The 57,671-nt window shown below is 73.2% G+C and carries 51 protein-coding genes (1 of these 51 running past the window's edge); 36 read left to right on the top strand and 15 right to left on the bottom strand.

All coding sequences use genetic code 11. The annotated features are described in order from the left end of the window. Positions 1–1,639 carry the 3' portion of a glycoside hydrolase family 2 protein gene (locus QUG98_RS14915; protein WP_289471306.1) on the top strand. Its footprint begins 1,046 nt before the window's first position, so only the last 1,639 of its 2,685 coding nucleotides appear in the window; the start codon falls outside the window, past its left edge; its stop codon occupies positions 1,637–1,639. 230 nt (positions 1,640–1,869) lie between these two features. Next, a complete protein-coding gene (tatA, locus tag QUG98_RS14910) occupies positions 1,870–2,160 on the top strand; it encodes a twin-arginine translocase TatA/TatE family subunit (protein WP_434533452.1) in 291 nt (96 codons plus the stop codon). A gap of 153 nt (positions 2,161–2,313) precedes the next feature. On the opposite strand, the gene QUG98_RS14905 is transcribed toward tatA, so the two are convergent. Next, positions 2,314–3,612, bottom strand: coding sequence for a heparan-alpha-glucosaminide N-acetyltransferase domain-containing protein (locus QUG98_RS14905; protein WP_289471305.1), 1,299 nt, complete (start codon positions 3,610–3,612; stop codon positions 2,314–2,316). A 126-nt stretch (positions 3,613–3,738) separates the two neighbouring features. Between QUG98_RS14905 and QUG98_RS14900 the strand changes: the two genes are divergently transcribed. The 15 genes from QUG98_RS14900 to QUG98_RS14830 all read left to right on the top strand — a co-directional run bounded on the left by QUG98_RS14900 (position 3,739) and on the right by QUG98_RS14830 (position 20,179). Continuing rightward, positions 3,739–5,133: an MFS transporter gene (locus QUG98_RS14900; RefSeq protein ID WP_289471304.1), complete on the top strand. Its 1,395-nt coding sequence runs from the start codon at positions 3,739–3,741 to the stop codon at positions 5,131–5,133. 88 nt (positions 5,134–5,221) lie between these two features. After that, positions 5,222–7,390: an ATP-dependent Clp protease ATP-binding subunit gene (locus QUG98_RS14895; RefSeq protein WP_289471303.1), complete on the top strand. Its 2,169-nt coding sequence runs from the start codon at positions 5,222–5,224 to the stop codon at positions 7,388–7,390. A gap of 166 nt (positions 7,391–7,556) precedes the next feature. Continuing rightward, positions 7,557–7,679 (top strand): hypothetical protein, encoded by a 123-nt coding sequence (locus tag QUG98_RS14890; protein ID WP_289471302.1) that lies wholly within the window; start codon positions 7,557–7,559, stop codon positions 7,677–7,679. Between the two features lie 22 nt (positions 7,680–7,701). After that, positions 7,702–8,355, top strand: a complete 654-nt coding sequence (locus QUG98_RS14885) for a response regulator transcription factor (protein ID WP_058749949.1) — start codon at positions 7,702–7,704, stop codon at positions 8,353–8,355. Next, a complete protein-coding gene (locus tag QUG98_RS14880) occupies positions 8,352–9,536 on the top strand; it encodes a sensor histidine kinase (RefSeq protein ID WP_289471301.1) in 1,185 nt (394 codons plus the stop codon). Before QUG98_RS14885 ends, QUG98_RS14880 begins: the two co-directional genes overlap by 4 nt. 111 nt (positions 9,537–9,647) lie before the next feature. Then, positions 9,648–10,160 carry a hypothetical protein gene (locus QUG98_RS14875; RefSeq protein ID WP_289471300.1) on the top strand — a complete coding sequence of 171 codons (513 nt, stop codon included), beginning with the start codon at positions 9,648–9,650 and terminating at the stop codon, positions 10,158–10,160. 90 nt (positions 10,161–10,250) lie between these two features. Beyond that, the gene (locus QUG98_RS14870) at positions 10,251–10,757 is read left to right on the top strand and encodes a hypothetical protein (RefSeq protein ID WP_289471299.1); all 507 of its coding nucleotides are present in this window, start codon (positions 10,251–10,253) and stop codon (positions 10,755–10,757) included. Between the two features lie 460 nt (positions 10,758–11,217). Continuing rightward, positions 11,218–12,351 carry a peptidoglycan-binding protein gene (locus QUG98_RS14865; RefSeq protein ID WP_289471298.1) on the top strand — a complete coding sequence of 378 codons (1,134 nt, stop codon included), beginning with the start codon at positions 11,218–11,220 and terminating at the stop codon, positions 12,349–12,351. Further along, positions 12,348–13,118 (top strand): ABC transporter ATP-binding protein, encoded by a 771-nt coding sequence (locus QUG98_RS14860; protein ID WP_289471297.1) that lies wholly within the window; start codon positions 12,348–12,350, stop codon positions 13,116–13,118. The genes QUG98_RS14865 and QUG98_RS14860 overlap by 4 nt, the downstream gene beginning before the upstream one ends. Continuing rightward, positions 13,115–14,302, top strand: coding sequence for an ABC transporter permease (locus QUG98_RS14855; RefSeq protein ID WP_289471296.1), 1,188 nt, complete (start codon positions 13,115–13,117; stop codon positions 14,300–14,302). The genes QUG98_RS14860 and QUG98_RS14855 overlap by 4 nt, the downstream gene beginning before the upstream one ends. Positions 14,303–14,423: 121 nt before the next feature. Continuing rightward, positions 14,424–14,978 (top strand): DUF2231 domain-containing protein, encoded by a 555-nt coding sequence (locus tag QUG98_RS14850; protein ID WP_289471295.1) that lies wholly within the window; start codon positions 14,424–14,426, stop codon positions 14,976–14,978. 110 nt (positions 14,979–15,088) lie between these two features. Next, complete coding sequence (locus QUG98_RS14845) at positions 15,089–15,877, top strand: DeoR/GlpR family DNA-binding transcription regulator (protein ID WP_289471294.1); 789 nt, start codon at positions 15,089–15,091, stop codon at positions 15,875–15,877. Then, entirely contained in the window at positions 15,874–16,875 is a 1,002-nt protein-coding gene (locus tag QUG98_RS14840; RefSeq protein WP_289471293.1) for a 1-phosphofructokinase family hexose kinase, read from the top strand. The genes QUG98_RS14845 and QUG98_RS14840 overlap by 4 nt, the downstream gene beginning before the upstream one ends. A 70-nt stretch (positions 16,876–16,945) precedes the next feature. Then, complete coding sequence (locus tag QUG98_RS14835) at positions 16,946–19,072, top strand: PTS fructose transporter subunit IIABC (protein WP_289471292.1); 2,127 nt, start codon at positions 16,946–16,948, stop codon at positions 19,070–19,072. Between the two features lie 315 nt (positions 19,073–19,387). Next, on the top strand, positions 19,388–20,179 hold the full coding sequence (locus QUG98_RS14830; protein ID WP_289471291.1) for a DedA family protein: 792 nt from the start codon (positions 19,388–19,390) through the stop codon (positions 20,177–20,179). A gap of 4 nt (positions 20,180–20,183) precedes the next feature. On the opposite strand, the gene QUG98_RS14825 is transcribed toward QUG98_RS14830, so the two are convergent. Continuing rightward, on the bottom strand, positions 20,184–20,387 hold the full coding sequence (locus QUG98_RS14825; protein ID WP_289471290.1) for a hypervirulence associated TUDOR domain-containing protein: 204 nt from the start codon (positions 20,385–20,387) through the stop codon (positions 20,184–20,186). Positions 20,388–20,588: 201 nt separating this feature from the next. Between QUG98_RS14825 and QUG98_RS14820 the strand changes: the two genes are divergently transcribed. Both QUG98_RS14820 and QUG98_RS14815 read left to right on the top strand, forming a co-directional pair. Then, entirely contained in the window at positions 20,589–21,641 is a 1,053-nt protein-coding gene (locus QUG98_RS14820; protein WP_289471289.1) for a serine/threonine-protein kinase, read from the top strand. 82 nt (positions 21,642–21,723) lie between these two features. Continuing rightward, on the top strand, positions 21,724–22,347 hold the full coding sequence (locus tag QUG98_RS14815) for a phosphoribosylanthranilate isomerase (protein WP_289471288.1): 624 nt from the start codon (positions 21,724–21,726) through the stop codon (positions 22,345–22,347). Positions 22,348–22,439: 92 nt separating this feature from the next. Here the strand turns inward: QUG98_RS14815 and QUG98_RS14810 are convergent, their stop codons facing one another. From QUG98_RS14810 to QUG98_RS14800, 3 genes are all read right to left on the bottom strand, one after another. Continuing rightward, on the bottom strand, positions 22,440–23,198 hold the full coding sequence (locus QUG98_RS14810) for an HAD-IIB family hydrolase (RefSeq protein ID WP_289471287.1): 759 nt from the start codon (positions 23,196–23,198) through the stop codon (positions 22,440–22,442). Positions 23,199–23,227: 29 nt separating this feature from the next. Beyond that, positions 23,228–23,629: an acyl-CoA thioesterase gene (locus QUG98_RS14805; RefSeq protein WP_289471316.1), complete on the bottom strand. Its 402-nt coding sequence runs from the start codon at positions 23,627–23,629 to the stop codon at positions 23,228–23,230. A 154-nt stretch (positions 23,630–23,783) separates the two neighbouring features. Next, positions 23,784–24,377: a nitroreductase family protein gene (locus QUG98_RS14800; RefSeq protein ID WP_289471286.1), complete on the bottom strand. Its 594-nt coding sequence runs from the start codon at positions 24,375–24,377 to the stop codon at positions 23,784–23,786. 154 nt (positions 24,378–24,531) lie between these two features. On the opposite strand from QUG98_RS14800, the gene QUG98_RS14795 reads away from it, so the two are divergent. Then, positions 24,532–25,455, top strand: coding sequence for an AEC family transporter (locus QUG98_RS14795; protein ID WP_289471285.1), 924 nt, complete (start codon positions 24,532–24,534; stop codon positions 25,453–25,455). Positions 25,456–25,633: 178 nt separating this feature from the next. Here QUG98_RS14795 and QUG98_RS14790 read toward each other — a convergent pair whose 3' ends face one another. From QUG98_RS14790 to QUG98_RS14780, 3 genes are all read right to left on the bottom strand, one after another. Then, entirely contained in the window at positions 25,634–26,470 is an 837-nt protein-coding gene (locus QUG98_RS14790) for an exodeoxyribonuclease III (protein WP_289471284.1), read from the bottom strand. A 255-nt stretch (positions 26,471–26,725) separates the two neighbouring features. Further along, positions 26,726–28,078, bottom strand: a complete 1,353-nt coding sequence (locus QUG98_RS14785; RefSeq protein WP_289471283.1) for a M23 family metallopeptidase — start codon at positions 28,076–28,078, stop codon at positions 26,726–26,728. Positions 28,079–28,229: 151 nt separating this feature from the next. Continuing rightward, a complete protein-coding gene (locus QUG98_RS14780) occupies positions 28,230–29,918 on the bottom strand; it encodes a hypothetical protein (RefSeq protein ID WP_289471282.1) in 1,689 nt (562 codons plus the stop codon). 76 nt (positions 29,919–29,994) lie between these two features. Here QUG98_RS14780 and pyrE point away from each other — a divergent pair, with 76 nt between their 5' ends. Together pyrE and QUG98_RS14770 are read left to right on the top strand one after the other, a co-directional pair. Then, complete coding sequence (gene pyrE, locus QUG98_RS14775; protein WP_058729844.1) at positions 29,995–30,546, top strand: orotate phosphoribosyltransferase; 552 nt, start codon at positions 29,995–29,997, stop codon at positions 30,544–30,546. After that, complete coding sequence (locus QUG98_RS14770; RefSeq protein ID WP_289471281.1) at positions 30,543–32,999, top strand: hypothetical protein; 2,457 nt, start codon at positions 30,543–30,545, stop codon at positions 32,997–32,999. The genes pyrE and QUG98_RS14770 overlap by 4 nt, the downstream gene beginning before the upstream one ends. Positions 33,000–33,020: 21 nt before the next feature. On the opposite strand, the gene QUG98_RS14765 is transcribed toward QUG98_RS14770, so the two are convergent. Then, on the bottom strand, positions 33,021–33,974 hold the full coding sequence (locus QUG98_RS14765) for an aldo/keto reductase (protein ID WP_289471280.1): 954 nt from the start codon (positions 33,972–33,974) through the stop codon (positions 33,021–33,023). A 91-nt stretch (positions 33,975–34,065) separates the two neighbouring features. On the opposite strand from QUG98_RS14765, the gene QUG98_RS14760 reads away from it, so the two are divergent. Together QUG98_RS14760 and QUG98_RS14755 are read left to right on the top strand one after the other, a co-directional pair. Next, a complete protein-coding gene (locus QUG98_RS14760) occupies positions 34,066–34,710 on the top strand; it encodes a HEAT repeat domain-containing protein (RefSeq protein ID WP_289471279.1) in 645 nt (214 codons plus the stop codon). 349 nt (positions 34,711–35,059) lie between these two features. Continuing rightward, positions 35,060–36,349 carry a calcium:cation antiporter family protein gene (locus QUG98_RS14755; RefSeq protein ID WP_289471278.1) on the top strand — a complete coding sequence of 430 codons (1,290 nt, stop codon included), beginning with the start codon at positions 35,060–35,062 and terminating at the stop codon, positions 36,347–36,349. Between the two features lie 548 nt (positions 36,350–36,897). On the opposite strand, the gene QUG98_RS14750 is transcribed toward QUG98_RS14755, so the two are convergent. Further along, positions 36,898–37,587 carry a metal-dependent transcriptional regulator gene (locus QUG98_RS14750; RefSeq protein ID WP_224442372.1) on the bottom strand — a complete coding sequence of 230 codons (690 nt, stop codon included), beginning with the start codon at positions 37,585–37,587 and terminating at the stop codon, positions 36,898–36,900. Here QUG98_RS14750 and QUG98_RS14745 point away from each other — a divergent pair. From QUG98_RS14745 to QUG98_RS14725, 5 genes are all read left to right on the top strand, one after another. Continuing rightward, positions 37,586–38,491 carry a CPBP family intramembrane glutamic endopeptidase gene (locus QUG98_RS14745; RefSeq protein ID WP_289471277.1) on the top strand — a complete coding sequence of 302 codons (906 nt, stop codon included), beginning with the start codon at positions 37,586–37,588 and terminating at the stop codon, positions 38,489–38,491. The genes QUG98_RS14750 and QUG98_RS14745 overlap by 2 nt on opposite strands. Before the next feature lie 296 nt (positions 38,492–38,787). Next, positions 38,788–40,575, top strand: a complete 1,788-nt coding sequence (locus QUG98_RS14740; RefSeq protein ID WP_289471276.1) for a phosphatase PAP2 family protein — start codon at positions 38,788–38,790, stop codon at positions 40,573–40,575. A gap of 199 nt (positions 40,576–40,774) precedes the next feature. Further along, on the top strand, positions 40,775–41,647 hold the full coding sequence (locus QUG98_RS14735) for a L,D-transpeptidase (RefSeq protein WP_289471275.1): 873 nt from the start codon (positions 40,775–40,777) through the stop codon (positions 41,645–41,647). Positions 41,648–41,848: 201 nt separating this feature from the next. Then, on the top strand, positions 41,849–42,745 hold the full coding sequence (locus QUG98_RS14730; protein WP_289471274.1) for a UbiA family prenyltransferase: 897 nt from the start codon (positions 41,849–41,851) through the stop codon (positions 42,743–42,745). Next, positions 42,742–44,229 carry a phytoene desaturase family protein gene (locus QUG98_RS14725; protein ID WP_289471273.1) on the top strand — a complete coding sequence of 496 codons (1,488 nt, stop codon included), beginning with the start codon at positions 42,742–42,744 and terminating at the stop codon, positions 44,227–44,229. The genes QUG98_RS14730 and QUG98_RS14725 overlap by 4 nt, the downstream gene beginning before the upstream one ends. Before the next feature lie 120 nt (positions 44,230–44,349). Here QUG98_RS14725 and QUG98_RS14720 read toward each other — a convergent pair whose 3' ends face one another. Then, positions 44,350–45,147, bottom strand: a complete 798-nt coding sequence (locus QUG98_RS14720; protein ID WP_137766440.1) for an HAD-IIA family hydrolase — start codon at positions 45,145–45,147, stop codon at positions 44,350–44,352. Positions 45,148–45,286: 139 nt separating this feature from the next. Here QUG98_RS14720 and QUG98_RS14715 point away from each other — a divergent pair, with 139 nt between their 5' ends. The 5 genes from QUG98_RS14715 to QUG98_RS14695 all read left to right on the top strand — a co-directional run bounded on the left by QUG98_RS14715 (position 45,287) and on the right by QUG98_RS14695 (position 48,684). Continuing rightward, positions 45,287–46,051 (top strand): TetR/AcrR family transcriptional regulator, encoded by a 765-nt coding sequence (locus QUG98_RS14715; RefSeq protein ID WP_289471272.1) that lies wholly within the window; start codon positions 45,287–45,289, stop codon positions 46,049–46,051. Next, a complete protein-coding gene (locus QUG98_RS14710; RefSeq protein ID WP_289471271.1) occupies positions 46,048–46,914 on the top strand; it encodes a DUF3592 domain-containing protein in 867 nt (288 codons plus the stop codon). The genes QUG98_RS14715 and QUG98_RS14710 overlap by 4 nt, the downstream gene beginning before the upstream one ends. Positions 46,915–46,971: 57 nt before the next feature. Further along, a complete protein-coding gene (locus QUG98_RS14705; RefSeq protein ID WP_289471270.1) occupies positions 46,972–47,283 on the top strand; it encodes a DUF4190 domain-containing protein in 312 nt (103 codons plus the stop codon). Positions 47,284–47,353: 70 nt separating this feature from the next. Continuing rightward, positions 47,354–48,046, top strand: a complete 693-nt coding sequence (locus tag QUG98_RS14700; RefSeq protein WP_289471269.1) for a hypothetical protein — start codon at positions 47,354–47,356, stop codon at positions 48,044–48,046. Further along, entirely contained in the window at positions 48,043–48,684 is a 642-nt protein-coding gene (locus tag QUG98_RS14695; protein ID WP_289471268.1) for a TrmH family RNA methyltransferase, read from the top strand. Before QUG98_RS14700 ends, QUG98_RS14695 begins: the two co-directional genes overlap by 4 nt. 24 nt (positions 48,685–48,708) lie before the next feature. On the opposite strand, the gene QUG98_RS14690 is transcribed toward QUG98_RS14695, so the two are convergent. The 4 genes from QUG98_RS14690 to QUG98_RS14675 all read right to left on the bottom strand — a co-directional run bounded on the left by QUG98_RS14690 (position 48,709) and on the right by QUG98_RS14675 (position 53,446). Beyond that, positions 48,709–49,728 (bottom strand): LacI family DNA-binding transcriptional regulator, encoded by a 1,020-nt coding sequence (locus QUG98_RS14690; RefSeq protein ID WP_289471267.1) that lies wholly within the window; start codon positions 49,726–49,728, stop codon positions 48,709–48,711. A 252-nt stretch (positions 49,729–49,980) separates the two neighbouring features. After that, entirely contained in the window at positions 49,981–52,050 is a 2,070-nt protein-coding gene (locus QUG98_RS14685; protein WP_289471266.1) for a YhgE/Pip domain-containing protein, read from the bottom strand. Continuing rightward, positions 52,047–52,763 (bottom strand): hypothetical protein, encoded by a 717-nt coding sequence (locus QUG98_RS14680; protein WP_289471265.1) that lies wholly within the window; start codon positions 52,761–52,763, stop codon positions 52,047–52,049. The genes QUG98_RS14685 and QUG98_RS14680 overlap by 4 nt, the downstream gene beginning before the upstream one ends. After that, complete coding sequence (locus tag QUG98_RS14675; RefSeq protein WP_289471264.1) at positions 52,760–53,446, bottom strand: TetR/AcrR family transcriptional regulator; 687 nt, start codon at positions 53,444–53,446, stop codon at positions 52,760–52,762. Before QUG98_RS14675 ends, QUG98_RS14680 begins: the two co-directional genes overlap by 4 nt. Before the next feature lie 159 nt (positions 53,447–53,605). On the opposite strand from QUG98_RS14675, the gene QUG98_RS14670 reads away from it, so the two are divergent. Together QUG98_RS14670 and QUG98_RS14665 are read left to right on the top strand one after the other, a co-directional pair. Then, positions 53,606–57,268 carry a S8 family peptidase gene (locus QUG98_RS14670; RefSeq protein ID WP_289471263.1) on the top strand — a complete coding sequence of 1,221 codons (3,663 nt, stop codon included), beginning with the start codon at positions 53,606–53,608 and terminating at the stop codon, positions 57,266–57,268. 143 nt (positions 57,269–57,411) lie between these two features. Further along, positions 57,412–57,582 (top strand): hypothetical protein, encoded by a 171-nt coding sequence (locus QUG98_RS14665; protein WP_153257418.1) that lies wholly within the window; start codon positions 57,412–57,414, stop codon positions 57,580–57,582. Positions 57,583–57,671 lie beyond the last annotated feature (89 nt).

Below are 57,671 nucleotides of genomic sequence, written 5' to 3'. Positions count from 1 at the left end.
CCCGGACGACGTCATCGTGTCCCGTGTGGACCGTGCCCGCATCGAGGACCGGCTGCGCGCCGCTGCCGACCTGCACGTGAACCTCGTGCGCGTCTGGGGCGGCGGCGTGTACGAGTCGCACGACTTCTACGACGTGTGCGACGAACTCGGTCTGCTCGTCTGGCAGGACTTCCCGTTCGCGTGCTCCGCCTACCCCGAGGTCGAGCCGATCCGCAGCGAGGTCATCGCCGAGGCCCGGGACAACGTCGCCCGCCTCGCCGGACACCCGTCGCTCGTCGTGTGGAACGGCAACAACGAGAACATCTGGCTGCACGACGCCGACGGCTGGGCCGAGGAGCTCGGTGACCGCGGCTGGGGCCTCGACTACTACCTCGACCTGCTGCCGACGATCGTCGACGCGGTCGACCCGTCGCGCTTCTACACGGTCGCCTCGCCGTGGTCGGGGTCGGAGAGCCTGCCGGCGAACCACGTCGACCACGAGACGCACCACTCGTGGGACGTCTGGAACCGGCTGTCCGACGACCACTACCGCGACTCCGTGCCGCGGTTCGTCTCCGAGTTCGGGTGGCAGGCCCCGCCTGCCTGGCGCACGCTGCGCGAGGCGGTCGCCGACGAGCCGATGCGCGTCGACTCGCCCGGTGTCGTCCACCACCAGAAGGCCGACGACGGCATGGGGAAGCTCGCGCGCGGCATCGCGCCGCGCTTCGGTGCCGTGGACTCGGAGGACCTCGACCGCTGGCACTGGCTGACGCAGCTGCAGCAGACCCGTGCGATCGCGACCGGCGTCGAGCACTGGCGCACGCACTGGCCGCGGAACACCGGGGTCGTGGTCTGGCAGCTCAACGACCTGTGGCCGGTGTCCTCGTGGTCCGCGATCGACTCCGCGGGTCGGTTGAAGCCGCTCGCGCACGAGCTGCGCCGGTTGTACGACGACGTGCTGCTGACGATCCGTCCGGTCGCCACCCGCGGGTCGGCCGCCGGTCCGGAAGCGGACGAGGACCGGCCGGGAGGCACGGATCACCTCGACCGTCCGGCCCACGACGGCGAGACGGCGGGGTCCTCCGAGCTGGCCGACACGCTCTCGCTCGGCGTCTCGCCGGGCGCCTTCGGTCACGCCCCGATCGAGGTGGCCGTCCGGTCGTCGCGCGCCGGCCTGGACAGCGTCGTGCGGGTGCGCCGCATCGCACTGTCGGGAGCGATCCTCGCCGAGGCCACGCTGCCCGTGCAGCTGGGGCCCTCCGGCGTGGCCGTCGTGGCGCTGCCGGAAGCCGTGGGCGTGGTCGACGACCCGACGAACGAGCTGGTCGTCGCCGACATGGACTGGCGCCGTGCGGTGTGGACGCCGTCGCCCGATCGCGCGATGCGCTGGCAGCCGGCGCGGTACCGGACGTCGGTGACGCCGGCACCCGACGGGGACGGCCACGACCTGGTCGTCGAGGCGGACTCCCTCGTGCGCGACCTGCTGTTCCAGCCGGACCGCCTCGCGCCGACGGGCACCGTGGACCGCGGCTTCATGACCCTGCTGCCCGGCGAGCGGGTGCGGTACCGACTGCGGGGACTCAGCGCGACCGAGGCCGCCCGGATCGACCGCGAGCCGGTGACCTGGAGCCTGGACCGGGTGCTCCGCTCAGACATGTGACATACTGGTTGTGCTGCATGCACAGCGCGGCCGTGCCTTGACCCTCGGTCGGAACGGCGCACCCCCGGAACGCAGCGGCTTCCGGGGGTGCTGCCTGTGCGTCCGGTGTCGGTCCGGCCCCCGGCCTGTGCTTCGTCGTCGGGGCGGGTTACGATTGCGGGACGACGGACTTCCGCCGTGCGGGTCGACGGAGACACGCAACACGGCGACCTGTTCCAGAACAAGGAGACATGATGCTCGGAAACCTCGGTGGCGTCCACCTGCTGATCATCCTCGGGATCATCATCCTGCTGTTCGGTGCGACCAAGCTCCCGGCGCTCGCCAAGGGACTCGGGCAGTCGATCAACATCTTCAAGAAGGAGATGGGCGACGACAAGAAGGCGGCGAAGGACGGCACGGTGCAGGACGCCGCACAGCCCGGGTCGGCCCAGTACACGGCGCCGCAGGGTGACACCGCCGGCCCCGTCGTGAACCCCGGTCCGTCGGTGCAGCCGAACGCGCACACCGACCCCCGGAGCTAGGGCGCTCCAGCTCGCCAGACCTCCCGCACTGCGGGAACACGCCCAGGACACCCAGCCCCGTCCTGTCGGCGGAAGCCCCCGCGACCATCCGGTCGCGGGGGCTTCCCACGTCTCCTGTGCCGGCGTCGGACGTCGGGTCCTGGCGGAGATCGATCAGGTGACGGCCGGTCGAGGGGTGGGGAGGACCTCGGTCGTCCCATCACGGGTCTCGTCCTCGCTGCTGCTGCCGGTGCGGTCGTCCAGGGACCGCGCGCAGCGTCGCGCGAGAGCCTCGAGCGGTCCGCGTCTGCCGGCTCGGTCGAGCAGCGCCGCCGTGACCGCCGCCGCCACGACCAGGACGAGGTACGGGAACCACCCGTCGAGCGCCGGCAGCGGGTCCGGCCGTCCGGCGACCACCCACGCACCGATCGCGAGGACGTGTCCGCAGTACAGCGTCAGGGCGCACCGACCGATCGACGAGAGCGGCCGCAGGCGCAGCGGTGCGACCGCCGTGAGGAGCAGGGCCGCGGCGAGCACGGCGACCGCGACCCCGGTCGCCCCGAGGAGCTCGAAGGTCGACCCACCGTGCGGGGAGACGTCGAGCAGCCGCGCCCAGTCCACTTCGGGGAGCGGCTGCTGCTCGGGGACGACCATCGTCGCGGAGGATCCCGTCGGGATCGTGACGGACCCGGACCCGGACCCGGTGCTCGACCCCGGCGGGTCGGGGATCGGGATCATCGTGCCGACCGGACCGGAGATGCCGAAGGCATGCGCGACGAGCGTGCCGCCGCCGTAGCCCACGACCGCTGCACCGATGCCCGAGCCGAGTGCGCCCCACAGCACCCTCCGGCGCTCGAGGCCGAGCCGTGCCAGGAGCACACCGGCGAGGACGACGCCGAACCACGACACCGCCGGGTAGCCCGAGAACAGCGGGTCCGCGAGTCCGACACCGCTCAGCGCGGCGACCGACTGGCCGACGAGGGCGATCGGGGGGCCGGCGACGAGGGCGAGGACCGCGGCCAGGACCACCCAGCGCAGCCGGAGCCGCAGGAACGGCAGCGCCGCGACGAACAGCACGGCGTAGGTGGGCAGGATGACGAGGATGCCGCCCGGGACCAGGGTCAGGAGCGCCCCCATCGCGAGGAGCAGCGCAGCTCGGGCCAGGACGTGCCGACGGTCGCGGATCCGTCCGCGCTCGCTCGGGCCGGTGGTCGCCAGGACGAGGGACACGCCGGCGCAGAGCGCGAACAGCACGGAGGACCGCCCGTGGACCACCGCGCCCCAGGTCGAGGGGTCGCCGAGGTCGACGGGGTCGTGGAGTGGGGCGAGGTGGGCGGCGAACATCCCCAGCACCGCGAGGCCGCGCGCGGCGTCGAGGCCGTCGAGTCGGGGGCGTCGTGGCGGGCGGTCGCCGGTGCCTGCGGCGGTGACGGTGGTGCTGGCGGACGTGGGCCGCATCGTGACATGTTGCATGTTCCGATCCTGGCGACCCGGTGTTTCGTCGGTGTGTGCGTCTCCTGGTGCGACCGGTGCGGGACGGGCGTCGATCGAGAGCCCTGGCCGTGCGCGGGTCGGCGGTCGAGCGGGCACGATGAGGTCATGGACCCGCACCGCCCGACAGCGCCGCTGCGCGGTGACCGTCGAGTCGTCCTCGTGGTCGCGATCCTGGCGTCCTTCGTCGTCGGGCTCGACTCGAGCGTGGTCACCGTCGCGCTCCCGGCGATCCGGCACGAGCTCGGGGGCGGGCTGGTCGTGCAGCAGTGGGTCGTCGACGCCTACCTCGTGACCCTCGGGTCGCTCATCCTCGTCGCCGGCTCGCTCTCGGACGTGTTCGGGCGGGTGCGGATCGTCACGTGGGGGCTGGTCGTCTTCGGGGTGGCCTCGGTCGCGTGCGCGATCGCACCGTCGGGCGAGGTGCTCGTCGTGGCGCGTGCCGTGCAGGGGATCGGCGGGGCACTCGTCACCCCGAGCTCGCTCGCGCTCATCGTCGCCGCGTACCGCGGGGCGGCCCAGGCGAGGGCGATCGGCACGTGGACGGCCTGGTCGAGTGCCGCGGTCATCGTCGGTCCGGTCGTCGGCGGGCTCGTGGTCGACGGCATCGGCTGGCGGTGGATCTTCGTGCTGACCGCGGTGCCGATCGCGGTCACCATCCCGCTGGTCCTGCGCATCACGGGTGACGTGCCGCCGGCACGGCGACCGCGGATCGACGTCGTCGGCGCGGTCCTGGCGGTCGTCGGTGTGGGCGGCGTGGTGCTCGGGCTCATCGAGCAGGAGCGACTCGGGTGGGACGCCCCCGTGGTCGTCGTCTCGCTCGTCGCCGGAGTGGCCGCGCTCGTGGCGTTCGTGCCGTGGGAACGACGGGTCGCCGGGGTCAGGGGAGCGCCGCTCGTGCCGCTCGAGCTCTTCCGGGCGCGGAACTTCGCGGTCGGGAACCTCGCGACCCTGTCGATCTACGGGGCGCTCGGCATGGTCGGCTTCGTCGTGACGCTCTTCCTGCAGGAGGTCTGGTCGTTCCCCGCCTGGCTCGCCGGTGTCGCGAGCCTGCCCCCGACGATCCTGCTCCTCGCGCTGTCCACCACGGTCGGCGCGCTCGCCGGGCGCCACGGCCCGCGGTGGTTCATGGCCGCGGGCCCCGCGATCGCCGCGCTCGGGGCGCTCGTGATGCTCGGCGTCGGCGACGACCCGGCGGCGTACTGGTGGACGGTGCTGCCCGGGCTGGTGCTCGTCGGTGTGGGGATCGCCACGATGGTGACGCCGCTGACGAGTGCCGTGCTCGGGTCGGTGCCGGAGCGCGAGGCCGGCGTGGGGTCGGCGGTCAACAACGCCGTCGCCCGGGTCGCCGGTCTCGTGGTCGTGGCGCTCGCCGGGGTCGTGCTCGGCGGTGGGGTGAGCGTGCTCGGCTTCCACCGGGCGATGGTCGTGATGGCGTTCCTGCTCGTGGCGGGGGCACTCGTCAGCGCGGTGGGGATCCGGAACAAACCTGCCCGTCCGTAAGTTGAGTCCAGTAGACTCAAGTGCAAGAGCACGAGCCGTACGCGCAGTACGGGACCACACGACCACCGCAACGGAAAGGACGGACCGCATGGCGAACCTCCAGGGCGCCCCCGACTCGCAGGAGCGGCAGAAGACCGCCCTCGAGCAGTACGGCGTCGACCTCACCGCGATCGCCCGGAGCGGCAAGCTCGACCCGGTCATCGGGCGGGACGCCGAGATCCGGCGCGTCTCGCAGGTGCTGACCCGACGCACCAAGAACAACCCGGTGCTCATCGGTGAGCCCGGCGTCGGCAAGACCGCCGTCGTCGAGGGGCTCGCACAGCGCATCGTCGCCGGTGACGTCGCCGACTCGCTCAAGGACAAGCGGCTCGTGTCGCTCGACATCTCCGCCCTCATCGCCGGCGCGAAGTACCGCGGCGAGTTCGAGGAGCGACTCAAGGCCGTCCTCAAGGAGATCAACGACTCCGACGGACAGGTCATCACGTTCATCGACGAGCTGCACACCCTGATGGGCGCCGGCGGCGGCGAGGGCTCGGTGGCGGCGTCGAACATGCTCAAGCCGATGCTGGCGCGCGGCGAGCTCCGGCTCATCGGCGCGACGACGCTCGACGAGTACCGCCAGTACATCGAGAAGGACGCCGCACTCGAACGGCGCTTCCAGCAGGTCTACGTGGGGGAGCCGAGCGTCGAGGACGCCGTGGCGATCCTCCGCGGGCTCAAGGAGCGGTACGAGGCGCACCACAAGGTGACGATCAACGACTCCGCCCTCGTCGCCGCGGCGAGCCTGTCGAACCGGTACATCTCCGGCCGCCAGCTGCCCGACAAGGCGATCGACCTGATCGACGAGGCGGCGTCGCGCCTGCGCATGGAGATCGACTCGTCGCCGGTCGAGATCGACGAGCTCAAGCGCTCCGTCGACCGGCTGCGCGTCGAGGAGTTCGCGCTGAAGCAGGAGAAGGACGACGCCTCGAAGGCCCGGCTCGAGACCCTGCGCGCCGAGCTCGCCGGACGTCAGGAACGACTCGACGAACTCCAGCGACGCTGGCAGGCCGAGCGCGCCACCCTGAACCGCATCGGTGAGCTGAAGCAGCAGCTCGACGACCTGAACATGCGCAGTCAGCGGGCACAGCGCGAGGCCGACTACGAGACCGTCTCGCGGCTCGAGTACGGCGAGAAGCCCCGCATCGAGGCCGAGCTCGCCGCCGCCGAGCAGGCCGAGAGCGCCGAGCGCATGGTGAACGACAGCGTCACCGACGAGGACATCGCCGCGGTGATCGCGCAGTGGACGGGGATCCCGGTGGGTCGCCTGCTCCAGGGCGAGACCGAGAAGCTCCTGCACCTCGAGACGGAACTCGGCCGTCGGATCATCGGGCAGCGCAGCGCCGTCGGCACCGTGTCCGAGGCCGTCCGCCGCACCCGCGCGGGCATCTCCGACCCGGACCGACCGACCGGCTCCTTCCTGTTCCTCGGACCCACCGGTGTCGGCAAGACCGAGCTGGCCAAGGCGCTCGCCGAGTTCCTGTTCGACGACGAGAAGGCCCTCGTCCGCATCGACATGAGCGAGTACGGCGAGAAGCACTCGGTCGCGCGACTCATCGGCGCCCCGCCCGGCTACGTGGGGTACGAGGCCGGCGGGCAGCTCACCGAGACCGTCCGCCGTCGGCCGTACTCGGTGGTGCTGCTCGACGAGATCGAGAAGGCACACCCCGAGGTCTTCGACGTGCTGCTCCAGGTGCTCGACGACGGGCGCCTGACCGACGGGCAGGGCCGCACGGTCGACTTCCGGAACACCATCGTGATCCTGACGTCGAACCTCGGCTCGCGGTTCCTGACCGACCCGGCACTCAGTGCCACCCAGCGCGAGGAGGCCGTGCGCGAGCTCGTGCAGCAGTCGTTCCGCCCCGAGTTCGTCAACCGCCTCGACGACATCGTCGTGTTCCAGGCGCTGACGCACGAGGACCTCGGCCAGATCGTGTCGCTGTACGTCGACCGGCTCGCCCGGCGCCTGTCCGACCGTCGGCTCGAGCTCGCGGTCACGCCGTCGGCCCGCGGATGGCTCGCCGAGCGCGGGTACGACCCGGTGTACGGCGCGCGCCCGCTCCGCCGGCTCATGCAGCGGCAGATCGACGACCAGCTGGCGCGCGCCATCCTGGCCGGCGACGTCCGCGACGGCGACACGGTCCGTGTGGACGTCGCGGACGACGGCGAGGCGCTCGTCGTCGAGCCCTTCGAGCTGGCCGAGATCGTCGAGGAGTAGGCGGACGATCGGCCCGGTCGCGACGGGACCGACCGCACAAAGGTGACGGCCTGGAGGCCCGGTGCCGGTCCACGAGACCGGCACCGGGCCTCCAGGCCGTCGCGTTCCCTCCACCGTCACCGTCCGGGTAACGCCGCGGAAACAGGCGGCTCGCCAGGCTCGTCGCATGGACATGCTCTCGATCGACACCGTTCCCCTCTTCGTCGTCCCCGGCCCGGAGAGCCGCGCCTTCGTCGTCCACCTGGACGAGCGTCGCGGCACCGTGCACGTCGACCCAGCCGATGCATAGAAATGTCATGTGTCATGTACTCATGCGCGTACTGGTGGTGGACGACGAGACAGCCCTGGCCGACCTGATCGCCCGTGGCCTCACGCGACAGGACATGGCCGTCGACGTGGCGTACCGCGGTGACCACGCCGACGAGTTGCTCGCCGTGAACGACTACGACGTCGTCGTGCTCGACCGTGACCTCCCCGGCATGCACGGGGACGAGGTCGCCCGACGGCAGACCGCCCGGTCCGGCTGCACGCGGATCCTCATGCTGACCGCCGCGACGGCGCTGACGGACCGCGTCCACGGGCTCGAGCTCGGCGCCGACGACTACCTGCCGAAGCCGTTCGAGTTCCCCGAGCTCGTCGCCCGGGTCCGCGCGCTCGGTCGACGCAGCACCGCCGCCGTCGCGCCGGTGCTCGAGCGGGACGGCCTGCTCCTCGACTCGAACCGCCGCATCGCCACGCGCGACGGTCGGCCGCTCGACCTCACCACGAAGGAGCTCGGGGTGCTCGAGGTCCTGCTCCGCGCGGACGGACGGATCGTCTCCGCCGAGGAGCTCCTCGAGAAGGTCTGGGACATGAACATCGACCCGTTCACCGCTGCCGTGCGGGTGACGATGTCGAAGCTCCGCAAGAAGCTCGGCGCCCCGGACCCGATCCGGACCGTCCCGGGCAAGGGCTACGCGCTGTGACCCGACTCTGGTCCATCCGCGCCCGGACGACCCTGACGTTCGCGGTCGCCTCGATGGTCCTGACGGCGGCCGTCGTGCTCCTCGTGACGTGGGCCTCGACGGTGACGCTCACCGGGGCGATCGACGGCGGTGCGGCCGAACGGACCCCCTCGCTGCGGAGCACCACCGAGGGTGACGCCGGCGACTGGTGGACGGGCTCCGGGGACCGACCGGTGCGCGGTCCCGAGCACTCTTCGGGGACCTCGCTGCACGTCCGTGGTCCCGAGGCGGTGATGGTGGTCGCGGTCGCGAACCGGACGCAGTGGCAGTGGGCAGCGGTCGGGGTGCTCGCCGCCGGACTGCTGGCGGGCGGGACCGGATGGGTCGTCAGCCGCAGGGTCCTCCGGCCGATCGACCGGATCACCGACACCGCGCGCCGGCTGTCCGCGTCGACCCTGCACGAGCGCATCGGACTGGACGGCCCGGACGACGAGCTCCGACGGCTCGCGGGGACGATCGACGACCTGCTCGACCGCCTCGAGGCGGCGTTCGAGAGCCAGCGTCGCTTCGTCGCCCAGGCGTCGCACGAGCTGCGGACCCCGCTGGCCGTGCAGCGCACCGCCCTGCAGGTCGGCCTGGGCGAGGACGCTCGTCCCGACGACGTCGTCGCGGTGCGCGAGGAACTGCTCGAGCAGAACCGGCGGACCGAGCACCTGGTCGAGAGCCTCCTGGCGCTCGCCGAGGCGGATCGCGGGCTCGACGGTCGCGTCGACGAGCTCGACCTCGCCGAGCTCGCCGGACAGGTGGTCGCCGGACAGCGGGACCACGCTCGGGCCGCGAAGGTGAGCCTGACGGTCGAACCGTCCCCGTCCGCCGTGGTGTCGGCCGAACCGGTGCTCGTCCGACAGCTGGTGGCGAACCTCGTCGACAACGCCGTCGAGTACAACGAGCCCGGCGGGTTCGTCCGCGTGTCGGCCGGTCCGGACGGCCTCTGCGTCGAGAACTCGGGACCGGCGGTGTCGGCGGCCGACGTCGCCGTGCTCGTCGAACCGTTTCGGCGTGGGGCGCAGGGTGCAGCGAGCCGGCGGCACAGCGGTCTCGGGCTGTCGATCGTCGCGGCCATCGTCCGTGCCCACGGGTGGTCCCTGACGGTCGAGCCCCGACCGGACGGTGGTCTCCGGGTGCGGGTCGCGACGGTCTGAGTCGGGATCGTCGCCGGTGCGGGCGAGGTCCTCGCCTCCGGCGAGCGGTGTTTCGTCGGTGTCGCTCCGACACACGTCGTGCCGAAACACCGCTCCGGGTGCACTGGTCGCATGACCATCACCACGAAGCAGACCATCGGACGGTGCTCGACCGTCCTCGCCACCGTGCTCCTGGCAGCGGGCGCGCTCACCGCGTGTTCCTCGGGGTCCGACGCTCCCGACGCACCGGACGGCACGACGTCGGCCGGAGGCAGCCAGCGCGAGAAGCTCCTGGCGAACGCGAAGTGCCTGCGCGACAAGGGGTACGACGTCTCGGACGAGCAGTTCACGTCCGGGCGGTTCTCGATCCCCGAGGGTACTGATCCCGACGAGTACCAGAAGGCGAGTGCGGAGTGCAGCGCGAAGAACCGGAGCGCGGGTGACGCGCAGGGCCCGGCGACGCCGTTCGGGTTCGGCCCCGAGGTGGCGGCCTGCATGCGCGACTCGGGCTTCGCCGACTACCCCGACGACCCGGGGTCGCAGGGTGAGTACGTGCCGCAGGACGGCGACGGCTTCGGAGCGGCGCTCGGCAAGTGCGTCGCGGAGCACGGCGACGGTGCCGGAGTGCAAGCTCCCCGCGGCTGACCGGCGCGCGCAGCGGCGGAACCACTGTGTTTCGCCGCTGCAACCTCGGCCGACCGCCCGCTGAAACAGCGCGCCTCGTTCCATGGGTTCATGACTGAAACGACCCCCCGCCCGCGCGCCGTCCTGGCCGCCGTCGCCCTGCTCGCCGCACTCCCGCTCGCCCTGTCCGCCTGCTCCTCCGCCGGCCCCGGTGCGGACTCCACCTCCGCGGCCCAGGGCGTCGGCGCGAAGTGGGGCGAGTGCATGCGCTCCGCGGGCTTCGACGTCCCGGACCCTGCTGACGAGGAACTCGCGTCCGGGGTCGTCCGCACACCGCCGGGCGCCGACGACCAGGCGTTCGGTGACGCCGCGCGCACGTGTCAGCACGACCTCGGACTCAAGGGCACCGACGACGCGCAGCGGCAGACGTGGGAACGCCAGTACGGCCAGGTCGCGTCGTGCATCCGCGAGCACGGCTTCGCCGACTTCCCCGAGCAGGAGCCCGGGGTGCTCAACCCTGCGGACTACGCCCGGTCCGAGGAGCCGGCGTTCGAGAAGGCCTTCTCGGACTGCCTCGCCGAGTTCGCCCCGGACACGAAGCAGTCGAACCCGGGTTGAGCCCGCCCCGAGTGACACGGCGCCGATCCCTACGCCGACCCCGACCCTCGACCACGACGCCCCTGCCGATCCGGCGGGGGCGTCGTCGTGTTTCGCCGGTGCAACCCGTCCTGACCAGCTGGGGAAACAGCCGATCTCGTTCCATGGACCCATGACCCACTCGTCCGTCAGCAGCCGCATCGCGCTCAGCGCCGTCGCCCTGTGCACCGCCCTCCCGCTCGTCCTCTCCGCCCGCAGCACGCCGGACAGCCGGACGGCCGGGCGCTGACCAGCCGGGCACCACCTGTCGGGCAGTACCAGTCGGACACTGACCAGCCGGCACCACCAGCCGGCACCACCAGCCGGCACCACCAGCCGGGCACCACCAGTCGGGCACTGACCAGCTGGGCACGCACCAACCGGGCACTGCCGCGCGACACCACACCACCCCACCTCACACACCGACCCCAGGAAGGTCCAGATGGCCCCCACCTCCCACTCCCGACCCGGCCGCAGCCGTCGGCGCATCATCGTCGCCTCCGTCTGCCTGGTCGCCGTCCTCGGCGCCGGTGGCGCGTCCTGGGCGCTGCTCAGCGGCCAGCCGACCGCCGCCTCCGCCGCCGACGAGGACACCACCTCGGAGCACCGCTCCACGTCGCCGGTCACCCGCGGCGACCTGACCGAGTCGAACATCTTCGCGGGGACGCTCGGCTACGGCGCCCCGGTCGGCGTACCGGCCGCGGCCTCGGGCACCATCACGTGGCTCCCGGACCCGGGCCAGGTCATCCACCGCGACGAGCCGCTCTACGCGGTCGACGAGGAGCCCGTCCGGGCGATGTACGGCACCGTTCCGCTGTGGCGCACGCTCGAGTTCGGCGACCGCGGTCAGGACGTCGCGCAGCTCAACCGGAACCTCGCGGCACTCGGGTACGGCGTCGTCGAGGACGACCGCTTCGGCAAGCGCACGCTCGCGGGGGTCCGGCAGTGGCAGAAGGACCGCCACCGCACGGTCACCGGCACGATCGGCGCGGACGACATCGCCTTCGTCGACGGCGACGTCCGCGTGGCGAAGGTCGACGGGACGCTCGGCCAGACCGTCGGGAGTGGGGGCGGTGGTGACGCCGGTGGAGAGGCCGGCGGCGGATCGGCCGGGGGCTCCGGCGGCAACGTCATCAGCGTCACGAGCACCAGCCGCGTGGTCGACACCACCGTCGGGCAGCAGGACGCGGACCGGCTCGCGGTCGGCGCCGAGGTCTCGGTCCGGATCAACGGCGGCGGCGACGCCCTCCCCGGCAAGGTCGTCGCGACCGAGCCCGTGGAGGACGACAACGGCGGCGCTCCGAAGGTCCGGGCGACCATCGCGATCGAGGCGGGGGACCGGCAGCTGCCGGCCGCCGCGACGGCGCAGATCATCGTCGCCGGTCGCAGCGAGCGGGACGTGCTGTCGGTGCCGGTCGCGGCGCTCGTGGCGCACGGATCGGACGGCTACGCGGTCGACGTGGTGCGACACGGCGACACGGAGCGTGTCCCGGTCGAGGCCGGGTTCGTGGCGAACGGCCGGGTCGCCGTGACCGGGGACGTCCGCGAGGGCGACCAGGTGGTGGTGCCCTCGTGACCGCCCCCGTCCTCGTGCTCGACGACCTCGTGAAGACCTACGGCGAGGTCGGGGCGCTCCGCGGGGTGTCCTTGTCCGTCGACGCGGGCGAACTCGTGGCCGTGGTCGGGCCGTCCGGCTCCGGCAAGTCGACGATGCTCAACATCATCGGGACGCTCGACCGGCCGACCTCCGGCACCCTGGCGATCGCCGGCAACGACGTGCAGACGATGACGGACGACGCGCTGTCCGAGCTCCGCGCCGACCACATCGGCTTCGTGTTCCAGCACTTCCACCTGCAGGCGGGGGCGACCGCGACCGAGAACGTCGCCGACGGCCTGCTCTACGCGGGTGTCGGCCGGCACGAGCGCCAGCGGCGTGCGGTCGTCGCCCTCGAACGCGTCGGGCTCGGACACCGGGTCGACCACCGGCCGGACCAGCTGTCCGGCGGTGAGAAGCAGCGGGTCGCCATCGCGCGGGCGATCGTCGGCGACCCGACGATCCTGCTCGCCGACGAGCCGACCGGTGCGCTCGACACGGCCTCCGGCGCGGCGATCCTCGACCTGCTCCGGGAACTGAACGCCGGCGGGACGACGGTGCTCGTCATCACCCACGACCTCGAGCTCGCGGCGGCTCTGCCCCGCCAGGTCCGCATGCGCGACGGTCTGGTGCAGCAGGACTCCCGTGGCGACGGGGCCGACGCCCGCGAGCTCGCACGGACGATCCGCACGGCGGGCACGGGACTGGTCGGCGCCTTCGGGGCGGCCGGGCAGGATGGCGCACGATGAGCCGCCGGAACGCCGTCAGCCCCGGCGACCTGCTCCGACTCGGACTCTTCGGCCTGCGCACCCGCCCCACCCGCGTGGTGCTCTCCGCGCTCGGCATCGCGATCGGCATCGCGGCGATGATCGCAGTGGTCGGGATCTCCTCGTCGAGCAAGGCGAAGCTCGACCAGGTCCTCGACGCCCTCGGCACGAACGTGCTCACGGCGACCAAGACGCAGGGCTTCGGCGAGACGCCACCGCTGCCGGAGACCGCGGTCGAGTCCGCCGAGCGGCAGGACGACGTGCTCACGGCCGCCGGCGTCGGCACCATCCCGCGCCAGGCGCCCTACCGGAACGCACTCGTGTCCCCGCTCGAGACCAAGGGCATCGGCACGATGACCGCGTGGGGCGACGTCCCCGCGGTGCTCGGTGGGTCAGTGGTGTCCGGTCGGTGGCTGGACACCCGTCCCGACGCCGTCCCCCAGGTCGTCCTCGGCAGCCAGGCGGCCGCGTCGCTCGGCATCGACCGGGTCGCGGCGGACACCCGCGTCTGGATGAACGGATCGTGGGTGCAGGTCGTCGGGATCCTCGGGCCGATGGCCCTCGCGCCCGACCTGGACAACCAGGTCTTCGTCCCCGGCGGACTCGCGGCCGAGCTGGGCTTCGACGGCCACCCGACGGCGGTCTACACGCGGGTCGACCCGGAGCGTGTCGCTCAGGCGCGCGACGTCCTGGCCCGGGCGATCCGTCCGGACAGCCCCGGTGACGTCGGCGTGACGAACCCGTCCGACGCGCTCGCCGCGAAGAACGCCACGGACGACTCCTTCACCGGCCTCCTCGTCGGCATCGGCGGCGTGGCACTGCTGGTCGGCGGCATCGGCGTCGCGAACACCATGGTGATCACCGTCCTCGAACGACGGGCCGAGGTGGGTGTCCGACGGGCGCTCGGTGCCCGGCGCCGCAACATCCGCGACCAGTTCCTGGTGGAGTCGCTGCTGCTGTCGTTCCTCGGCGGTGTCGCCGGGGTGGTGATCGGCGTCGGGGTGACCGCCGCCTTCGCGGCCGCCAACGGCGCCCCGCTCGCGGTCCCGCTCTGGGCGGTCGCCGGCGGCCTCGGCGCGACCGTCGTGATCGGTGGGGTTTCCGGGATCTACCCGGCGGCACGCGCGGCACGCATCCCACCGACCTCCGCGCTCGCCGCCGTCTGAGTCGAGCAGGTCCGGACCGCCGCCGCCCGACCGTGGCGGTCGATCCACCAGACGCACCGCCGGGAGGCCCGGTGCCGGTCCCTGGAACCGGCACCGGGCCTCCCGGCCTAGCGTCCAGGGCATGCCAGAGCTGCCGATCCTGCGTCGCCTCACCGATTCCATCGAGCGCGCGAGCGTCCTCGACAAGGCCGTCGACGTCGACACGCGCGTCGTCCGTGCCGTCGCGAAGCCCCGGGCCCTGCGGCAGCTGCTGCACGGCGTGCCGTTCGGCCACCCGCTGCACCCGCTCATGGTCCAGGTGCCGCTCGGCGCGTGGATCTCCGCCGCGGTCCTCGACACCATCGGTGGGAAGGGCAACGACCGGGCCGCGTCGACCCTGACCGGGGTCGGTCTGGTGTCGGCGACGGCTGCGTCCACCGCTGGGTACGTCGACTGGGCCGAGCTCTCGCTCGAGCAGCGTCGCACCGGGTGGGTGCACCAGGCCGTCAACTGGGTCGGCATCACGTTCTTCGGACTGTCCTGGTGGCAGCGCCGGAAGGGCAACACGGCCGCCGGCAAGGCCCTCGGCTTCGTCGGACTCACCGTCGTGAGCGTCGGCGGCTACCTCGGTGGGCACCTGTCGTACCGGCAGCGCGCGGGTGTGGGGTCGAGCGACCGGGTGCCGTTCGACGCCTGAGATCGTCCCGCTCCTCCTTCGTTCGTGTTGGTTTCGTGACGGAACGGTTGCGTTCGTGTGGCTTTCGGACGTACAGTTCCTGAAACCAACGGGAACGAAGGAGTTCGGGCATGTACGCAACGGAGCGGCAGGACGCCATCGCCGCCGCGCTGCAGTCGGCCGGGCGGGTGTCCGTCGCCGACCTCGCCGAGCACTTCGACGTCACCACCGAGACCGTCCGCCGCGACCTCGACGCCCTCGAGACCGCCGGTGTCCTGCGCCGCGTGCACGGGGGAGCGGTGCCTGCGGGCCGTTCGAGCGTCGTCGAGCTGAGCGTCGCCGAGCGGGAGGGCCAGCACGGCACCGCGAAGACCGCGATCGCCCGCGCCGCGATGCACCTGGTGCCCGCGACCTTCACCGGCTCGATCGCTCTCGACGCCGGCACCACCTGCGCGGCCGTCGCCGCCGAGCTCGTCCGGTGGGAGCCGGCGACCTCGGGCGCGACCCTGACCGTCGTCACGAACTCGGTGCCCATCGCCGCCACCCTGCAGCACAGCGAGCACGTCGAGCTGCACCTGCTCGGTGGCCGGGTGCGCGGGGTCACGAGCGCCGCCGTCGGCACGGCCACCGTGCAGCAGATCGGCGCCCTCCGCCCCGACATCGCCTTCGTCGGCACGAACGGCCTGTCCGCGGGCTTCGGCCTGAGCACGCCCGACGAGTACGAGGCCGCCGTGAAGGGCGCCTACGTGCTCGCGGCCCGCCGCAGCGTGGTGCTCGCCGACGCCGCCAAGCACGGGGTCGAGGCGCTGATGCGCTTCGCCCGACTCGACGAGGTCGACACCCTCGTCACCGACCAGGAGCCGCCGGCCGACCTCGCCGGTGCGCTCGCCGACGCCGACGTGGAGGTCGTGGTCGCATGAACAGCACCCGCATCGTCACCGTGACGCCCAACCCGTCCCTCGACCGCACGATCGAGCTCGGCGGCGAACTCCAGCGCGGCGCCGTGCAGCGGGCCGTCCGCACGACGGCGGAGCCCGGCGGCAAGGGCGTCAACGTCTCCCGGGTCGTCGTCGCGAGCGGTGGGGACACCCTCGCCGTGCTGCCCGGCGACGAGCTCGACCCCGTCCTGCTCGGCTTGGCGACCCGGGGCATCCCGACCGCCGCACTGCCGATCGGGGCCCCGCTGCGCTCGAACGTCACCGTCACCGAGCCCACCGGCACGACGACGAAGCTCAACGAGCCCGGCCCCTCGCTCGCCGGACGCATGGACGACCTCGCCGCGCTCGTCGCCGAGGCCGCCGGCCCGACGCCGACCGGTCCGGCCGCGCGCTGGGTGGTCCTCGCCGGCTCCCTGCCGCCCGGGCTGCCCGACGACGCGCTCGCCGTCCTCGTCCGCGCGGTCCGTGCGCGGCACGGCGACACCGTCCGGATCGCGGTCGACTCGTCGGGTCTCCCGTTCACGGCGCTGCTGCAGTCCGGCGAACGGATCGACCTGGCCAAGCCGAACGCCGAGGAGCTCGCCGAGGTCGTCGGCGGCGACCCCGAGGTGTACGAGCAGGACCTCGACGCCGCCGTCGCCGCCGCCCACCGCCTGCGCGACAAGCACGTCGACACCGTCCTGCTCACCCTGGGCAGCGCGGGCGCCGTGCTCGTCTCCGGCGAGGGCAGCCACGTCGCCGCCGCGCCCCGGATCACCGCGCGCTCGACCGTCGGTGCGGGCGACTCGTCCCTCGCGGGCTACCTGCTCGCCGAGGTCGCCGGTGCCTCCGCTCCCGAGCGTCTCGCCCAGGCCGTCGCCACCGGAGCCGCCGCAGCGGCGCTGCCCGGCAGCGACGTCCCCGCCCTCGACCACACCGACCCCGGCAGCGTGACCGTCCGGACCCTGCACACGACGCAGGTCCCGGCACCGATCGCCTGACCGTCCCCGCAGCACCACCCCTCGAACCCGCACTGCCCGCGCCACGGCGCCACTGCAAAGGAGCAACCCCATGTCCGCAGACACGACGCAGCGCCTCATCAGCGCCGAGCTCGTCGGCCTCGACGAGGACCTCGGCGCGACGTCGTCCGACGTCATCCGCGTGCTCGCCGATCGCGTCGCCGCCACCGGCCGCGCGGCCGACGGCGCCACCCTGGCCGAGGACGCCATCAAGCGCGAGGCGAGCGTCGGCACCGGCGTGCCCGGCGGCATCGCGATCCCGCACGCCCGGTCGGCCTCGGTGTCGAGCCCGACGCTGGCGTTCTCGCGCCTGGCGCGGAAGGTGCCGTTCGGCGCCCCGGACGGCGACGCCGACGTCGTCTTCATGATCGCCGTGCCGGAGGGCGCCGACAAGGACCACCTCACCGTCCTGTCGACCCTGGCCCGCGCCCTCATCCGCGAGGACTTCACCGCAGCCCTCCGCGCCGCCTCGACGCCGCAGGAGGTCGTGGACCTGGTGCAGCGCGAGGTGGGCGGCGAGGTCGCCGCAGCCGGTGTCGGGAACGCGAGCAGTGCCTCCCGGCCGGCCGCCGCACAGCCCACGCAGGCCGCAGCCGGCGGCACGACCGGCGGCGCCGCGGGCGCACGCAAGGTCATCGTCGGCGTCACCGCCTGCCCGACCGGCATCGCGCACACCTACATGGCCGCCGACGCCCTCGTCGCCGCCGCCGAGCGCGCCGGTGCCGAGATGCACGTCGAGACGCAGGGCTCCTCGCAGGTCGAGCCGCTCGACCCCGCCCTGATCGCCCGGGCCGACGCCGTCGTCTTCGCGGTCGACGTGGACGTCCGCGACCGCGGTCGGTTCGCCGGCAAGCCGCTGGTCTCCGGCCCGGTCAAGCGCGGCGTCGACGAGCCCGACGCGATGATCGCCGAGGCCATCCGCGCCGCCGACGACCCGCACGCCGCGCGCGTCCAGGGCGGTGCCGCGACCGCGTCCGAGTCGAACGGGGCCGACGAGCACTTCGGCCAGGCACTCAAGCGCTGGCTCCTCACCGGCGTCAGCTACATGATCCCGTTCGTCGCGGGCGGCGGTCTCCTCATCGCCCTCGGCTTCCTCCTCTCCGGCTACGCCATCGCGCTCCCGCACGGCGACTCCGGGCAGAACAACGCCGTGTACACGCTGACGAACTACACGCTGCTCAACCTGCCGCCGGAGGGCCTCGGCTACTACCTCGGTGCCGCCGCGTTCCAGATCGGCGGGGTGTCCCTCGGGTTCCTCGTCGCGGCCCTCGCCGGGTACATCGCGTACGCGATCGCCGACCGTCCGGGCATCGCGCCGGGCTTCGTCGCCGGTTCGATCGCCGTCTTCATGAACGCCGGCTTCCTCGGCGGGCTCGTCGGTGGTCTCATCGCCGGTGCCGCCGCGTACTGGATCGGGCGCATCCCGACCTGGCGCTGGCTCCGCGGCCTCATGCCGGTCGTGATCATCCCGCTCTTCGCGTCGATCATCGCCTCGGGCCTGATGCTCCTCGTGCTCGGCGGTCCGATCGCGTGGCTCATGACGCAGCTCACCAACTGGCTGAACTCCCTCAACGGGGCCTCGGCGATCCTGCTCGGCATCATCCTCGGCCTGATGATGGCGTTCGACCTCGGCGGCCCGGTCAACAAGGTCGCGTACTCGTTCGCCGTCGCCGGGCTCGGTGCCGGCACCGCGACCAACGTCGTGCCGTTCGAGATCATGGCCGCCGTGATGGCCGCCGGCATGGTCCCGCCGCTGGCCCTGGCCCTCGCCTCGACCGTCCTCTACCGCAAGGGCTTCACGAAGCCGGAGCGCGAGAACGGCAAGGCCGCGTGGCTCCTCGGTGCATCGTTCATCTCCGAGGGTGCGATCCCGTTCGCCGCTGCCGACCCGCTGCGGGTCATCCCGGCATCGATGATCGGTGCCGCGGTCACGGGCGCGATCTCGATGGCGGCCGGCGTGACCTCGCGTGCACCGCACGGTGGCATCTTCGTCTTCTTCGCCATCGGGGACATCGTGATGTTCATCGTCGCGATCCTGGCCGGCACCGTCGTCTCGGCGCTGGTCCTGGTCGGCCTGAAGAAGTGGGTGCGGAAGTCGCCCGCCGCCGAGTCCGTCGCTGCCGAGCAGGCAGCGGTGGCCGGCGAGACAGTCGGCCAGCGCGCGCCGGCCGCCGTGTAGCGGTCGTCACCACACGACGGACGGGAGGCCCGTGGCGGATCCGCCACGGGCCTCCCGTCCGTCGTCGTGTCGTGCCGTGCCGTGGCCGGGTCGGGCCGCGCTGCGAGACGCCGGCGTCTCCGCGAGACACCGCCCTGTCGCCGAGACGCCGTCGGATGCGGGGGCGTCTCGGCAGGGTCGAGGCGTCCGGGGCCGACGCCGGCGTCTCGGGAGCGGCACCGGTGACGGCCGGACGGGGGCGTGTCAGCGAGACGCCGGCGTCTCGTGGAGGCGGGCGCACCGCGATCTGTCAGGACGCTCAGGGACACTCGGGGGATGACGACCGCCCTCACGCTGCCGCCGATCACGTCCCTGCCCGCGAGTGCGACCGCTGCTGCGGGCTCCCGGCCGGAGGGCACCGAGGACCTCGGCGGCCTGTCGGGCTTCGTGCTGCAGCTCATCGACGCGCTGGGGGAGTGGGGCGTCGCACTGATGCTCTTCGTCGAGACGGTGTTCCCACCGATCCCGTCCGAGGTCATCCTGCCGCTCGCGGGCTTCCTGGCCGGCGCCGGGCAGATGAACCTCGTGCTCGTGCTGGTGCTGGCGACGCTCGGGTCGTACCTCGGCGCGCTCGTGCTCTACTGGCTCGGCGCCGTGATCGGGTTCGAGCGGACCGTACGACTGCTGGGGCGGCTGCCGCTCGTCGACGAGGACGACTTCCGCAAGGCGGCCGACTGGTTCCACCGGCACGGCAAGAGCGCGGTCTTCTTCGGCCGCTTCGTGCCGATCGTCCGCAGCCTGATCTCGCTGCCGGCCGGTGCGGACCGGATGCACCTGGTGCCGTTCTCGGTCTTCACGATCGTCGCCAGCGGCATCTGGAACAGCGCGCTCGTGCTGCTCGGCGCGGCGTTCGGGACGCAGTACGACAAGGTCGAGCAGTACACCGAGTGGATCGACCGGGTGCTCTACGTCGCGATCGCGGTCGTGGTCGTCACCTTCGTGGTCCGGCGCATCCGCCGTGTGCGCGCCGAGCGGTCGGAGCAGCGCACGGTGGCGCAGGACGCGCAGGGCGCCGGGCCGACCGGTGCCGTCCGCGGACGCCGTCGTGCGACGTCCGCGAACGACTGACGGGTCACTTCTCCGTGAGGGCCGACTCCTTGTGGGCGGCCTTGTTGCCGGACTTCTCCGACTCGACGATCCAGTACGGGTCGTCGTCCGTCGGCTTGAAGTCCTGACCGTCGAACGTGAAGTCCTTCGTCTTCTTCTCGACGAGCTTGCCGGTCGTCTTGCCCTGCGAGGTGTTCCAGTGCACCTCGTCGCCCTTCGACAGCGCCACGATGTCCTCCTTGCGTAGTCAGTACGGTTGCGTGACCCCGGACGCTACCCGCGCAGATCCGCGGATCTACGGGCATCTGTCCCCCATCACGATGTCGTAACGCCCCTGCGGGATCGAGGTCGGACGCGTACCGTTGACGGTGAGTCAGTTCGCCGGCGTGTGCCGCGGTCCCCGATGGCTCCAGACGGAACGACGTGCACCATGACCCTGGTCGACAGCGCACGAGCCGACACGGTCCTCGCGGGCCGGTACCGGCTCGTCCGGCTCATCGGTACCGGTGGCATGGGCTCCGTGTACGAGGCCCGCGACGAGCACACCTACCGGCTCGTCGCCGTGAAGCTCTTCGCGACGCCGGACTCGATGACGACCGCCGACCGCGTCCGCCAGGAGCGCGAGATCCGCCTGCTCAGCATGCTCTCGCACCCGGGGCTCGTGCCGCTGTACGACGCCGGGACCCACGAGTTCGAGGACGGCCCGCACCGTTTCATCGTGATGGAGCTCATCGCCGACACGACGCTGCTCCGCCGGCTCGCGGGCGGTGCGCTGCACAACTACGAGGTCGCCGACCTCGGTGCACAGCTCGCCGACGCCCTGGCCTACGTGCACTCGCGCGGCATCGTGCACCGCGACGTCAAGCCCGCGAACATCCTGATCAACGACGAGGGCGCATCCGGCTTCGCCCGCTCGGTCAAGCTCACCGACTTCGGCGTCGCGCACTTCGTCGACGGCTCCCGCCTGACGAACGACGGCACGATCATCGGCACCGCGGCGTACCTCAGCCCCGAGCAGGTCGCGGGTGAGCCGATCGGCTTCGCCACCGACGTCTACTCGCTCGGCCTGGTGCTGCTCGAGTCGCTCACCGGCAAGCAGGAGTACTCCGGCACCCTGATCGAGGCGGCCCTCGCCCGGCTCCGGAACGACCCCCAGGTCCCCGCGGAGGTCGGCGTCGAGTGGAAGGAGCTGCTCGCCAAGATGACGCACCGCGACCCGGCGAAGCGCCCGACCGCCGTCGCCGTCGCGAACGCGCTGCGCGGTGGGTCGACGCAGATCACCGGTCCGGTGCCGCTCGGGCCGGAGCGCACGAAGCACAAGCGCGACCACAAGCTGCACCGTGCCGCGCACAAGCACGCCAGGCGCGGGACCTTCACGGCGGTCCGTCGCTGGCGGCGTCGCAACGTGCTCGTCGGCTCGTTCGCCACGTTCGGCGTGCTCGCCGCGTGTGCCGCCGCGTACGTCGCGGGCACCCTGCACTGACGGCGGTCACGGGTCGCTGTCGCGTCCGCGGACGGCGCGCGACACGGCGTCGTCGGACGGCGGTCCCTGGCAGGATGGGGACATGACCGACCAGCGATGGATCAAGATCTGCGGGCTCTCGACGCCGGAGACCGTGGATGCCGCCGTGGACGCCGGTGCCGACGCGGTCGGGTTCGTCTTCGCCGCCGGCAGCCCCCGCACGGTGACGGCCGACCTCGCGAAGGAGCTCGTCGAGCGGGTGCCCGAGGGCATCGACGCCGTCGGGGTCTTCCGCGACCAGCCGATCGACGAGGTGGTCGGCATCGCCTCCGAGGTCGGGCTCACCACCCTGCAGCTGCACGGCCGCGAATCCGTCAGCGACTTCGCCCGCGCCCGCGACGCCGGGTTCTTCACCATCCGCGCCGTCGCCGCCGACGACTACCTGCGCGAGACCGCCGAGCAGCGCGCCGCGTTCGACCACGACCTGCTGTTGCTCGACGCCGCGGTGCCCGGCAGCGGCACGCCGGTCGACCCGGCGACGCTCGCCGGTCGGGTGGACGAGGCCTGGATCCTGGCCGGCGGTCTGACGCCCGCCAACGTGGTCGCCGCCGTGCAGGCGCTCGACCCGGACGGGGTCGACGTGTCGAGCGGGGTCGAGTCGGAGCGCGGCGTCAAGGATGCTGCGAAGATCCGCTCCTTCGTCGAGGCGGTCCGCAGCATCCCCTGACGGACGTGCCGTGACGGGCTCGACGTCACCACACGACGGACGGGAGGCGCGGTGCCAGATGGCACCGCGCCTCCCGTCCGTCCGTGGGCGCGTCAGCGCAGGGTGGGGATCAGCTCCGTCAGGAACGCGTCCGTGTCCTCCCAGCCCTCCACCGCGTGGCAGGGGACGCCGAGCGCCTTCACCGGGTAGTCGTTGCCCTCGGGATCGAGGCGGTCGCCGACGAACAGCACGTCGTCGAGCGCGATGCCGGTCAGCTCGGCGAGCCGGCGCATGCCGTACGCCTTGTCGATGCCCTTCCGGGTGATGTCGACGCTGGTCGAGCCGCCGGAGCGGACCTCGAGGTCCGGGAGCTCCGCCTGGACGAGCCGGCGCAGGTGGTCCTTCTTCTCACCGGTCGGGTCCCATCGCTTCTTGACGTCCACCGGGGCGGACTGGCCGAGCGCCGAGAAGGTGATCTGGGACCCGCGGTCCTCGAGGATCTCGCCCCAGGTCTCCGACTCCCAGTAGCCGGCCGCCTTCGCCTGCGACTCCACGGCGGCGAGGGCACGGGCCTTCTCGTCGTCGGTCAGGTCCTCGGCGTACTGCAGGGCCCAGTCCGACCCCGACCAGCGGTAGTACGCCGTGCCGCAGGTCGGCAGCAGGTGCAGGTCGTCGAGGACGAGGCCCTCGCGCTCGCGGAGCGGGAGCACGAGCTGCTGCTCGAACTGCTGGAAGTTGCCGCCCGAGATGACCGCGACGGGCACGGTGGCGAGCAGGGACGCGAACGTCTCGAGCATGCGCGGGTCGAGCGGGGACTTCGACGGCGCAAGGGTGTCGTCGAGGTCGAAGGCGACGAGGCGGGGCGTGGTCATGCCCCCGATTCTGTCAGCTGGGACGTGCGTCAGGCGCGGTGGGCGGCGGGGACGCGGTCGCGGGCGTAGGTGATGTCGGTGTAGCCGTGCGGCGCCGGGTTGCCGTCCTCGTCGAGGTTCACGAACACGACCTCGTCGATGGTCAGGATGCTGCGGTGCGTGAAGAGGTTGCGGGCCTCGGCGCGCATCGTGAGCGAGGTCCGGCCGAAGCGCGTCGCGACGAGGCCGATCTCGACGATGTCGCCCTGGCGCGCGGAGGACACGAAGACGATCTCGGACATGTACTTCGTGACGACCTTGCCGTTGCCGAGCTGGATGATCGCGTAGACGGCTGCTTCTTCGTCGATCCACCGGAGCAGGCTGCCGCCGAACAGCGTGCCGTTCGCGTTGAGGTCCTCGGGGCGGACCCACTTGCGGGTGTAGAAGTTCATCTCGGGCGTCGGGACGTCGAGGTGCTGCTGGCCGGGCTGGTGCTGGTCCTGGTGCTGCTGGTCTGGCTGGTGCTGCTGCTCATCCATGTCCGTACATGCTACGACGGCCGGACCCGTGGGGGTCCGGCCGTCGTGTGCTTCCCGCGGGTGTCGGCTACTCCTTGACGAGGACGACCTCGTCGAGGGGGAGGCGGGTGCGCGGTGCGACCTCGCGCTCGGCGGCCTTCTCGTCGAGCTGCGACGGGTCCGCGACGGTGCCGATCGCGGTCACCGTGTACGGCAGGAAGCGCTCGGGCAGGTCGAACGCCGCGCGCAGCCCCTCTGCGTCGATCCCGGCCATCTGGTGCACGTGGAGCCCCTCGGCGTGCGCCTGGACGGTCAGCGCGGTGAGCGACTGCCCCAGGTCGTACTGCGCGAACGGACGGGCCTCGCCGTCCTCGGTGGTGGTCTCGAGGATGCCGACGACCAGGGCGCTGGCGCGGAAGGCCCAGGCGGCGTTGAAGCCGAGCAGGTTGTCGTTGATCTTCGCGAACGTGGCGGTGCCCCGGCGGCCGGCGACGAAGCGGCGCGGCTGGTGGTTCATCGCGGACGAGGCCCAGCGAGCGGCCTCGAGGACGGCGTCGAGCTGGGCGTCGGTCATGGTCGCGGTGTCGTCGTAGGAGCGCGGGCTCCAGCGCTCCTCGAGCAGCGGCACGAGCGGCTGGCTGGAGTCGGTCGAACGGGTGAGCGTGTCGGGCGTCGAGGTCATGGTGGCTGCAACGGTAGTCGATGCGTACGCATTTCCCGGCTGAGCGACGTCACATGTGGGCGGGCTGCACGGTCGCTCGGCTGCTCGGCTGCTCGGCTGCACGTGTTGCCGTGCTGGTCGCCGTGCGCGGCTCCGGGCTGCGAGGATGGTCGCGATGGGTGGCGTGTTGACGGGGTTCGCGATCATCGGCGCGATCATCGCCGCCGGGTACGTGGTCGGTCGCGTCCGCCTGCTCGGCCCGCACGCGCAGTTCGTCATGAGCCGGCTCGCGTTCTTCGTGCTCATGCCGTGCCTGCTCTTCCACACCATCGCCACGGCGCACATCGAGACGCTGCTGTCCCCGATGCTCTGGGTGTCGCTCGTCAGCGCCGTCACGGTCGCACTCGTCGCCGTCGTGCTGTTCCGCCTGGTGCTCCGGCGGTCGGTCGCGACGACCACGGTCGGCGCGCTGGCCTCCGGCTACGTCAACGCGAACAACATCGGCCTGCCGGTCGCGGTGTACGTCCTCGGCCAGGCCACCGCGGTCGTGCCGGTCATCCTGCTGCAGCTCGTGGTCCTCGCCCCGCTCGCCCTGACCGTCCTCGACGCGGCCACGGCCGGGGGCGGTGGGTGGCGATCCCGCGTCGCCGGACCCTTCCGGAACCCGATCATCATCGCCTCGCTCGCCGGGCTCGTGTGCTCCGCGCTGCGGCTCGAGATCCCGGCGCCCGTGCTCGAACCGTTCTCGCTCGTCGGTGCCGCCGCGGTGCCGGTCGTGCTGCTGTCCTTCGGCATGAGCCTGCACGGAGCGACACCGCTGCGCGACCGGGCGACACGGCCGGACGTGCTCGTCGCCTCGGCGCTGAAGCTGCTCGTGATGCCGGCCGTGGCGTTCGTCGTCGCGCGCTTCGTCTTCGGGCTCGGCGACCAGGACGTCTTCGTCCTCACCACCCTCGGGGCGCTGCCGGCGGCGCAGAACGTGTTCAACTACGCGCAGCGCTACCAGGCTGCCGTCCCGGTCGCGCGCGACGTCGTGCTGGTCTCGACGGTCGGCGCCATGCCCGTCCTGGTCGTCATCGCCGCACTCCTGCACCCGTAGCGCCGGCGCCGTCGGGCGGGCCACCCGACGGGGTGCCGAGCGGGCCGGGTCCGTCACGCTCGACGGTCCGGGCGACGAGTTGCACCCGACGGGTGATCGACGCACGGCACGTCCTGCCCGCTCGGGGCGACCGAGCTAGCGGTACGAGCGCGGCGGCGTCCCGGAGGTCGCTCCAGCGTCAGAAGATCATCGGGCGGTCGTCGTCGAGCGAGGTCTCGAGGTCCAGGTCCACCGACACGGGGACGTGGTCGCTCGGAGCATCGCCCTTCCGCTCGTCGCGGTGGATCGTCGCACCGACGGTGACGTCCGCGAACGCCTGCGAGCCGAGGACGAAGTCGATCCGCATGCCCTCGTTCCGGGGGAAGCGGAGCTGCTTGTAGTCCCAGTACGTGTAGCCCTCGGGCACCAGGGGGCGGACGACGTCCTGCAACCCGCGTGCCTCGAACTCCCGGAACGCCGCGCGCTCCCGCTCGCTGACGTGCGTGGCCCCCTCGAACAGCCGGACGTCCCACACGTCCTGGTCGAGCGGTGCGACGTTCCAGTCACCCATCAGCGCGAGCGGGGTGTCCGGCTCGGCGTCGAGCCACTCGGTCGTGCGGTCGGCCAGCTGCGCGAGCCAGTCGAGCTTGTACGTGTAGTGCGGATCGCCGAGCTCGCGGCCGTTCGGGACGTAGAGACTCCAGAGCCGGACCCCGTCGACCGTGACGCCCATCGCGCGCGCCTCGACCGGCAGGTCCGGGCCCTCGTGCCCCTTGAGGAACCCGGGCTGGCCGGGGAAGTCGCGGGTGACGTCCTCCATCGGCAGGCGACTGGCGAAGGCGACGCCGTTCCACTGGTTCAGGCCGTGCGCCTCGACCTGGTAGCCGGCCGCCTCGAACGCCTCGACCGGGAACTGCTCCGGCTTGCACTTGATCTCCTGCATGCCGAGGACGTCGACGTCCTCGCGCACCAGCCAGTCCACGATCCGGCCCACTCGGGTGCGGACGGAGTTCACGTTCCAGGTCGCCACGCGCATGGGATCGAACCTACCGGTGGCGGCTGGCACGCTGCTCGCGCGGCCAGCCAGCGCCGGGCCGAGCCGAGCCGAGCCAGGCCGAGCCGAGTCGAGCCGAGCCGGGCCGGGCCGGGCCGGGCCGGGCCGATCCGGGCCCGGGATGCGACATCGCACGCGTCGATCGACGCGTGCGATGTCGAGGGTGCTGTGCGACGCCGACTGCCGACTGGCGACGCGGACCGTGCGCCGCCCGCGGCCCGCCGCGTGCGCTCCGGACTAGAAGCGGACGCCCCGTGCAGCCATGAACGGCGCCGGGTCGGTCGTCGCGCCGTTGATGTGGACCTCGTAGTGCAGGTGGCACCCGGTCGAGTTGCCCGTCGAGCCGACCAGTGCGATGAGCTGCCCGGCCGCGACCCGCTGGCCCTTGGTCACGCGGAAGCCACCGTTCACGATGTGCCCGTACGCCGTCTGGACGCCGCCGCCGTGGTTGATCCGGACGTAGTTGCCGTACCCGCCGTACCAGCCGACGTAGTCGACCGTTCCCGCCGAGGCCGCGACGATCGCCGTGGAGCAGCCGCTCGTCAGGTCCAAGCCGTCGTGCTTCGTGACACGACCGGTGATCGGGTGCACGCGGTACCCGTACGGGCTGATCACGTAGCCGCCGCCGGGGCGCACCCACCCGGTGCCGGAGCCGGAGCCGACCCCGCCGCCACCACCGCCGCCGCCTGCTGCCGGAGCAGGCGCACCGCCGCCACCACCACCGCTGCTCGAAGCCGCGGCGGCCGCAGCCTGGCGCTGGAGCTCGCGCTGCCGTGCCGCCTCGGCCTCCTGCCGGGCCTTCTCCTCCGCCTCCTTGCGGACCTTCTCGCCCTCGGCGAACTCGGCCTCGGTGCGGACACGGCCCGAGGTCAGCGTCGCGAGCTGGGCGTCGAGCCGCGCCTTGTTCTCCTGCTGCTCGTCGTACGCGGCCTGGACCTTGTCGGCGGCTGCCTGTGCGGCCTGCATCGTCCGCTCGGCCTCGGCAGCGCGCTCCTCGAGCGCCTTCGACGCGCGGTCGGCCTGTGCGGTGAGCGACCGGGCGACCGAGGCGTCGGCGCTCGCCGCGGCCTCGACCCGTTCGGCCTGCTCGGACAGCTTGCTCAGCGCACCGAGGTCGTACAGCAGGTCGCGGGCACCCTCGCCCTCGGCCAGCACCGACGCGGTCACGTCCGCACCGCCGTGGCGCGCCATCTGCGCCGCGAACTGCCCCGCCTGCGAGGCGCTCTGCTCGGCGATCTGCGCGTGCTCGTCGGCTTCGGCACGGAGCTTCTGCTCGGTCTCCGCCGCGTCCTGCGCCTTGCCCTGGGCCGCGAAGAACTCGTCACCGAGGCGCTTCGCCTCGGCCTCGGCAGCCGCGACCTGGTCGGACAGTCCGGAGATGATGCCGCGGATCTGCGTGATCTGCTCCTGCTTCGCGGACTCCTGCCCCCGGGCCGCGAGCACCTCGTCCCACGAGGGGTACTTCGCCGCGCTCGCGCTCGGCGCGTCGACGAGCACCGTCGCGAGCAGGCCGGCGAGGGCCAGGCCGGTGGCGGCGATGCGGAGACGGAGGGCGGGACGCGGGAGACGGTGGCTGGTGGAGCGAGTCACGGGGTCGAGCCTATACATCCGTACAGCTGACTCGACACGCCGCCGCGCCGCCTGTGGAGAACTCCCGACGGCATCGCGTCCCCCGCGACACCGCCGGAGGAGCCCGCGCGCCGTGGCTGCGCCGCTGTCGTCCGGTCCGTGGAGGGCCGCCTCAGAAGCCCCGCTCGCGGCGGATCGCGTCCGCGCTGCCCACCACGTCGCGCTGCAGGACGGACGCGCCGACGGTGCCCGCGTAGTCGTAGACGTCGAAGCCCGTGCAGTGCGTGATGCTCGCGGGCGCACCGAGGGAGTCCTCGACCGCGGTGGTCCAGACGTCGTTCGCGCCGATGACCACGAACGTCGGTTCGGCATCGCGGTAGGCCCCGAGGTCGACGAGCCACGGGTAGGTCTGGAAGTCGTCCCGGACCTGCAGGAGCTCGACGTCGTCCGACGCGTACGCCGCCAGGGGACGGACCGTCCAGAACTGGCCGACACCGGTGACCTGCCGCCCGTCCGCCCAGCGGTCCAGGCACGCCGACGGTGCGTACCGGGCCGCCGCGACCGCACCGACCGTGCCGGGGGCCACGGCCACGCCGCCGACCAGGACCACCGCTGCCGCGACCGCCACCGCGAGCTGCACACCGCGCCGCGGTCGGTGCACCCGGGTCCGGCGGACGGCGGAGCGCACGAGCTCCGCGACGGCGACGAGCGCCAGGAGCGGCACGGTCACGATCGGCTCGAGGTAACGCGGCGTCTGCGACCCGGCGACCACGACCCCGACGGACACCGCCACCACCGTCACCAGCGGGAGCACCGTCGCGACGAGCACGGTCCGAGCCGTGCGGACGCGCCAGGCCCACACCGTGCCGCCGACCGCGAGCACCACGCCGGCGAAGAGCAGCAGCAGCTCGGCGTCACCGCGGGCCGAACCCGCGCGGTCGTCGGTCAGGGCCGCGAAGAAGGCCAGCGTCCGGCCGGCCTGTTCCGGGTGCACGTACGTCGACGGGTCGAGCGACACGAACGGCGCGAGCGGGATCCGCAGCAGGTACCCGACGACCGAACCCGCGACGAGGACGCCGGACATCCACACCGTCGGCCGCCACGGGACGCGACGGGCGACCGAGAGCAGTACGAGGGTCACGACGACCGGCCCCGCCGACCACGGCACGTACAGCGGGTTCGACGCCGTGGTGCACGCCGCGACGAGCCCCGTCACGACGAGGACGGTCACCGAGGCCCGACCGGTCCGCACCGCACGGAGCACCAGGACCGCGGTCCCGAGCATCGCGAGCAGTGCGCCGTAGTAGTAGGTCGTCGTCAGCAGCAGGGAGCCGAGCTCCAGCGACGTCGCCGTCGCGGTGTACTCCGTCAGCACGATCGCGGTCACGAACCCGAGCGCCAGCGCGGACACCGTGATCCGCGCCGACCGGCGAGCGGCGGGCATGAGCTCGTTCGCCGCCGCCCGCACCAGCGCGTACACGGCGAGCAGGACGAGCACGCCGTTGAGCGCCAGGGCCTGCTGCGGGGTCGCCGTGACGAGGGAGCAGAGCAGGTAGACGGGCAGCTCCGGGAAGAAGAACAGCGCCGGCGACATCGCCCACTCGAACGGCTGCCCGAGGCGGAGCGAGCGCTCGACGAGCGGCAGCAGGACGGAGTCGCCGTCGTACCAGAGCAGGGCGACCCGGTCGGTCGCCATGACGTGGCCGAGGGCGATGACGGACAGGGCGAGCGCGACGGCGGCGCCCAGTGCCTCCCGGCCGACGGCTGCCCACCGGCGGCGCGACGGCGGACCGGGGGAGGCGATCGCGACCGGCTCCGGTGCCGCGGCGCGGCCGGACGTGCCGGGCGCGACGGGGGACATGAGCGGAGCGTACCGAGCGAGCCGTGACGCCGCCTGGCGATGGCGTTCCGGGGCCGAGCGACTACCCTTGTGGGCTGTGACCGACACGCGCGACCAGCTGATCCAGCACATCTCCGCAGACGCGGTGTTCCACGGCGACTTCACGCTCACCAGCGGCAAGCAGGCGTCGTACTACATCGACCTGCGCAAGGTGAGCCTCGACCACAGGGTCGCTCCGCTGATCGGGCAGGTCATGACGGACCTGCTGCAGCAGGTGCCCGACGTCGACGCTGTGGGAGGCCTCACGATGGGCGCCGACCCGATCGCGAGCGCCGTGCTGCACCAGGCCGCGGCGCGCGGGCTCGCCTACGACGCGTTCGTCGTGCGCAAGGAGCCCAAGGACCACGGCCGGGGCCGTCAGGTCGAGGGACCCGACGTCCGCGGCAAGCGCGTCGTCGTGCTCGAGGACACCTCCACCACGGGTGGCTCGCCGCTCAAGGCCGCCGAGGCGCTCGAGCGCGAGGGCGCGATCATCGCTGCCGTGGCCGTCGTCGTCGACCGCGACACCGGCGCGAAGGAGCGCATCGAGGCGGCCGGGTACCCCTACTTCGCGGCGATCGGGCTGGCCGACCTGGGGCTGAGCGCGTGACCGGGGAGCGTCCGGACGACGCGCGCGACCCCGACGGTACGTCCGGCCCGGCAGACGGGGCGGACGACCGGGAGGCTCAGCGCGCGCCCGCCCCGGACGCTCCGTTCCGCGGTCTCCGCAGTGCCGCCGACATCTTCGGCGCACCGCGTGCGGCCGACGAGTGGCCCTCGCGCCGCGAACGGCGCGAGGCCGAGCGGGCCGCGCGCGAGACCGGTGCGCCGCTGCCCGAGCCGTTCGAGCCGACGACCGCTGCCTCGCCGCAGCCGGTCGACGCCGGTCGGTCCGAGCCGGACGAGGACGCCGGTCGGTCCGAGCCGGACGAGGACGCCGGAGCGACGCAGGCGATCCGGATGGACGCCGAGCTCCGCGAGCGGTCGGAGAACCCGCAGGCGACGGTCGAGCACGAGCGCGCGACGCTGGGCGAGCGGATCCCGCCGGCGGCGCCGGTGCCACCGGCGAGCACGGTCGCGCACCCGTCGGCGATCTCGCTGCCGTCGGCGGTGCAGCACCGCGACGAGCGTGCCGCCGGGAACCGGGCGGTCGACGAGGAGCGTCGGCGCGCGGACCCGTTCGGACAGGGGCGCAGCGACGTCGACTGGCTCGGTCGCGTCACCGGCTCGCAGCCGTCGGCTCCCGTGCCGACCCCGACCGGTCCCGTCGCACAGCCCCTCGGGGTCGGGAACGTCCTGCCGCCGACGCCGTCCGCGCCGACGAACGAGCCGCCGAGCTTCACCGAGCTGCTGCGCCTGCAGGGAGCAGGGGACGCCGCGTCGACCGGTGCGACGGAGCGTCCGTTCGACTGGGCGATCCGGGACGACGAGACCGGCGAGGTCCCGACGACGCTGACCACCGACCAGTTCGACACGACGGCGTTCGGCGCCGGGTCGTGGTCGCTCGCGGACGAGGCGGACGACGACGTCGTGTCGGGCGAGGTCGACACCCCGGCCGGAGGACTGCCGAGCGGGCTGCTCGCGGCGCCGGTGCCCGCGTCCGAGCCGGTGCCGGCGCCCGAGCCGGTGCCGATGGCCGAGCCGGTGCTGGCTCCGAGCTCGGACCCCGCTCCCGCTGCTGGCACGGCTGCGGTCGAGGCCTCGGAAGAAGACGGCGACGTCGAGGACGCCCGGACGACGGCGCTGCCGGCCGTGCAGGACGTGCGGCGCGACGGCGACGCCGACGATCGCGACGACGCCCGCACGACGGCGCTGCCCACCGCGCACGACGACGACCGTCACGACGAGCAGGGCGACGCCGGTCCGGACCTCCCGACGCCGGTCGCCGCGACCGCCACCCCCTGGTGGGCCGAACCCGACGCCACCGTCCCGCCGACGGCCGCCCCGCCGCTGGTCGAACCGGCGTCGTCGGACACCGCCGCGGCGTACCCGGCGCACCTGCCGCCGTCGGTGGGTCAGGACCTCCGCGGGCTGACCGGCGCCGACGACGACCGGGTCGACGACGACCGGCGCCACGACCGCTCCGGTGACGGCAGCGACGCCCGGCACGACGGACGCGACGACCGGCCCGTCGAGCGCCTGCCCGCCGCGGCTCCGGACGACCTCGACCAGGCCGAGTGGGACGGCCGCGAGACCAGCGACACGAGCGCCATCAAGGACCTGTTCGGCACCGAGGCCGTCGGGCAGCTCGGCGACACCGGTTACGACCCCGAGGACTCGGGCACGCGCATGATGCCCGCGGTGGCAGCTCCTGCCTCGGCCGCCGCCGCCCGGACCCCGGGTCGTGCCGCGCCGACCGGTCCTGCGTCCGCGGGTGCTCCGTCTGCCGGTGACGGCGGCGGCCGGGACAACTTCATCAACGAGGGCTTCGGTCGCCTCGCGGGCGAGGGCAAGCGCGGCAAGCAGCTGCTCGTGATCGGCGCCGTGGTGCTCATCGTGGTGCTGCTCGTGGCGGTCTTCGGACTCACCCGCTGGATCCTCGGCAACTCGATCAGCGAGGAGAGCGCTCCCGCTGCCACCGCCACGTCCGCTGCGGCGTCGGCTGCCCCGTCGGACCAACCCTCGGAAGAGCAGTCCACGGAAGCCGCGGCGGCACCCGCCCGGCCCCTGCAGTTCGCGACGACCCAGGCCGCGCCGGGCGAGCACGCGTGGAACGAGCTCGCGGGTGGCGAGTGCCTGTCGCCGTACACCGACGCGTGGGAGAAGTCCTACACCGTGGTCGCCTGCTCGACCGCGCACGCGGCGCAGCTGACCGCCCGGATCCAGGTCGAGGCGGGGGCGTGGCCCGGGCCCGAGGACCTCGCGGCGCAGGCGTCCCGGGTGTGCCAGACCTCGCAGGCGATCGACACGTCGGCGGCGGCGACGTACGGCGACGTGCAGGTGCAGGGGTCGTACGCGCCGGACCAGGAGACCTGGGACCGCGGCAACACCTTCATCTCGTGCTTCGCCACGCGGTCGTCCGGCCAGCCGCTGACGGGCTCGCTCGCCCCGGACGGCGACTGACCCGCCCGGGGCGACGAGTGGTCAGGACGCGGCGGGGACCTTCGCGGACGCGTCGTCCAGCGTGCGGAGCTCCTCGGCGCTGAGCTCCAGGTCGGCGGACGCCAGCAGCGCCGGCAGCTGCTCGGTGTTCCGCGCGCTCGCGATCGGCGCGACGACGTCCGGCTGGGCCTGCAGCCACGCCAGCGCGACCGAGGCGATCTCGGCCCCGTGCGCCTGCGCGATCGTGTCGAGGGCGTCGACGACCGCCAGGCCCTCGTCGGAGAAGTAGCCCGACACCTGCCCTTCGCGGTCCTTGCCCGCGAAGTCGTCCTTCGTCCGGTACTTGCCGGTCAGGAACCCGGCGGCCAGCGCGAAGTAGGGGACGACCCCGAGACCCTCGGACGCCGCGAGCGGGGCGATCTCCGACTCGTAGGGCTCACGGGTGACGAGGTTGTAGTGCGGCTGGATCGCGACCGGCAGCGCCAGCCCGTTCTCCTTCGCGATGCGGATCCACTCCTCGGCACGCGACCGCGAGTAGTTCGAGATCGCGGTGTACCGGACGAGCCCCTCCTGCACGAGCTGGTCGAACGCGCGCACGGTCTCCTCGAGCGGGGTGTCCTGGTCGTCGAAGTGCGCGTAGTAGAGGTCGATGCGGTCGGTGCCGAGCCGCTCGAGGCTCGCACGGGCGGCGGCGGCGACGTTCGACGCCGACAGACCGCTGTACTGCGGGTGCTGCGAGACCTTCGTCGCGATCACGACGTCGTCGCGCTTCCCGGACGCGCGGAGCCACGAGCCGATGACGCGCTCGGACTCGCCCCCCTCGTTGCCCGGCGCCCACGCCGAGTAGACGTCCGCCGTGTCGACGAAGTCGCCGCCGGCCGAGGTGTACGCGTCGAGCACCCGGTGCGAGGTCTGCTCGTCGGCGGTCCAACCGAAGACGTTGCCGCCGAGGGCGAGGGGGAACACGTGCAGGTCACTGGTTCCGATGCGGGGCATGGGGGTTCCTTCCGGTGCGGTACGGGTCGCGTCCACGCTATGCCCCGGTTCCGTGCACGTCGCCAGCGGGTTCCCGGTGTTGCATGAGGGCATGACCACCCTCGCCGACGACCTCACCGACCCCCGCTCGTCCGTCCGCCTCCGCGCCGTGATGGCGGCCGGCATCGAGGCGCGCGTCGAGGACCTCGAGGTGCTCGTCGGGCGCTGCGCCGTCGAGCCCGACCTGCAGGTGCGCGAGGCCCTGACCTGGGCACTCGTCCGGCTGCCGGCGGATGCCGTCGTACCCCGGCTCCTCGAGGAGCTGCACCGCCCCGAGGCGCAGGCGCGCTCGCAGGCGATCCACACCCTGTCGAAGATCCGTGACGGGTCCGTGTACCCCGAGGTCGCCGAGCGGCTCGGCGACGACGACCCCGGCGTGCGTCGGACGGCATGGCGCGCGGCCGTCCTGCTCGCACCGGCCGACGAGGGACCCGCTCTCGCCCGACGGCTCGCCCGCGAGCTCGGCCAGGGCGACCGGGAGACCCGGCTCGCACTCAGTCGGGCGCTCGTCACGCTCGGCGAGGACGTCGTCGCTCCCGTCCTGGCGGACGCCGCGGAGCGTCGCGGCGAGACGGTCCGGGAGCACGTCGCCGAGACCGAGCGCCTGCTCGCCGACCCCGACGCCGGGTCGGCCCTCGCCCTCGAGCGCGCGCGACGCGAGATGGCGCTGGGACGCGGTAAGCGCGCCTCGGGGTGACCACCTGACGGACGGGAGGCTCGTGGCCGTGCCCGCCACGAGCCTCCCGTCCGTCACGTGGTCCGTGCGCGCCGGTCCCGCCGTTCCGGGGCGGGCTGCGGAAGACCCGGATTCGGGTCGACGAACAGGGCGGATCCGCTTGCGCGCGCGGATCGGAGCGCGCCAAGCTGGGTGGCGAAGGGGAGTAGCTCCCAGCGCGTGCATCGACACACTGGCCATCACGACGATCGGCCCGGTGCACCACCTGCCGGTCCCACCCGGCGGGCGAGCGAGACCTTCGGCCGTTCTGCCGTGCCGAAGCGCTCCCCACCCCTGCGCGATCGGTGCGGCCCGACCAAGGGACCACCCCGTGATCGACACCGCATCCGTCCGCGCCGCCGACGCCGGCGCACCGTCCGCCCGCATGGGCCGCAGCGCCTGGGGACGCATCGCGATCTGCATCGTGCTCGCCCTGCCCGCCGTCGTCTTCAGACTGTCGGGCTTCGCCCCGAACCCCGTCGTCGACCTGCTCGTCTTCGGTGGCGCGGTCGTCGCCGCCTCGTTCCTGCTCGCCTGGGCCGCCGAGGCCGCGCAGAAGGACATCTCCGGCGCGCTCGCGATCGCGATCCTCGCGCTCATCGCCGTCCTGCCCGAGTACGCGGTCGACCTGTACTACGCGTTCCGCTCGGGGTACGACCCGTCGTACGAGCAGTTCGCCGCCGCGAACATGACCGGGTCGAACCGGCTGCTGCTCGGGTTCGGCTGGCCGCTCGTCGTGGTGATCTCGCTGCTCGTCGCCCGCCGGTACGTCCGTGCCGGGACCCTGCCCAGGACGGCCACGAGGGTGCTGCAGCTCGAGCAGTCCTCGCGGCTCGACATCGGGTTCCTGGCGCTGCTGGCGGTCGTCGCGTTCCTCATCCCGCTGATGGGCTCGATCCCGCTGTGGTTCGGCTTCGTGCTGCTCGCCGCGTTCGTGGCCTACCTGTGGCGTGCCTCGCAGGCGCCGGACGACGGCGACGACGAGGAGATGGTCGGCATGGCCGGGAACATCGCGTCGATGCCGCAGCGGACGCGCCGGTGGACGATCGTGGCCCTGTTCGTCGTGGCCGCCGCCGTCATCCTGTCGTCCGCGGAGCCGTTCGCCGAGGCCCTCGTCGCCTCGGGCAGCGCCCTCGGCATCGACAGCTACTTCCTGGTGCAGTGGCTCGCGCCGCTCGCCACCGAGGCGCCCGAGTTCATCGTCGCCGCGCTCTTCGCGCTGCGGGGGATGGGCGGCGCGGCGATCGGGACGCTCATCGCGTCGAAGGTCAACCAGTGGTCGCTGCTCGTCGGCTCGCTGCCGATCGCGCACGTGCTCGGTGGTGGGACCTCGGGCGGGCTGCCGCTCGACGGTCGGCAGGTCGAGGAGTTCGTCCTCACCGCGTCGCAGACCGTGCTCGGCGTGGCGATCATCATCGCGCTGCGCTTCCACCGGTGGTCGGCGATCGCCCTCGTGGCGCTGTTCGCAGTGCAGTTCGTCGTGACGGACACCAGCGGGCGGTGGGTGTTGAGCGGGGTGCACGTGGTCGCGGCACTCGTGGTGCTGTGGATCAACCGGAGGGACGTCGTGCCGACGCTGCGCGCGCCGTTCCGGCGGGCGGTGGCCGCTGGCGACGCGTAGCGGCGGCTGGGCCGGTGGGCCCCGGCGCGGCGCGGCGCGGCGGGGCCTGGTTCCGGTCGCACGACGTGCCGCCGGCGGGCGCTCTGGTCGCGCGACGTGCCGTCGGCGGCCGAGGTGAGCGGCATGTCGTGCGACCAGGTCGTCGGGTCTGGAGGCGCGGGGCGGGCTGGCACTGGGCCTCCCGTCCGGTGAGCACGCGGTCGGCGCCACCGGGTCGCCGCTTCCGGTCGCACGACGTGCCGTCGGCGGGCGCTCTGGTCGCACGACGTGCCGTCGGCGGCCGAGGTGAGCGGCATGTCGTGCGACCAGGTCGTCGGGTCTGGAGGCGCGGGGCGGGCTGGCGCCGGGCCTCCCGTCCGGTGGGGTGGGTACGGGTTCGGCGCCACCGGCTCGCCGCTTCCGGTCGCACGACGTGCCGTCGGCGGGCGCTCTGGTCGCGCGACGTGCCGTCGGCGGCGGAAGTGAGCGGCACGTCCTGCGACCAGAACAGCGCGACCGCGACCGCGACCGCGACGCGACCGCGACCGCGACCGCGCCGCGGGCGGCCGTCAGTCGGCGTCGGGGGCGAGCCAGATGGCCGAGGCGGCGGCGGCGGGGAGGTCGACGAGGGACTCCTCGCCGTCGGGTGACCGGCGTGCGACGGCGATCACGCCCGCGTAGTCCCGCACGCGCTCGACCCGCAGGTGCGTCCCGAGTGCGACCCCGAGCTCGTCGAAGTACCGGAGCAGGGCCGGGTCGTCGTCGGACACCCGGTCGACGATCCCGCACGCGCCCGGCTCGATCGATCCGAGCAGCGTCCCCGGGGACGACGGCACGGTGCCGTCCGCCGCGGGGATCGGGTCTCCGTGCGGGTCGTGCGTCGGGTGGCCCAGGTCGGCGTCCACCCGGTCGAGGAACGTCTCCGACACCGCGTGCTCGAGGGCCTCGGCCTCGGTGTGGACCTCGTCCCACGAGTAGCCCAGCCGCTGCACCAGGTAGGTCTCGATGAGCCGGTGCCGTCGGACCATCGCCACGGCGACCTGCTGCCCGAGCGGGGTGAGTACGACCCCGTAGTAGGGCGTGTGCTCGATGAGGCCGTCGCGGTCGAGCTTCCGGAGGTTGCCCGACACCGTCGAGGCCGAGACCCCGAGCGCCGCCGCGATGTCCCGCGTCGCGAGCCCCTCGCCGCCACGCTCGCCGGCCTTCCACACGAGCTTCACGTAGTCCTCTGCCATGGTGGAGAGGGAGGGCAGGCGCATGCGTCAATGGTACGGACGACGAGCGACCGCGGTGGCACCCGTCCGGCGTCGCCGCTGGCCGGTGCCGCCGTCGCTCCTGCTCGGCCTCGCGCCGCTCGTCGCCTTCGCAGCCGTCAGTGCCTGGCGCTCGCGGCCGAGCGACGACTACGGCACGCTCGGGCAGACGGTCGAGAGCGTCGTCGGGGCGCTCGTGCTGCCCGAGGGCATCGCGGTGCTCGTGCTCTGCGCCTACGTCACCGCCCTGGGCTGGTGGCCGATCGCGACCGTCGACCGACGCCGGACCACGCTCCGCTGGACCCTCACCGCACCGGCCCTGATCGCCGTCGTCTGCCTCGCCCGGCTGCCGCTCGTCGAGTGGGACGCGCAGCCGGTCGGGTACTTCGTGCTGCTCGCGGTCGGGGTGCTCTTCGTCGGGGTGTTCGAGGAGCTGCTCACCCGAGGCGTCCTGCTCGTCGGACTCCGGCGGCGGCTGCCCGAGTTCGGCGTGTGGATCGGGTCCTGCGTGCTGTTCGGGCTGCTGCACTTCCTCAACGTCCTCGCCGGCGCCGAGGTCGGCGTGACGGTGGTGCAGGTCGTGTTCGCGGCGTCCTTCGGCTCCACGCTGTACCTGGCGCGGCGGCTGACCGGGAACCTGCTCGCGCCGGTGCTGCTGCACGCCTTCTGGGACTTCGGGTCGATCGCGGTGTCGGCGACCGTGCCGACCGGGGACCTGGCGCGGATGGAGCCCGCCGGGGTCATCGGGCTGTTCGCCTTCGCGGTGCTCGCCCTCGGGGTGGCCGCCGGCGGCGTGGTCGCCTGGCGGGACGACCGGGGTCGTCGCCTCGGGCGCCGGTGGCGGACGGTCCCGCCCATGGGGGCGCTCGCGGTGCAGGTGGACGAGCCGCGCCTCCCGTCCGCCGTCTGACGCGACCGCCCGGCCGGGTGGACGCCGGGCGGACGCTTCCGCCAGAGCGACAGGCTGCCGCGAACGGTTGCGCGCATCCTGTCGCCTTCGCGGACGACCCAGCCGCGGACGACGCAACGAGGGACCGGAACCGCACGCGACCGCCCGCCGGGCGCTGCGAATGCGCACAGCCTCGGGTCTGGTTCACCCCCGGGTGGGGGACCGTTCGCCGTCCGGCAACCACCCGTCCCTAGGTTCACCCTGTTTCCACACCGGTACAACAGGAAGGGGCGTCGCCCCCGGGCGACCACCACCACATGCGCAGATCCGCCCTCCGCGGAGTGACCGTCGCCGCCGTCGCGACCGCACTCGTCGTCGGGTCGCCGCTCGCCGCCCAGGCCGCGACGTACCCGAGCGACTCCACCAAGCCCGACCTCGTGTCGCTGCTCAACGGCTACGACCAGTACTGGACCTCGAGTGGCAAGAACGACCTGCACGGCACCGTGAACGACCCCGCGACCCTCGCGAAGAACGACCAGCTGACGTCGTGGATCAACCAGCACGCCACGACGGCGCAGCAGTTCCGTGCCCTGCAGGACGCCGAGTACGACAACTCCGCCCGCACCGCCTACGACCAGTCGTTCACGGTGTCGCAGGGACTCGGCGCCGAGCTGGGCAAGCTGTTCGTCGACGGGCGTCACGCGGGGGAGCTGCCCCTGACCGACGCCCTGATCAAGTCCACCGGCGGCACGAGCGGCGCCTACGTCGGCACCGGTGACGCGAAGGCGCACTACAGCTACCCGCGGCCCTACCTGCCGACCGACACCGCGGCGACGCTGCCCGCCGGCGACGACACCGCGAGCTGCAACCCGGCGACCGTCAACGCCTCGTCGCTCGCGGCGAACCGCACCGGCAAGGCATGGGCGGACGCGAAGGGCAACCTCACGATCACGCGGGTGCCGGCCACGACCGACACCACGCACGAGTTCTCGCCGAACGACGTCGTGCTCGACGCCGGCTACGGCCAGAAGGGCATCTGCACCGGCGGCTCGTACCCCTCGGGCCACACGACCACGGCGTACCAGGCAGGCATCACCCTCGCCACGCTCGTGCCCGAGCTCGCTCCGGAGATCCTCGCCCGCGCGTCCGAGGCCGGCAACGACCGCATCGTCCTCGGCGTCCACTACCCGCTCGACATCATGGGCGGACGCATCGACGGCGAGGCCGCCCTTGCCGCCCGCTGGTCCGACACGCAGTACCGCACCGAGGTCCTCGAGCCGGCCCGCGCCGAGCTGACGAAGTACCTCGAGGCGCAGTGCGGCGGGACCCTCGCGGAGTGCATCTCCGCGGAGAAGCCGTACACCGACGACCCCTACGGCGGCCAGGCGATGCCCGGTGGCACCGCGCAGGTCGTCACCGACCGTGCCTCGGCCGTGCAGGTCTACCGCGAGCGCATGACCTACGGCTTCGCGAAGACCGGCACCGCAGGACTCGCCCCGTCGGTCCCGACCGGCGCGTCGAACCTGCTGCTCTCGACCTTCCCGACCCTGACCGACGCGCAGCGCACGCAGGTGCTCGCGCAGACCGAGATCGCCTCGGGGTACCCGCTCGACCAGTCCGGCACCGCGAACGGCTCGTGGGAGCGTCTCGACCTGGCGGCCGCGACGAGCGCGACCGTCGCCGTGGGCACGGACGGAACAGCGACGGTCCTCTCGACCGGTGGCGAGGCCCGCGTCGTCTCCGGCGTGCTGACCGCACCCGAGGGCACCTCCGTGCAGGCCGGCGGGGCGATCGCGCTCGCCGGCACCGGGCTGCCCGCCGGCGCCACCCTGCAGGTCGTCCTGCGGTCCGACCCGGTCGAGGTCGGCACCCTCACGGTCGGCGCCGACGGCACCGCGACCGGCTCGGTGACGATCCCGGCGGGCACCTCGGTCCGCGCGCACACGCTCGACCTGGTCGACGCGTCCGGCGCCTCGGTGCTCGTGACGCCGCTCGCGATCACCGTGACGGCGGCGCCGAGTGCGGGCGGCTCGACCGGGGGAACGGGCACCGGCACCACCGGGACCGTCCCCGCCGGCGTGCACCTGCCGGTCGTCAGCGGCTGACGCCCGCCCACTGACGGACGGGAGGAACGCGGCTGGCCCGCCCCGCTCCTCCCGTCCCCATCCACCGGACGGGAGGAACGCGGCCGGCCCGCCCCGCTCCTCCCGTCCCCATCCACCGGACGGGAGGCACGTGGCCGGCCCGCCCCGCGCCTCCCGTCCGTCGTCCCGCTCTCCCCCCCCCGCACCACCGGAGATCCCCGTGCCGTACCGCAAGACCTGGACCACCGTCGGCGTCGCCGCCGTCGTGGTCGCCGCCGCCGCGATCGCGGTGCCCGCGCTGACCGGCGCCACCGGCGGCGAGGCCGTCCCGGCGACGACCCACCGCCCCACCGCGACCGCGAGCGCTGCACCGGCCGTGCCCGCCGTCGACGGAGCGGCGCTCGCCGCGCTGCCGGAGGCCCGCTACTCGGCCGTGGTCGGCGGCCTGCTGCCCGTCGACCGGACCGTCTCCGCCGCCGAGGTCTTCCGCCTCCGCGCCGACGCCCCGCTCTTCGGGAGCGACCGGCAGCACCCCGTCGCGCGCTTCGCGGCCACGGACTTCCTCGGCCAGCCGACCACGGTGGTGGGCCTGCGGCACGAGGGGGCGTGGGAGCTCGTCCTCACGCCGGCACGGCAGGCGCTGCCCTCGGCGGCAGGCGGGCACGCCGCCGCGCAGACCGCCGCGTGGGTGCCCGCGGCGTCGCTCGAGCAACAGGCGACACCGACCTCGCACGTGGTCATCTCGACGGCGGACCAGACCGTGTCGATCGTGTCGTCGACCGGGCAGGTGTCCCGGAGCTTCCCCGCCGGGGTCGGCACGGCGGACACCCCGACGCCGACCGGGGTGACGGGCTACCTGGAGCAGCGGTACGTCGACCCTTCGCAGGGGACGGGCGACCACCCGATCCAGCTGACCTCGCTGCACTCGAGCGCGGACGACGAGCCGTACGGCGGGTCGGACGGCGGGCTCATCGGGCTGCACTGGAACGCGGCGGCCTCGGGGGCGGTGTCGCACGGGTGCGTCCGGCTGTCGGCGGACGGGGTCGCGGCGATCGACGCGCTGCCGCTCGGGACGCTCGTGACGGTGGAGTAGCGGCCGCGCCGGCTCGGCGCCGGCGCCGGTCGGGGGCGCCGGTGTGCCTCGATTCTTCCGCGAGAGCGACAGGTCGCCGCGAACGGTTGCGCGCGTTCTGTCGCTTTTGCGGACCACTCGAGCCGCGCGCCGTGCGCCGTGAGCCGCGTCCTGGTGCGCACCGCGGGCCGCCGGTCGGGGGCGCCGGGTACGCTCGGGCCGGTGACCGACGGGACCGGACCGATGCCCCGCACCCTGCTGTCCGGGGCCGGTGCGACCGTGCGCCGGCTGGTCCACATCTCGCGGCCGGTCCTGTGGATCAACACGATCGGCTCGGGGCTCGTGGCCGTCTGGCTCACCGGCACGTTGTTCGACGTGCGGGCGCTGCCGGTCCTGATCTGGTTGACCCTGCCGTTCAACCTGCTCATCTACGGCGTGAACGACGTCTTCGACCAGGACACCGACGCGACGAACCCGCGCAAGGGCTCCATCGAGGGGGCGCGGATCCGGCAGTCGGAGGTGCGGCTCATCCTCTGGGCCGTCGCCGTGACCAACGTGCCGTTCCTCCTCGCCTTCCTCGTCACGCTGCCGCCGCTCGCGACCGCCGCGATCCTGCTCTACGCCGTGGTCTTCGTCTGCTACTCGGCGCCGCCGCTGCGCTTCAAGGCACGGCCGTGGTTCGACTCGCTCAGCAACGCCGCCTACGCACTGCCGCTGGTGATCGTGCCGTTCGCGCTCGGGGACGAGCCAGTGTGGGCCGCCGCGGTCGGGCTGATGGCCTGGAGCGTCGCCAAGCACGCCTTCGATGCCGTCCAGGACATCGTCGAGGACCGCGACGCGGGCATCACCACGAGCGCGGTCCGGCTCGGGCCCCGGGGCACCGCCCTCTGGAGCGGGGCGTGGTGGATCGTCTCGACGGTGTTGTTCGCCCTGGTCAGCCTGCCGGTCGCCGCCGTCAACCTGCTCATCGCCGGTGTCCTCGTCGTGCGTCTGCTGCGCGACCCGACGCCGGAGACCGGCCACCGCCTGTACCCCCTGTCGGTCGCCTTCCCGTACATCGCGGGGTCCTTCGCCGGGGTGCTCCTCCTGGTGTCCATCGTCCTCGGAGGTTCCCGGTGAGTCGCATCGTCGTCGTCGGAGGCGGGATCGGTGGTCTCGCCGCCGCCGCCCTGCTCGCCACCGCGGGGCACCGGGTGACCCTGCTCGAGGCCTCGGACCGGCTCGGCGGCAAGAGCCGTCGCATCCAGCTCGGCGAGGACCGGATCGACACGGGCCCGTCGCTCGTCACCTTCCCCGCGGTCTGGGACGAGCTGCTGCGGCGGCTGGGTGACGGCCCGGGCGGTACCGAGCGTCCGCTCGAGGACGGGCACCTCGACCTGGTGCGCATGCCCGAGGTGGGGCGGTACTTCCACCGGGGCGAGGAGACCGCGCTGCCGGTCGCCCCCGACCACCCCTGGTACCCGGCATGGCGACGATTCACCGACCTGCACGCGCCGCTCGCCGACGACGTCACCCGGCTGCTGCTCGCCGACCCGCTCGACCGGGCCGCCCTGCCGGCCGTCCGACGACTGCTGTCGGTCTACGGCTCACGGCTCACCACGCGCGCGTACCTCGACGGGCTGCCCTGGCTGCCGGACGGGCTGCGCGAGGTCATCGCGATCCACACCCTCAACGCGGGGGTGTCGCCGGCGCGCACCCCGGCGCTGTACGCGAGCATGCCGGCGATCATGGCGGAGACCGGCGCCTGGGTCCCCGAGGGTGGCGTGTACGAGGTCGTGCTCGCCCTGCAGCGACTGGCCGAGGCAGCGGGCGTCGACGTCCGCACCGGCGAGGCCGCCACCCACATGGACCGCGGCGGCGTCACCACCGAGAGCGGGCGCCACGTCGCGGACCTGGTGGTCAGTGCGCTCGACGCCGACCGGCTGGCCGCGCTGACCGGTCCGTCCCCGGTGCCGTCGCTGGTACGGTCGCTGTCCGGGCCGCTGCCCGGGCCGCTCTCCGGGGCGCTGTCCCGCTCGCGCTCCCGGGCCCGCGCCCTGTCCTGCAGCGCCGTCGCACTGTACGGCGTGCTGCACGAGGAACTCCCGGCGGGTCTGGCGACGCACAGCGTCGTGCTGCCGACGAAGCCGGACGCACTGCACCGGAGCCTCGAGGCGGGCGACGAGCCGGCGGACACCATGGTGTTCGTCAACCACTACCGCGCGGGTGAGCTGTCCCCGAACCCGCACGGCACCGTGGGGGTGCTGCTCACCGCACCAGCGGACGGCGCGCACTACACGATCGACCACCCGTTCGTGCGGCGCGAGGTCGACCGGGTCTCGGCGGCGCTCGGCCTCGACCGGCCGATCACGGACCTGCTCGACGACCACGTGGTGCTCGACCCCGCCTACTACGGCACCGGGGGTGAACCGCACGGGGCGCTCTACGGAGCCGCGCGGCCGCCGTGGCAGAGCGGCCCGTTCCACCGGCCGACCTACAACGACCGGTGGCGGCCCTGGCTGTGGCGGGTGGGTGCATCGGTCCATCCCGGTGGCGGGATCCCAGCGGTGCTCGGTGGAGCGATGATCGCGACGCAGCGACTGCTCCGGTCGAACCCGGCCTGAGCGCGGTCCCGGCCCGGCGCCTCAGCTCGCGGTCCCGGCCAGACCGATCCGCCCGCGGACCCGGCCAGATCCGCTCGCGGTTCCGGCCAGATCCGCGCGCGGTCCCGGCCAGGGCGCTCGTCACATCTCGACCTCGATCGGCTCGGCGCGGACGAGCTCGTGCACGCCCGCGATGACCTCGCTCGGGCGGAACGGGTAGCGGTCGATCTCCGCCTGGTCGCTGATGCCGGTCATCACGAGGACGGTGTGGAGCCCGGCCTCGATGCCGGCCTGCACGTCGGTGTCCATCCGGTCGCCGATCATGCCGGTGTTCTCGGAATGCGCCCCGATCCGGTTCATCGCCGAGCGGAACATCATCGGGTTCGGCTTGCCGACGACGTACGGCTGCTTGCCGGTGGCCTTCTCGATCATCGCGGCGATCGCTCCGGTCGCCGGCAGGACCCCTTCGGCGCTCGGCCCGGTCGCGTCCGGGTTCGTCACGATGAACCGCGCGCCGTCACGGATGAGCCGGACGGCCTTCGTGATCGCCTCGAACGAGTAGTTGCGGGTCTCGCCGACGACGACGTAGTCCGGCGCGGTCTCGGTCATGATGAACCCGGCCTCGTGCAGCGCCGTCGTCATGCCGGCCTCACCGATCACGAACGCCGAGCCGCCGGGCATCTGCGAGCGGCAGAAGTCCGCCGTGGCCAGGGCCGACGTCCAGATGCGCTCTTCGGGCACCTCGAGCCCCGACCACCGCAACCGGGCGCTGAGGTCACGGGGCGTGAAGATCGAGTTGTTCGTCAGGACGAGGAACTCGGTCCCCTCGTCCAACCACTGCTGGATGAGCTCGGGAGCCCCCGGCAGCGCCTGGTTCTCGTGGACGAGCACGCCGTCCATGTCGGTCAGCCAGCACTCGACTTCGTCGCGGGTCGCCATGGCCTCAGCGTACTGGGGCCACCGCGCGCCGAGCCTGCCTGGTCACCCGGCTGTGGAGAACTGGCCGACCGGACACCGAGCGGTGTTCGGCTTTGGGCTACGATTTTCGGGACACGTACCGGATCAAGGAGGCCTCCCCGTGCTCGTCGACCCCGGCAACCCGACCGCCCAGCCGCGCACCGCCGCCGACGGCCGCACCGCCGCCGACGGCCGCACCGCCGCCGACGGCCGCAGCGCCGCCGACGGCCCTGTCCGCGCCGAGGCGACCGACGCCGCACCCCGCCGCCGCCGCGGCCGCCCCAACGTGCTGAGCCGCGAGCAGGTGGTCGACGCCGCCACCGCCATCGCGAACGAGGAGGGGCTCGACCGCCTGTCCTTCCGCGCACTCGGTGCCCGCCTCGGCGTCGCGCCGATGACCGTGCACCGCACGATCGGCGGCCTCGACGACCTGCACGCCGAGCTCGTCCGCCGCACCGTCGACGAGTTCACCGCGACCTTCGTCTGGCCGGACGACTGGCGCTCGGTCGTGCACGTGTTCGCCTGCACCTTCCGGGACCTCATGCGCACCCACCCCCTGGTGCTCGAGTCCCACAGCCAACGCGCCCCGCTCGCCTCCACCGAGTCGGACGCCGTCGTGGCGAGGGTCGTCGGCGCCCTGCAGCAGGCCGGCCTGCCGGAGCGCGAGGCCATGTACGCGTTCTTCGTCGTCTACGACTTCGTCGTCGGGCACGCCGGCGTGCAGGTCGGCCGCGGTGACTCCGACGCGGGCAGGCCCGAGCGGCACCGGGTCGTCGGCGAGATCCTCGGCGAGCACTCCTACGACGACCGCTTCACCCTCGGCCTCGAGATCATCACCGCCGGCATCGAGGCCCGCGTCCGCACGAGCGGCTCCGCGACGTCGTGAGCACGGTCGACCCGCAGCAGGCCCGCCGCGAGCGCGAGGCCCGGTACCGCGGCTCGACCACTGCCCTGACGATGACCGTCGTCGGCGCCGTCCTCGTCGTCGCCGCGGGCGCCGTCGGCGGACTCGCGGTCTCCGGGTTCGTCCTGCGGGTCCGGACGGCGATGGTGAACAGCATCTTCTCCGACAGCCCCGACCCGGACACCCACCTGTGGGCGGCTCCCGTGGCCGTCGTCACGACCCTGGTCGCCCTCAGCGTCCACACGAGGTGGAACCACCGCTGGTCCGGACGCACCACCGACCTGGTCGGACCGGGCCCGCTGCCGCTGTGGCTCGTGGGCGCCACGGCCTGCACCTGGTGGGCGACCACCACGCAGTGGCCTGCGCCCGACCGCGTCGGTGTGGCCGTCGACCCGACCTTCGGGCACGACGAGACCTGGGGCGCCGGGACGTGGGTCTGGTACGCGTCCGTCTGGTGGCTCCCCGGCCTGTTCACCGTCGTGACGGTCCTCGCGCTCGTCGCCGGTGGCACGACCCGGATCGGCCGCGGTGCTCGTCGCGCCCGCCTCACGGACGTGCTGGCCCACGGTCGTCGCACCACGGGCGAGGTCACCGCCGTCGGCGGCGGCACCACGCCCGACGCGTCCCGGACCCTGCTGCGGTGGACGTTCTCGTTCGTGGACCTGCACGGCGTCCGGCGCTGGGTCGAGCGCACCGAGGGCTTCACGCACGGCACGGCACCGGTGCTCGGCGAGGCGGTGACGGTGCTCTACGACCCGGCCCGCCCCGGTGACCGCACGCGCATCTTCACGACGACCGGCCCCGGCGACGAGCCCGAGGACTTCCTGCGCCCCGGCACGACGTAGGCCACGCGAAAGTTGGCACTTCTCCACGAAAACGTGCCGCTCCTAGGCTCGTCAGCCGTGTCAGAACAGAACGTCCAGCCCCAGCAGAACCCCTACCGGCCGTACGCCGCGGCCCCGACCGCCCCGCAGCGCACGAACACCCTCGCGATCATCGCGCTCGTCGCCGCGTTCGTCGCGCCGATCGTCGGGTTCGTCCTCGGCTTCGTCGCGATGTCCCAGACGAAGAAGCGTGCGGAGGGCGGCCGTGGCCTGGCGCTCGCCGCGGTCATCGTCGGCGGGGTGATCACGGTCTTCTACGCCGTGCTCTTCATCGCCCTCGTCGCGGTCGCGATGTCCGAGCCGTCGGTCACGTACCCGACGTCGTACTGACCCCACCCGGCCGTCGGCTGACGACGGTCGCCGGACGGGAGGCGCGGGGCACGCACCCTACGCTGGTCCCGTGAAAGGACGACCGGGTACCGACGCACGGGTCGAACGGGCGCTCGCCGTGTTCGCCGCCGGCGACCGTCGCGCTGCCTGGGAGACACTGACCGGTCTGGCGCGACGCGAACCCGCCGAGCCCGCCGTCCGTCGAGCCCTCGTGCAGACCTACCGTGCCGCCGGTCACCCCGACCAGGCGGCACGGTGGGGTGCCGCCGAACCGGCGCTCCTCGACGAGCGAGAGCGGCGGATGCTGCACCGCGCCGCGGCCCGTTCCCGGTCAGCGTCGGAACTCCGGTCGTACCTCGCGCTGCCGGTCCTGCCGCCGGAGCTCGAGGCGTTGCTCCCGCCGCGCGCAGAGCAGCGTCGGCACCGACTGGAGCCGCTCGCCGGCGGGCTCGAGAACGGGGCCCTGGTCGTGTCGTCCCTGCTCGCCGGGCCGGCGATCGCGATCGGGGTCGTCGTGACGCTCGTGCAGGCGTTCCTCGGGGACCCGTCCGCACACGACGTGGCGCAGGTGACGGCCGCGGGCGTGCTCCTCTCGGTCGCTGGGGTCGGGGCACTCCTGCTTGTCGCCTCGGCGCTCCGCGGCCGCTGGGTCCGGGCGACGCTGCTGCTCATCGCCGTGGCGGCCGCGGTGGTCCTGCTCGCTGCCGCCGACATGACCTCGTCGGCGCCGTTCGACGGGGCGGCCCTACCCTGGGCACCGTGACCGCACAGCCCGAACCGACGCACGAGGCCACCACCAACGGCGTCGGACCCCACCCCGAGCCGTGGCCGGACGACCCTCGGCTCGACCCGGAGCTGCTCGCGTCGGGGGACACCCGCAACGTCGTCGACCGCTTCCGGTACTGGTCGATGGACGCGATCGTCGCCGAGCTCGACACACGCCGGCACACCTTCGACGTCGCGATCGAGAACTGGCAGCACGACCTCAACATCGGGTCGATCGTGCGGAGTGCGAACGCCTTCCTCGCCGGCACCGTGCACATCATCGGGCGGCGGCGGTGGAACAAGCGCGGGGCGATGGTCACCGACCGCTACCAGCACGTGCGGTACCACCCGGACGTCGCCGCGTTCCTGACCGCGATGCACGAGGAGGGCCGACCGGTCGTCGCGATCGACAACACCCCGGGCGCCGAGCGCATCGAGACCGCGGCGATCCCGGAGCGCTGCGTGTTCCTGTTCGGGCAGGAGGGGCCGGGGCTCACCGACGAGGCTGTGGCCGGCGCCGATGCCCACCTCGAGATCACACAGTTCGGGTCGACGCGGAGCATCAACGCCTCGGCCGCGGCGGCGATCGTCATGCACGCCTGGGTCGTGCAGCACGCGGAACTGCCCACCGACTGACGCGCTCGGCGGACTTGCGGCGCGTCAGCGGGTGGCGGTCGTCCGGCGGGCGACGAGCCGGGGCTCGACCAGGGTCTCCTGCGCGGGGGCGTCCGGGTCGGCGATGCGGGCGAGCAGACGCTCCCCGGCACCGCGGCCGATCTCCACGCTGCGGTCGTCGATGCTCGTCAGGCCGACGTAGGACGTCGCCGCGAGCGGGGTGTCGTCGTAGCCCATCACCGACACGTCCTCGGGGACCCGCAGCCCCCGCGCGACGAGCCCGGACATCGCGCCGAGCGCCATCACGTCGTTCGCCGCGAACACCGCCGTCACGTCGGGGTGGGCGTCGAACAGGTGCCCGACCGCCTCGGCGCCGGCCTCCTCGGTGGGCTCCACGGCCATGACGTGGGTGACGAGCGAGGCGGGCGACGGGGCGGCGGTGACCCGCGCCTCCAGGCCGGTGAGCCGCTCGGCGGACGCTGCCGAGCGTCCGCCGACGAAGCCGATGCGCGTGTGCCCGAGCGCGAGCAGGTGCTCGGCTGCCATGCGGCCTCCGGCGCGGTCGTCGTTCGCGACCGTGTCGGCGCGGGGGATGACCGCGCGGCCGCCGGCGACCACGACCGGCATGCTCGCCGGGATCGCGAGGTCGGTGTCGGGCTCGCCGGCGATGACGATGCCCTCGACGCGCATCGACAGGAAGCCCTCGACCGGTGACGCGTCGAGCCCGGTGTTGAGGAAGCGGTCGGCGACGACGAGCCGGTGTCCCTGGTCCTGCAGGGCCTCGCGCAGACCGGTGAGCAGGTCGACGAACCACTGGTTGCGGAAGTCGTCGAGCACGACGCCGATCGTGCGGCTGCGGGTCCCGGCGAGGGAGACGGCGGCGGTGCTCGGCCGGTAGTCGAGTTCCTGGATGGCGCGGAGGACGGCCTCGCGGCGCTGGTCGCTGACCTTGGGGGAGCGCTGGAGCACGAGCGAGACGAGGGACTTCGAGACCCCTGCGCGTGCCGCGACGTCGTAGATGGTCGCCGGTTTGCCGTCTGCGGTGGCGGACCTGCCGTCTCCCATGATCTCCCTCGACCGGTAGTGGTGTCCCTCGATCGTAGCCGCCCCGCCGCCCGCGGTTGTCAGGACATGGCGGGTGACGCGACGGGATGGCGGCGGGGTGGCGGTCGAGCGTCGCGGGGTGGACCGGCGGGGTCGAACCACGAATCCGACATCGAACCAGCCCGACGAGCTGGTTCGATGTCGGATCCGTGGTTCGAAGCGGGTGCGCCCGGCCGCCGCCGCGCCGCGCCGCGCCGCGGCCCTCGCCGCGCGCTACCCGATCAGGCTCGGCCGCAGGTCGCGCAGCGTCCGCGAGCGGGTCTGCCGTGCGGTGACGACGAACGACACGAGCAGCGCGCCGAGCAGCCAGCACGCGAGCACCCCCGCATCCGACCACACCGCCGCGAAGGACCCGCCGTACATCGTCTGCCGGATCGCGTCGACGGAGTAGGTCATCGGCAGCGCGAAGTGCAGCGCCGCCAACGGCCCCGGCAGCGTCTGCCACGGGAAGGTCCCGCCAGCGGTGACGAGCTGCACGAGCATGAGCACCAGGCCGAGGAACTGCCCGACCGAGCCGAGCAGCACGTTGAGCGCCATGATGATCGCCGCGAAGGTCGCCGACGCGAGCACCATGACCGCCACGGTCGGCCCGGCGTGCACCACGTCGAGGTCGAGCGCGAACCGCACGATCAGGAACAGCGCCGCCATCTGCACGAGCCCGAGGAGCGCCGGCGTCAGCCACCCGCCGAGCACCACGCGCAGCGGCTTCTGCACCGCGGTGATCGCCCGCTTCGAGATCGGCTTGAGGATGAGGAACAGCGCGTACATGCCGATCCACGCGGCGAGCGAGATGAAGAACGGCGCGAGGCCGGCACCGTAGTTCGACGCCGCAGCCACGTTGTCGTCGCCGACCCGCACGGGATCCGAGATGACGGACGCCTGCGAGGAACGCTGCGACGCCGTGGAAGCCGGGATCTTCGTGCGGCCCTGGTCGAGCTTCGCGGCGAGCTCCTTCGAGCCGTCCTCGAGCGACTGCAACCCGGTGGACAGCGACGAGGCGCCCGACGCCGCCGACGCCGAACCGTCGGCCAGCGAGGCCGCGCCGGAGGACAGCGTGGGCGCCGCGGCGGCGAGCTTCGACGTGCCCGCGGCGACCTGCGACGAGCCCGACGCCAGCTGCGAGGCACCGCTCGACGCCGACGCGATGCCGTCCGCCAGCTGCGGGGACGCCGCAGCGAGCGCGGACGTGCCGGCAGCGACCTGCGCCGACCCGTCACGGAGCTGGTCGACCGCCGACTTCGTCGCCACGTAGGTCTGCTTGGCCGAAGCACCGGCACCGTTCACGTCACCGACGGCCTTCGTGATGGCGTCCTGCTGGGCCTGCGTCAGCGTGGCGCCCTCGGGCAGGTTCGCCGTGATCTGCGCGAGCAGCGCGTCGGCGTCGATCGGCTGCACCGCGTCGACGGCGGCGCTGGCCGCGTCGACCTTGTCCGCGAGCGCGGCGTTGCCCGCCGCGACCCGCTGCGCGCCCTCGTCCAGCTGCGCGGTCTGCGACGGCAGCGACGCGGTCTGCTGCTGGGCCGACTGCAGGCCGGACGCCAGGGTCGAGGCGCCTGAGGCGACCTGCTGCGCGCCGTCGTTCAGCTGCGCGGTCTGCGACGGCAACGAGGCGGTGCCGGAGGCGAGCTGCGACGCACCGGCCGACAGCTGCTGGGTCCCGGTCGCCAGCGATGCTGCACCGTCGGCCGCCGTGGTCGTCCCCGACGCCAGCTGCCCGGCCCCGTCGACGGCGTCACCCAGGCTGTCCCGCACGTCGGCGAGCCCGACGAGCAGCGTCTTCGCGGCCTGCTTGCCGACCCGCTCGGCGACGGCCGTGCGCATGGTCTTGCCCGCCTGCTCCGCGATGGTCGACGCCAGGTACGAGTTCGTGTCCGCGGTCGTCATGACGAGTTCGGCCCGCTGCGGGTCGTCGCCCTGCGCCGACACCAGGTGCTCGGAGAAGTCGTGCGGGATCGTCACGACGAAGTCGTAGGTGCCGTTCCGCACGCCCGAGCGTGCGTCGGCCGCGGTCGTCTCGGTCCACTTGAAGTCGCCGCCGTCGATGGCCTCCTTCGCGACGTCCCTGCCGTAGTCGACCCGGTCGCCGTCGAGCGTCGCGCCGGCGTCCTGGTCGACGATCGCGGCCGGGATCTGGTCGAGCTTGGCGTACGGGTCGCGGTTCGCCCACAGGTACGCGCCGCCGTAGAGCAGCGGCACCACCATGAGGGCGACGAACGCCAGCCGGGCGAGCGGCGTGGCGGTGAGGCGCGCCAGTTCGGCGCGGATGAGCGAGGGGATGGTCACGCGGGTGCCTCCGTCGGGACGGTTGCGGGAGATGCGGGGTCGGAGGGATCGGACTGGAGGCCCTGGTCGCCCCCGTCGGTCCGGGTCGCGTCGTCGGGACCCTCGGTGTGGATCGTGTCGAGCAGCTGCTCGACGGTGTCGGCTGCGGCCTTCGAGGTCACGAGCACGACCGTGACGCCACGGCGGGCGACGTCGCGCACCACCGCGAACCAGTCGGCCACGGCGCCCCCGTGCCGCTCGGGAGCGGTGAGCACGATGCCCGTGACCCCGTCCCGCAGCAGCGCGAGCTCCACGAGCAGCCGCACCCGCACGCCGGTCGGGACCCGCTGCACGGGCGTGTCGGCGTAGTCCGACATGCCGAGCTCGTCGAGCACGGTGTCCACGTGCTCGCGCGAGGGCCGCTGCCCGGCGAACGCCAGCTCCTCGCGCACGATCTTCCGGAGCGTCATGACGGGGAACGGCTCGGCGACCCCGGGGGTGTCCACGAGCGCGAACGCCGCCCGGACCGCAGCGGCGTCCTCGTGCCCGTCGAGCAGCACCCAGCCGGAGTCGGGCCGCATCCGCCCACCGGCGACGAGCGACGCGAGCACGGGCGCCTGCTCGGTCTCGACGGCGACGACGCCCGGACGTCCGGGAGCCGCGACGGCGGAAACGACGGGCAGCGCGGCACCGGGCTCGTCACCGATGCCGACGTGGTCGAGTTCGAGCGTCATGCGCGGGTCTCCTGCTCGGTCTGCGGTGCGGGGACGGGGGAGGCGGCCGGTTCGGACAGCAGCGCCGTGCGCCAGTCGATGCCGGCGGTGCCGAGCGCGGAGAGCACCACGGTGCGCCGTCCGGCCTCGTCGCTCGTGCCGGTCCGGGTGGCCTCGTCGAGGACGGCGATGCAGGCGGCCTCGACGAGCCGTGCCAGCGACTCGGCGTCGACGTCGTCGCGCATCGAGCCGTCCTCGATGCCGAGGGCGCATGCCTGCCGGACCTGGGCACGCAGCGGGGCGAAGACCTCGGCCACCGCCTCGGCGAAGGGGCTGCGGACGGCCACGCGGGCCATCGGGCGGACGTGGGACACCTCGGACCACAGCGCGACCGCGAGGGCGGCGAGCCGTGCGGCCGGCGGCAGCGCCACGAGCGCGGACGAGTCGGGCATCGCGGCGGCGATCCGTGCGGCACCGGCGGTCACGACCTCGCGCACCAGGTCGTCGCGGGAGGGGAAGTGTCCGTAGACCGCACGGCGCGAGAGCCCGGCGGCGGTCGCGATGGTCTCGAGCCCGGCGTCCGGGTCCTGCTGCAGGACGCGCTTCGCCGCCTCGATCAGGGCAGCGCGGTTCTCGGCGGCGTCCCGTCGGGGAGCGCGCCCGGGCTGGTCGGCGGTGGTCCCGCCACTGGTCGTCCTGGTCACGCCACCAAGGGTAATAACCTGCACACCGCTGTGCAAGTTAGCCGCAGACGTACCCCCGAACGAGGGCCAGTCCCCCAAAGTGCGGACTGTTCCACCTGTGAACGAACGCATAACTTCACAGGAATTCCCACCACGGACAGAGCCCGAGGAGTGCGCCCTGTGACACGTGCAACACCGAACCGTGCAGTACCCGAGCAACCACCCATCACCGAGCGTCGCACGCGGTCACGCGTCGCACGCCTCCTGACCGCCGGCATCGCCGCCGTCGCCCTGTCCTGCGGCGGCCTCGCCGTCGGCGGAGCGGCGAACGCTGCGCCGACCGGTCTCTCCGCCGCCGACCTCAAGCTCGCCGCGCCCCTGCGTGACGCCAAGCCCCAGAAGACGGTCGCTGCGTTCGTGCGTACGACCGGCCAGGGTGCGCTCGAGGTCGACGCGCAGGCGAAGGGCGGCGACCTGACGAAGTCGAAGACCCCGTCGTCCGCCGCGAAGGAGCGCGTGCGGGCGATCACCTCGACCGTCGACGCCGTCCGCTCCGCCGTCAAACGCTCGGACGCGGCGGCCACCGAGCTGTACTCGACCGAGTACACCGTGCCCGGCGTCGCGGTCGTCGCCGACGTCGACGCCCTGCGTGACATCGCGAGCCGCTCGGACGTCGAGAGCATCATCCCGCTCACCCCGAAGAAGATCGTCGACCCGACCCCGGGCGACGCGTCGAAGGCCCCGAGCGGCGTCGACCCCGACCTGGTGCAGCCGGGCGCTGACGGCGTCAGCCCGAAGAACGCGGCCAGCGACATCTACACGCGCTCGCTCGACGCGTGGCAGCAGACCGGCCGCACGGGCAAGGGCGTCAACATCGCCGTCCTCGACACCGGCCTCGACTACACCCAGGCCGATTTCGGCGGCCCGGGCACCACGGCCGCGTACCAGCAGGCCCTCGCGAGCACGAACGCGCCGGACCCGAGCTGGTACGACGGGAAGAAGTTCCTCGGCGGCTACGACTTCGCCGGTCCCACCTACAACGCGGACTCCTCGAGCGCGGGCTACGACCCGACCCCGAAGCCGGACGCGAACCCGATCGACGGCAAGGGCGGCGACCACGGCACGCATGTGTCCGGCACCGCCGCGGGCTACGGCCTGACCGCGGACAAGACGACGTTCCGCGGCGACTACACGAAGCTCACGAACCAGTCCGTCCAGGACATGTGGATCGGTCCGGGCACCGCGCCCGAGGCCGGCCTCTACGCCCTCAAGGTGTTCGGTGACGGCGGCGGGTCGACCGACCTGACCGGTGCGGCCCTCGACTGGGTCGGCCAGGCGCTGACCGAGGGCAAGGACATCAACGTCCTCAACCTGTCGCTCGGCTCCGACTACGGCGCACCGGACGACCCCGACAACGCGAAGATCGACGCGCTCACCGCCCGCGGTGTCCTGCCCGTCATCGCCTCGGGCAACGCCGACGACTTCACCGACATCGGTGGGTCGCCGGGCAACGCCGAGGGCGCCCTGACCGTCGCCGCGAGCGCCACCGGCCAGTCGCTGTTCGACGCCGTCAAGGCCACCGCGCCGTCCGACGTCGCGGGCACCTACCGCGCGCAGTACTCGCAGAACTACCAGGGCAGCCTGCCGGTCGAGGGCGACGTCGTCGTGCCGACCACGAACATCGACGGCTGCCAGGCGTTCAGCGCCGACGAGGCCGCGAAGCTCAAGGGCAAGATCGCCTGGCTGAAGTGGACGGACGGGGCGCTCGAGTGCGGCTCCGGCGTGCGCTTCGGCAACGTCCAGGCCGCCGGCGGTGTCGGCGTCCTGCTCGCCGGGACGGTGACGAGCTTCGACTCCGGCATCGCGGGGAACACGACCATCCCGGGTGCCGAGCTGACCTCGGACAGTGTTGCGAGCCTCCAGGCCGCCGCGCAGGCCGGGACCCTGCACGTGCAGTTCGCACAGGAGCTCAAGGGCTACCAGCTGGCGACCGACCAGGCGAACGTGAACACGCTCGCCCCGTTCACCAGCCGTGGCGTGCACGGGTCGTTCGGCGACATCGTCAAGCCCGACGTGGCCGCCCCCGGGGTCAACGTGATCTCCGCGGCCAACGGCACCGGCAACGGCCGCATGTCGATGAGCGGCACCTCGATGGCGACCCCGCACGTGGCCGGCATCGTCGCACTCACCTTCCAGTCGCACCCGTCGTGGACGGCACCGCAGGTGAAGGCCGCCGTGATGAACACCGCGACGCACGACGTGCGCCAGGGCGACCAGAACGCCACCCTGCTCCGACAGGGAACCGGGCGCGTCGACGCGCTGCAGGCGGTCACCGCCGGCACCACGGTGCGCAGCGTCGAGAACGACCAGCTCGTCACCGCCTCGTACGGTGTCGTCGAGGTCAGCGGCAAGACCAGCGAGTCCCGCACCCTGCAGATCCAGAACACCGACGGCCGCCCGCACACGTACGACGTGGCGTACCAGGCCCAGGTGGACCAGCCGGGTGTCGCGTTCTCGCTCAGCACGAAGCGGGTCACCGCACCGGCGCACGGCACCGCGACCGTCAAGCTGACGTTCACGATCGCCGACCCGACGCAGCTGCGTCGCGTCATCGACCCCACGCAGGAGTCGGTGCAGTCCGGCTACCAGCGTGAGTTCGTCGCCGCCGAGTCCGGCGTGGTGTCCTTCACGCCGACCGACAAGTCGCTCAACCCGATGCGCCTCGGCGCGTACGTCGCGCCGAAGCCGGTCAGCGCCGTGCACGGCAAGGACATCGCGTTCTCGGGCTCGACCACGACCGCGGAGCTCGCGCTCACCGGCCGCTCGGTCGACCAGGGCGACGCCGTCACCGGGTACCACTCGGTCGTCGCACCGTTCGTCCTGGGCGGGACCGACCCGCAGGAGCCCCTGCCCGCCGGTTCGGCGCAGCAGTCCCTGCAGGCCGCGGACATCCGGGCCTACGGCGCGAACGTCGACACGGCGTCCGGCACGCTCGCCTTCGGCGTCCAGACCGCCGGCGCCGACGCCAACCCCGGCGCGGTGACCAACGTCGAAGTCCTCATCGACACGAACCGCGACGGTGAGCCGGACTACCTGGTGTACGACGCCAAGTCGGCCACGGTCGACGCGACGTTCGCCACCACGGTGGACCTGGCGACGGGGAAGACGGTCGACTCGCAGCCGCTCAACGGCGGCACCGCGGGGCAGGACGTCAACACGTTCGACAGCGCCGTCAAGGTGCTGACGGTGTCGGCATCCGCGATCGGTGCGACCGGTCCGTTCGACTACTCGGTCCTGACCGAGTCGGCGTACGCCCCGGCCCTCGCCACCAGCGGCTCGAACGTCGTCGACGAGACCGACTCGGCCACGTTCGACCCGTCGAAGCCGGCGCTCGCCTTCGCGCAGGGCGGCACCTCGGGTGTCCTCTTCGCGGACAAGGGCTCGCTGCAGGTCACGCGGCAGGCGGACGCCACGAACGCCAGGGTCCTGCTGCTCCACCTCGGCAACGCGGTGGGCGACCAGGCGGACGTGCTGCAGGCGGCGCAGACCGCGCCGACGCTCGCCCTGCGCGAGGGCAGCGCCGTCACGATCTCGGGCACCCCGAAGGTCGGCAAGACGCTCAAGGCGAAGCCCGGCTCGTGGGACGGCAAGAAGGTGTCGTACTCGTACCAGTGGCTCCGTGACGGTGTCGCGGTGCAGGGTGCGACCGGCCAGCGCTACTCGCTCGGCACGACGGATGCGGGCCACCGCTTCTCCGTGACGGTGACGGCGAAGGCGACGGGCTACCAGGACGGGACGGCGACCTCGGGCCAGACCGCGAAGGTGGAACCCCGCGGGAAGTGATCGACACGGACGCCCCGCCACCGATGGGTGGCGGGGCGTTCGTCGTCCCCGGCCGTCACGGGGTGCGGCTCGCATCGCGGCGGCGAGTGCGGCGATCGGACATGTAGTTAGGCGAACTAGGCAATCGGTGCGAGAGTTGACGCATGCGATCCCACACCTCCCTGATGCAGCTCCGGGCCAACCCGATGGAGTGGCGGCGCCGTGGGCTGACCCCGCCCGACGCACTCCAGGCCATGGTCGAGGAACGACTCGCGCAGCCGGGTCACGCCCAGCCGGTGGGGGACCCGTCGTACCAGGACTTCTTCCGCGCCTGAGCGCGAAAACGCCACCACCTGACGGACGGGAGGCGCGGGGCCGGCTGGCACCGCGCCTCCCGGTGCGGCACGCGGTGCGGGCGACTGCC

Origin of the sequence: Curtobacterium subtropicum, from assembly GCF_030362975.1 — a bacterium.
Classification (GTDB): domain Bacteria; phylum Actinomycetota; class Actinomycetes; order Actinomycetales; family Microbacteriaceae; genus Curtobacterium; species Curtobacterium subtropicum.
Note: the sequence above shows the minus strand (reverse complement) of the source record. Positions and strands in the feature narration are given on the sequence as shown.

Coding starts and splice junctions, on each gene's coding strand:
- QUG98_RS14745 (WP_289471277.1), top strand. CDS start 37,586: ATGCGTCAATGGTACGGACGACGAGCGACCGCGGTGGCACCCGTCCGG.
- QUG98_RS14895 (WP_289471303.1), top strand. CDS start 5,222: ATGGCGAACCTCCAGGGCGCCCCCGACTCGCAGGAGCGGCAGAAGACC.
- QUG98_RS14820 (WP_289471289.1), top strand. CDS start 20,589: ATGACCCTGGTCGACAGCGCACGAGCCGACACGGTCCTCGCGGGCCGG.
- QUG98_RS14805 (WP_289471316.1), bottom strand. CDS start 23,629: ATGAACTTCTACACCCGCAAGTGGGTCCGCCCCGAGGACCTCAACGCG.
- QUG98_RS14780 (WP_289471282.1), bottom strand. CDS start 29,918: ATGTCCCCCGTCGCGCCCGGCACGTCCGGCCGCGCCGCGGCACCGGAG.
- QUG98_RS14765 (WP_289471280.1), bottom strand. CDS start 33,974: ATGCCCCGCATCGGAACCAGTGACCTGCACGTGTTCCCCCTCGCCCTC.
- QUG98_RS14795 (WP_289471285.1), top strand. CDS start 24,532: ATGGGTGGCGTGTTGACGGGGTTCGCGATCATCGGCGCGATCATCGCC.
- QUG98_RS14850 (WP_289471295.1), top strand. CDS start 14,424: ATGCCAGAGCTGCCGATCCTGCGTCGCCTCACCGATTCCATCGAGCGC.
- QUG98_RS14865 (WP_289471298.1), top strand. CDS start 11,218: ATGGCCCCCACCTCCCACTCCCGACCCGGCCGCAGCCGTCGGCGCATC.
- QUG98_RS14720 (WP_137766440.1), bottom strand. CDS start 45,147: ATGGCGACCCGCGACGAAGTCGAGTGCTGGCTGACCGACATGGACGGC.
- QUG98_RS14800 (WP_289471286.1), bottom strand. CDS start 24,377: ATGACCTCGACGCCCGACACGCTCACCCGTTCGACCGACTCCAGCCAG.
- QUG98_RS14810 (WP_289471287.1), bottom strand. CDS start 23,198: ATGACCACGCCCCGCCTCGTCGCCTTCGACCTCGACGACACCCTTGCG.
- QUG98_RS14845 (WP_289471294.1), top strand. CDS start 15,089: ATGTACGCAACGGAGCGGCAGGACGCCATCGCCGCCGCGCTGCAGTCG.
- QUG98_RS14835 (WP_289471292.1), top strand. CDS start 16,946: ATGTCCGCAGACACGACGCAGCGCCTCATCAGCGCCGAGCTCGTCGGC.
- QUG98_RS14665 (WP_153257418.1), top strand. CDS start 57,412: ATGCGATCCCACACCTCCCTGATGCAGCTCCGGGCCAACCCGATGGAG.
- QUG98_RS14855 (WP_289471296.1), top strand. CDS start 13,115: ATGAGCCGCCGGAACGCCGTCAGCCCCGGCGACCTGCTCCGACTCGGA.
- QUG98_RS14890 (WP_289471302.1), top strand. CDS start 7,557: ATGGACATGCTCTCGATCGACACCGTTCCCCTCTTCGTCGTCCCCGGC.
- QUG98_RS14760 (WP_289471279.1), top strand. CDS start 34,066: ATGACCACCCTCGCCGACGACCTCACCGACCCCCGCTCGTCCGTCCGC.
- QUG98_RS14885 (WP_058749949.1), top strand. CDS start 7,702: ATGCGCGTACTGGTGGTGGACGACGAGACAGCCCTGGCCGACCTGATC.
- tatA (WP_434533452.1), top strand. CDS start 1,870: ATGATGCTCGGAAACCTCGGTGGCGTCCACCTGCTGATCATCCTCGGG.
- QUG98_RS14815 (WP_289471288.1), top strand. CDS start 21,724: ATGACCGACCAGCGATGGATCAAGATCTGCGGGCTCTCGACGCCGGAG.
- QUG98_RS14900 (WP_289471304.1), top strand. CDS start 3,739: ATGGACCCGCACCGCCCGACAGCGCCGCTGCGCGGTGACCGTCGAGTC.
- QUG98_RS14790 (WP_289471284.1), bottom strand. CDS start 26,470: ATGCGCGTGGCGACCTGGAACGTGAACTCCGTCCGCACCCGAGTGGGC.
- QUG98_RS14750 (WP_224442372.1), bottom strand. CDS start 37,587: ATGCGCCTGCCCTCCCTCTCCACCATGGCAGAGGACTACGTGAAGCTC.
- QUG98_RS14740 (WP_289471276.1), top strand. CDS start 38,788: ATGCGCAGATCCGCCCTCCGCGGAGTGACCGTCGCCGCCGTCGCGACC.
- QUG98_RS14830 (WP_289471291.1), top strand. CDS start 19,388: ATGACGACCGCCCTCACGCTGCCGCCGATCACGTCCCTGCCCGCGAGT.
- QUG98_RS14680 (WP_289471265.1), bottom strand. CDS start 52,763: ATGACGCTCGAACTCGACCACGTCGGCATCGGTGACGAGCCCGGTGCC.
- QUG98_RS14840 (WP_289471293.1), top strand. CDS start 15,874: ATGAACAGCACCCGCATCGTCACCGTGACGCCCAACCCGTCCCTCGAC.
- QUG98_RS14875 (WP_289471300.1), top strand. CDS start 9,648: ATGACCATCACCACGAAGCAGACCATCGGACGGTGCTCGACCGTCCTC.
- QUG98_RS14870 (WP_289471299.1), top strand. CDS start 10,251: ATGACTGAAACGACCCCCCGCCCGCGCGCCGTCCTGGCCGCCGTCGCC.
- QUG98_RS14690 (WP_289471267.1), bottom strand. CDS start 49,728: ATGGGAGACGGCAGGTCCGCCACCGCAGACGGCAAACCGGCGACCATC.
- QUG98_RS14905 (WP_289471305.1), bottom strand. CDS start 3,612: ATGCAACATGTCACGATGCGGCCCACGTCCGCCAGCACCACCGTCACC.